This is a genomic window from Borreliella americana (genome assembly GCF_021043605.1).
Taxonomy (GTDB): domain Bacteria; phylum Spirochaetota; class Spirochaetia; order Borreliales; family Borreliaceae; genus Borreliella; species Borreliella americana.
In genome coordinates this window covers 1-57671 of sequence record NZ_JAJNFB010000005.1, presented here as the reverse complement: position 1 = coordinate 57671, position 57671 = coordinate 1, and the positions used below count along the sequence as shown (strand labels likewise).

Below are 57671 nucleotides of genomic sequence, written 5' to 3'. Positions count from 1 at the left end.
CAATCGATAAACGACCTTCTTTTTTGGAAAGCTCTTCAATTTTCCGAATATAAGATATAGCAAGCTCAGGATTTAAATCTTCAAGCCGCTTAACAGCATCTTCTGGTGGCATATTCATTAAATATACAGCTGTTTGCAAAATATTTGCTTCTTCATCATTATATTTATTTATAATGTCATCTATTATTTTTTGTTTTAAATCTAAATCTTTCTGCTTTTGCTTAAGCTCAAATTCAAGTTTATTTAAGCTATCTTCTTTTAACTTTAGATCTTCTTTAAGTTTTTCAATCTGTTGATTCTTAATATCAATAGCTTCTCGTTCCTTTACAAGTCTAGCTTCATCAAGAATTATATTAGAATTATGACCAAAGACCAGAGAAGTTTCTCCTAAAAGCTTAGTTCTTACAAATTCAGGGAAATATCTTTTAGTATTATACATTCCAATAAAATCAATAAAGAATAATACAAAGAAAAATAAAATAACAATTAAAAATAACAAAAAAAATGCCCTAAAAAAGAACGATAAAAAATTATTCACTTTCATTCCTTAGATTTTGACAAACTTTATAATTTACATGCTCATCTAACAATAAGCTTTCTTTTTTTTCTCTATTTTTAATTATAGAATTATTTAAAGTTTTTATTAATATTTCAATCTTTTTTTCTTGTCTATATTTATCCACATAAATATCATAATACTCGTTATACTGCTTTCTAAGCTCTTCAAGAATTTTAAAATTTTGAGCTTTTTTACGATTTAAACAGTCTATATAACCTCTTATATAAAGATCATCAAAGCCATTCAAGTTTTTTAAAAGATTGGAAATTCCATCTGAAAACTGATTTATTTTTGAAATTTTCTTATTTATATTCATTAAGTCTTTCTCGCTTAGCTTTCGAAAGTAGATTCTAATCGTTAATATCCTATTAAGCTTTTGTTTTCTAAAGTTTAAATCATTCAAGATAATATTTCCTTTATTTCATCTTCTAAATTTTCAAAATCAAATGTTTCATTTATTCCTTGAGAAATAAAATTAATAATCTTAGGATACTTGGAAATTGCAAAATCAACATCCTTATTGGATCCTTTAAGATAAATTCCTGTTCTAATAAGATCTTCATAATCTTTATAAATAGACAATAAATTTCTAGCTTTCATTATTAATTTTTGTTTTTCTAAGCTCATTATTCTATGAATAGATCTTGAAGTTGAACTTAAAACATTTATTGAGGGATAAATTCCCCTGTCAAACAAATCTCTGTCTAAAATAATATGACCATCTAAAACAGCCTTAATATTATCGGCTACAGGCTCTGTAAAATCATCTCCCTCAACGAGAACAGTATAAAACCCAGTAACACTTCCCCCATTACCATTAAAACCTGATCTCTCAAGTAAAATTGGAATTTCAACAAAAACAGAAGGCGGATAACCTTTAGCTACCGGAGGCTCCCCTAAAGAAAGAGACATTTCTCTTTTAGCATTTGCAAACCTAGTAATAGAATCAAAAAGCAAAACCACATCTTTACCTTGCTCTCTAAAGTATTCTGCTATCATGGTAGCAACATAAGCACCCTTATACCTTGAAATGGGAGATTCATCAGAAGTTGAAACAACTAAAACACTTTTTTTTAAACGCTCTTCACCAAGTTCATGTTCAACAAACTCATTAAGCTCTCGACCCCTTTCTCCAATAAAAGCAATAACGTTTACATCTGCACTTGAATTTTTTGCAATCATACCAAGCAAAGTAGATTTACCAACGCCAGAACCAGAAAAAATACCGACTCTTTGCCCTTTTGCAACTGGCAAAAACCCATCAAGAACTTTAACTCCTGTTAATATTTGATCTTCAAAAATACTTCTACTAATTGGATTAATTTTTTCAAAAATTAACTCTTTATAACTATTGTTCAAAAATGGCCCTTTATTATCAATGGGTCTACCAAGAGAATCAATAACTCTACCCAAAAGCTCATCACTAAGATTTATCTCTAACCCTTTGTTTAAAGAATAAACTTTATTTCCAACTTCAATACCACTAAATCCTTCATAAGCCATAAGGCTAACATAAGGACCGTTAAATCCTAAAGCCTCTGCACACACCTTTTTACCATTTCTTTGGGCAATTAAACACAAATCTCCAATGGCACACTGAGGCCCCAAACTTTCAACTAAAAGACCTTTTATTTTCTGTACCCTGCCAACAAAAGAAACAGTTTCAACATCATCTACTTGTCTTAAATAATTTTCAAAAAAATTGCTCACTAAAATTCCTTTAGATACTTAACTTAATAGAGAAAAATTTTTAAACTTTTCCTCTATTTTATCAAGTTGAGAAGAAATGCGCGCATCAATCTCTCCAAAATTAGTTTCAATTATACAACCACCTTTGCCTATGTTGGGATCCTCTATGATCTCTAAATTTTCTATAATATCAAATCTAGAAATAAAATCACTTTTTTTATGCCTAATAATATCTAAATCATCAAGATTTACGCGAATGGTAATATGTGTTTTATCTTTTACTCTTTTTAAAGCCTCATTAACATTTTCCAAGACAATATCTTTTTGAGAATCTGTAATTCTCTTAATAACCTTAATTGCAATTTGCATAACAAGACTTACTATTTGGCCGCTCGAGGATTCAAGAATGCTTTTCCTTTCGGCAATCAAAGATGCTATTATGGCATGCAATTTTCTCATAACTTTGTCAAAATCTTCAAAACCACTTTCATAACCTTTGCTATATCCCTCTTCCCTGCCTTTAGCTATTGCCATATCAAGATCTGTTTTTAATTTTTCTTCATACTCTCTTGCTAATCTTTCAATCTCAGCATTAGATTCAGTCTCAATAGATTCTTTCTTATAAATAGCTTCTCTTTGCAAAAGATCTGCTTCTTGTTTGGCCGCCTCTAATACTTCATTGGCCCTTACCTTAGCCTCTTCAATAAGCCGCTTAGATTCAATTTGAACTTCCTCTTTGGCAAGCTCTTGTCTTTTAGCAAGCTCTTCTTCAAGTCGTAATTTTTCATCTCTTAAAAGTTGCAACTCTTCTTTAAGATTGGAGATTTGACTATCTATGTCGTAAACTCTGCTTTCCTTCTCCTTGATTTCTAAAGATTGAAAAACAGGCTTTGCTATTTCAATAAACTCAAACTTTACTAAATTATCAACTTCTGATGATTTATATAAAACCTTAGGCAAACAAAACTCCTTTATCAGACAAGCACATCTTCTTCACCACCCCTTGAAATAACTATTTCTCCCTGTTCTTCTAATTTTCTAATAAGAGAAACAATTTTTTGCTGCGATTCTTCAACATCTTTTCGCCTAGTAGGTCCCAAAAATTCCATGTCCTCCTTAAGCATTGAAGCCGCTCTTTTTGACATGTTTTTGAAAATTTTTTCTTGGACAGGAATATCTACAGATTTTAAAGCTTTTGCTAACTCTTGACCATCTATTTCTCTTAAAACTCTTTGTATAGATCTATCATCAAGCAAAACTATATCCTCAAATACAAACATTTTTTTCTTAATCTCTTCTGCAAGCTCCGGATCTTCTTCTTCAAGAGATTCAATAATAAACTTCTCTGTCTTTCTATCAGCCATATTAATTATCTCAACAACATTGTCAACTCCTCCTGCTGATGTATAATCTTCTGAAGAAAGAGAAGCTAGTTTTTTCTCAAGAACTCTCTCAACCTCTCTTACAACCTCAGGAGAAGTTCTATCCATTAATGCAATTCTTCTTGCAACATTGGTTTGTACCTCTGTAGGTAAACTAGAGAGAATAAAAGAAGCCTTTTGAGGATCAAGATATGAAAGAATTAAAGCAATTGTTTGGGGATGTTCTTGCTGAATAAAGTTTAAAATATTTGCAGGATCTGCTCTTCTTACAAATTCAAAGGGTCTAGACTGTAAAGCAGAACCCAAATTATTAATAATATCAACTGCTTTTTGAGTCCCAAGAGATTTTTCAAGAAGCTCTCTTGCATAATCAATTCCGCCCTTTTGAATAAATTCTTGAGCCATCATCAATTCTTTAAACTCTAAAAGAACATTGTCTTTAAGCTCAGAAGTAATTGTCTCAAGCTTTGCTATCTCAAATGTCAAAGACTCTATCTCCTCTTGAGAAAGATACTTAAACACTTTAGAAGAGATTTCAGAACCTATTGAAACCAACAAAATAGCAGCTTTTTGCTTTCCTGTTAAAGCAGAAACATCCAAAATCTCCTTTTCTTTTTTTTCTTCCATATCAATTACTACCTTTTACGCGTTTTTCAAAAGCCATGTTCTTATAAGCTTAGCAACATCTTCTGGCTTTTCTCTGGCTAAAAGCTCAGCATTGCTTTGAAGCTCATCACCTTCTCTAATCCCACCAACAACATCATCAACGCCAATATCATCACCACCATCCATCAAAGCTTGTTGACGTCTTAAATGCGCTTGTTTTGCTAATTCCTCTTCTCTAAGACGTCTTCGTCTTTCAAGTTCCCTAGAAATAGCAAAAAATATCGTAAATACCAAAATTAATAATGAAAATACTACACTTACAATAAATAAAAAATATTTAAACCTTTCACTTGCAAAATAATTTTCATCTATTTCTCTAAATTCATTCATACGATCAAAAGATATATTTCTAACTGTTATTGAATCACCTCTTTCTGGCTTATATTCAAAAGAACTTTGCAAAACATCTTCAATGCTTTTTATTTCTTCTAATGACATAGGCTTATATTCTCTTTTTCTCATTCCATTTTCTATTACGAAACTCCCCTTCTCATCGTACACAAAATTCCAAATACCATCCACGAAAATACCAAGAGAAACACCTACAATCCTAGCAGGCTCTTTTTCACTTGTAGATTTTTTTTCATTTAAAGCAACATTTTTGATCTCTTGAGACTCATTATATTTACCAGTAATATCGCTTAAATCCTGATATTCGGGCGGAGTATTTCCTTCCTGCCCAGGGGGTCCCCAAGGACTATACCCTTGCCCCTGATATTCTTTTTTTTGAGTCTGAGAAGATATAATGGTTGAATCACTTACTTTTCTAGTATTATAAGAAGCTTTTGGATCTTGGGATTGAAGCTCAATAGGAGCATACTCTTTGGACTCTATGGTTTCTTTTGAAGTATCAAGTTTTACATTTACTCTTGCTATCATAAATCTATCAACAGACAAAACCTTACTTAATGCAGAGTCGATTTCACCCCTAAGCATAGCTTCATACTTAAGCTTTAACTTGCGTTCTTTTTCTGCCAAGTCTATTCTATCTATTCCACCTAAATTAGAAAAATCATTTAAGATAGTTCCGCTATTATCAACAATAGCAATATTATCAGATTCAAGACCTTCAATGGCATACTGAATAAGTTTAACAAGTCCTTCAACTTTTTTCCTATTGGTAATAATATCAGAACCAGGTCTTGGAGTAATTCTAACAGATGCCTTAACAGGCTCTTGAGACTCTTTAAAAAGAGCTTTCTCGGGCATAACAAGATTTACACTAACAGCATCAACATCATCTAAAGCCACAATATGCTGTTCAACTGCTCTTGTAATAGATCTTCTTAAATTAATGCTTCTTTCAAAATCAGTAATGGTCCATCTATCAATATCAAACAAAGCCCATGGATCCATATGAACAGGCACAAGCTCTTCTCTGACAAGAATTGCTCTCATTTTTTTTGCAAGCTTTTCATCATCTAAATAAATTCTTCCATCGGAACTCAAAAAATACTTAACATTTTCTCTATCAAGTCTTTGCGATATCCTATCTAGGAGATATTGATCTTTAATTTCAACTCCAAAAAGAGCAATACTTTGACTTTTAGTAGAAAACCCTATTAAAAAAACAAGCGCAAGAATCACAAAAAAAATAATCAATCCCAGGGCTATTTTCTGAACCGTACTAGCTTTTTTGAAGATTCCTTTAGCTGAAACAAAAAAATTAGTAAAAAAATTGCTCAAAATCTTATGGCTCCTTAACGAACATTGATTATATCTTGATAAGCCTTAACACCTCTTTCAACAACGGCCTTTAAAATGCTTAAATTCATATTTGCCTTAGACATCGCTATTACAACATCATGAACATCAATGCTACTAGGCCTAAGAATAGCTTGTTCTGTAACTTTAGAAACATCTAATTGGCTTTTGTTGACATCAGTAATCGAATTTATTAAAACATCCTTAAAAGTTTTAATATCATTGTCTTTGGCATTACTTTTAGAATTAAAAAGATTTACATCAAAATGTAAAGGATTTTTTTTAACCAAATTAATATTATTTTCTGTAAAAAAAGCATCTATTCTCACCAATGATCTCTCCTTTAGCCTTGAAGTATAGCTAACGCGCTTCTAAACATAGACTTACTACTATTTATGACAGTAGAATTTGCCTCGTAAGCACGAGAAGCCGAAATCATATCTACCATTTCTTCAACTAAATTAACATTGGGAAGCTCCACATAACCTTTTTTATCCCCAAAACTTATTGAATCGGGATGTGTTGGATCATATTTTAACTTTAATGGAGTTTTATCTTTTTCAATGCTAGCAACCCTAACTCCTTGACCAATGCCATTATCAAGATAATCTGGAATAAAAGGCCCTTTCCAATAAGGATTATTAATCCTTGGTGCAAAAATAATCCTTTGCCTTCTATAAGGCCCACCATCAGGAGTTCTAGAAGTAGAAACATTTGCAATATTATTAGAAATAACATCAATCCTTAACCTTTGCGCTGTTAATCCCGTTGAAGCTACATTAATGCTTGAAAACAATCCCATTTTATATTCCTTAAGATATTAATTTATTTTAATACAATATTTATACTTTTAAAATAATGCGCCTGAACATTAGTCATAAGATGATACATCATTTGGTTTTGTACAAGCGCCTTAACCTCAGAATCAATATCAACATTATTGCCATTATTATTCATAGTTGAAAAATGATCAAGAACTCTGTGAGGCTTGATATCTGAATAATTTAGATTTTTAAACCCAGACAAGTGCTTATCACTAGACTTAATTAAGTTTAGATCATTTTTATCTTTATTTAAAAAAGCTTTTTCAAGCTCTGACTCAAAAGAAATTTTACTTCTTTTGAAATTTGGAGTATCTACATTCGCTATATTATCAGAAATAACACTTTGTCTTAAGCTTAGAACATCTAAATATCTATGTGAAAAATCTACAGATCTTTCAAAATCATTCAAATTGAAACCCCCCTCTGTTTAAAATTGCTTTTAACTAAATTATATAATAATTTAAATCTTTTTGTTCGCTAATTTGTATTTTTTTATTAACATAGTCCAAGTTTATTTCAAATTTTTTCAACTTACTACCAGGCACTTCAAAAAAAAGATCTGCAAGCACTCTTTCCATAACACCATGAAGCCTTCTGGCACCAAGATTTTCACTCTCAAGATTCATATTAAAAGTAAGCTCTGCAATTCTATCTATGGCCTCTTCGCTAAACTTTAAATCTAAATTATAAACCTTAAACATCGCAACATATTGTTTTATTAAAGAATTTTTTGTTTGTTTTAAAATTTTTTTCAAATCGTCTATGCTTAGACTTTTAAGTTCAACTTTAATAGGAAATCTTCCTTGAAGCTCTGGTATTAAATCAGAAGGTTTGGCCAAATTAAATGCTCCTGCTGCAATAAATAAAATATGAGAAGTATCGACTATTCCATATTTCGTATTAACCTTAGAGCCTTCAATAATTGGTAAAATATCTCTTTGAACTCCTTCTCTAGACACATCATTGCCGCTCCTATTCTTAGCAGCTATTTTATCGATCTCATCAATAAAAATAATTCCCATATTTTCAACTTTAGATTTTGCAATATCTGAAATGTTTTCGTGATCGACCAATTTTTCAAGCTCTTCTGCTAATATTATTTCCTTTGCCTTTTTAATCTTCAATTCTCTTTTCTTTTTTCTATCAAATATATTGCCCAGCAACCCGCCAATTCCCATATCAATCTCTTCAAAATTGCCGCCCGTAAATATTTCTATTGTAGAAAATGGCATTTTACTAGAAATTTGTATTTCAATAGTAGTATCGTCAAGCTCACCTGCTCTAAGCTTTTTCCTAAGTTTATCTTTTACCTTTTCTTCTGCCTTTATTTCATTTGGATCCATATTCTCAGAATTACCAGATCCTTTAAAAAGACTACCAACTATTCTCTCCTCTGTTCTTACTAAAGCATCATCTCTTACGGTGCTGTACATCTCTTCTTTTACCATATTAACTGCAATGCCCATTAAATCTCTAACCATAGATTCAACATCACGACCAACATAACCAACCTCAGTATATTTTGTAGCTTCAACTTTAATAAAAGGAGCTTTAATTAATTTAGAAAGTCTTCTTGCAATCTCGGTCTTCCCAATACCAGTTGACCCAATCATAATAATGTTTTTGGGCATTACTTCATCTTTTATTTCTTTTGGGAGCCTAGATCTTATATATCTATTAACAAGAGCAATTGATACTAATTTTTTAGCTTCGTCTTGACCTATTATATATTTATCAAGTTCTGCAACTACATCTTTGGGAACTATATAGTGCTCTTCTAATTTATTCATTTTTAATCTCCTCAAGCACAATGTTAGAATTAGTATATATACACACTCTTGCTGCTATTTTTAAAGATCTAAGTGCAACTTCAAAAGCACTTAATTTTTTGTTCTCCATATAAGCAAGAGCTGCTGAATATGCATAATTGCCACCACTGCCAATTGAAATAACATCCTCTTCAGGCTCAACAACATCACCAGTACCAGAAATCAAAAGAATATTGTTAGAATCAGCAACAAGCATCATAGCCTCAAGCTTATGAAGTATTTTGTCAGAACGCCAATCTTTTGCAAGGTCAACAGCCGCCCTTTTAATGTCAATCAAGCCATCACCTTTTGCTTTGATTTTTTCTTCAAATTTTTCAAAAAGAGTAATTGCATCAGATGTTGAACCTGCAAATCCTGCCAAAATTTTCCCATTAAGCAATTTTCGTATTTTAATAGCATTACTCTTTAAAACAGTATGTCCAAAAGTTACTTGTCCATCTGCTGCCACCACAGTCTTACCATTTTTTTTTATTGCAATAACTGTGGTTCCTTTAAAACCCATATTACCCCCTATTTATATACTTCTTTTAAAAGTTCTCCAATAAGAACATCAGATACATTTTTGCAATCACAACACTCTTTAGAATCATCTTCAATATTATTGGAATCTACATATTTAATATTTAATAAAGCATAAAGATCCTTAACGGTTTTTATCTCTTGAGCACCAAAATCATGCAATTTTACAGCACCATCGCCACAAAAATCTAAATCATAAACATAAACATCAAGTCCTAAGTCAAGACCAAGTTCAGCTGTAATTAAAGCTCCTGATTTCAAAGGCGCATAAGTTATAAAAATAGCATCTGAAAGACCTGAAATCAATCTATTTCTTTTAGCAAAAAAATAATTTTGAATTTTATCAAATGGCAAAGTCTCGGTAATTATTCCTCCACCTTGTTCTAAAAGCTTGAAAACATATTTTCTATTTTGCTTAGGATAAATATTATCAATATCTGTTGGAATAACAGCAAATGTTCTCTTATTCTCATTTATTGCTGCTATATGAGCTTCAATATCTGCTCCAATTGCAAATCCAGAAACAATCTCTACATCATTTTTCGCAAGATGTGAAGAAAATTCTCTTGTCCTCTCAGCAAGAGTCTTGCTAATTTTTCTAGAACCAACAACAGCCCAGGACAATGAAGAACAATCTGGCAAATTGCCTTTGTAGTAAATAGCAAAAGGAGGGTCATAAATTCTTTTAAGCTTATTGGGATAAAACTTAGATCCTAGAATAGCAACTTTGGCCTTTGTCCTTTGAATAACTTTTTCTTGCAATTCTACTAATTTTAGATCGGGCAATCTAAACAATCTCCTAAATGACTTTAGAAGATAAGACTCAATGTCCTTCTGAGTCAATTTAATAACATCATTAAAATCAAAATTATTAAAAAGTTTTAATTTTTCTTTACCTTTTAAAAATTTTAAATTATCAATATAAAGCAATTTCATCATAAATAATTACTTCAAATTACTCATGATCCTAGAAACACCCTCTTTTTGCTCTTCAGTTGAAGCCTTTTTACTGGCTTTATCATAAAACAATATAGCATTACCAAGATCACCTAGCGAATAATAATTTGCACCTCTTAACATTAAAAACTCAAAATAGTCCTCACCCATATCATCAAGTTTATTTAAATAATTTTTAGCTTCAAGTTGTTTGTCAAGATCATATACATACATATTAGAAATGGCAAAAAGAGAATCTTTAAAATCATCTCTAATTGAAAGTGATTTTAAAAAAGAATTTTCAGCAAGAATTATGTATTTTTCAACTTCATCTTTTACTCTTAAATTTTTAGCTAAATTATAAGAAGCAACACCTATATAAAAATGAGATAAATAATTATCGGGATTGATTTCTAAATTTTTAGCAAAATATTCAATAGCAGGTCCGTACTGACCAAGCTTAAAAAATTCAAGACCAATCAAATTAAAAAATCTAGATTTTTTATCAATAGAATTAACTATCTTTAAAATATTTTTATCTTCTTTTTCAATAAATTCTTTATAAACCTCAATCTTAGATTCAGATCCACCACCCGCAATTTCCAATTCTCTTAATCTAAGTCCAAGATTTGACTTCTCTTTAGATTCACTACCACAAGATAAAAATAAATTAAAAAGAATTATTAACGGCAAAATTTTCATCTAATCATCGCTACTCTTTTTGTTTAAATTTCTAAGAAATGTTGGAACATCAATATCATCATCAAAATAATTAACATTTTTTGTCTTTGCCGCAAAAGAAGAATCTTGTTGCTCATAAGATCCAGAAGAAACATTTTGATTGCCTGACATTAAGGTATCAAACTCTTTAGAACTTAAAGTATTATTTTCTGGTGCACTAGGCATTTCTTTTTGCTTTTTAGATGCAAAACCCGTAGCAACAACTGTAACGTAAATCTCATCTTCAAGATTTGAATTAATAGCATGACCATATATTACAGTAGCCTCATCATCAACACTAACTGTGATTATCCCCATAATCTCTTCAAGTTCAAGCAATGAAAAATCATCTCCACCAGTAACATTAACAAGAAGCCCCTTAGACCCCTCAATACGAACTTCCTCAAGTAGTGGATTACTAATAGCAGAAGTTGCAGCATCAACAGCTCTATTTTCGCCCTTACCATATCCTATTCCCATTAAAGCATCACCTTGACCTTGCATAATGCTTTTAACATCAGCAAAATCAATATTAACCTCTCCGTGCTCAATAATAAGCCCTGCAATTCCTTGAACACCCATTCTAAGAACATCATCTGCGCGCTTAAAAGCATCTTTAATGGTAGTCCTTTTGTCAACAACAGTTAAAAGCTTTTGATTTGGAATAATAATCAATGTATCTACAGACTTTCTTAAGTTATTTATTCCTTGCTCGGCAAGCCTCAACTTCTTAGGACCTTCAAACTTAAAAGGCTTTGTTACAACTCCAACTGTTAAAATACCAAGCTCTTTTGCAACTTGCGCAATAACTGGAGCTGCTCCGGTTCCTGTTCCACCTCCCATGCCAGCAGTAATAAAAACCATATCGGCACCAGAAAGATGGTTTCGTATAACATCTATGTCTTCCTCTGCTGCGGCTTGTCCAATCTCAGGCTTTCCCCCAGCACCAAGACCTGCTGTAACTTTTGCTCCAAGGGCAATTTTTATAGGAGCAATAGAAGTTTGAAGAGCCTGAAGATCAGTATTGGCCACAATAAATTCAACATCTCTTACTCCATATTCAATCATACGATTAACAGCATTACTACCTCCTCCGCCTGCACCAATCACCTTAAGAATTGTAGGATTTGTAGTAGAATCAAATCTTCTTGTATGGCTATCAATCATATTATAATCTTTCATTAACGCTTCCTCCATGATTGGTCAAAACCATTCTTTCAAAAACCAACCTTTCAACTTTGAAGATATTTTATTTTTTCTTTTAACTTTACTGCTTACCTTCTTTAATTTATTGAATTTTTGCTGCTCATGCTTATAAAGAACAAGACCAAGAGCTGAAGAAAACTTGGGATCTATATGCTCTTCTCCAATTCCATTAATACTCATTGGCAAACCTATTCTTGCAGGATAATTAAATACTTCTTCTATTAAATTAGAAATACCTGGGAATAAAGCTCCTCCACCTGTTAAAACTATCCCGCCATTAATTTTATTATAAAGTCCGCGCTTAAGTATTTCCACTCTCATCATTTCAAAAATTTCTCTCAGTCTTGAATTAATTATTACAGACAACTCTTTTCTACTTTTCTCTTGAGGAGGTCGAGTTCCAAGATTTGGAATAATTACGGTTTCCATTTGACTCTCAAGAATAGACGGATGAGCAATGCCCGCTGTTATTTTAATATTTTCAGCAACATCCTCAGGAACCTTCCAAACTTGCGCAATATCAAGAGTCACTCTATTAACACCAATAGGAATTACACCTGTATAATAAGGAGAACCATCAATATAAAGAATAATATCTGTTGTCCCTTTGCCCATATCAATAAACAAAACCCCCATCTCACGCTCTTCTTTAGAAAGAGTTGCATAAGATGAAGCTAGACTCCCAAGAACAACCTCATCAACAGCAAAGCCAGCTCTATTTACGCATCTGACTAAATTCTGACTAGAAGAACTAGATCCTGTAATAATATGAACCTCTCCTTCAAGACGAATACCCATCATGTCTATTGGATTTTTTATATGGGGTATTCCATCTACAATAAATTCTTGAGGAATAACATGAAGAATTTCTCTATCCATTGGAATAACAATTGCCTTTGCTGCTTCTATTACCCTTTCAACATCTTCTTCGTTAATTTCTCTTGTTCTTGAATTTATTGCAACAACACCTCGCGAATTAGTCCCCTCAACACTACTTCCAGACATAGAAACTGAAAGCGATGTAATATCACATCCTGAGATGAGCTCTGCAGCCTCAATAGAATTAGATATTGAATCAAGAGCCGCCTCAATGTTTATTAAAACTCCCTTCCTAACTCCTCTTGATATACTAGTGCCTATTCCAACTATTTCTAATTGATCATTTAAATTTACCTCGGCAACAACAGTACAAATTTTCGAAGTTCCAACATCTAAACCTACTATCAAATTCCTAGACACTAACTTTCTCCTAATAAAATGATATCACCACTTCTTAAATCTATAACGCTGGGTTTTCCTTTAAGTAAATTAACTGCAAGAAACACTTTATGCATCACATCCATTAAATTCATATCAACTGTTATCAATATTTTATTATAAATACTTTTAATATACAAAATTACATTATAATCATAAAAATTCAATTTTAAAAAATTGACCTCTGATACTAAATTATACAAATATTTTTGATTTATTTTAAGATAATCAAGGCCTCTTACAATATTAAGCATTCTATCCTCTAGAAAATCTCCTACATTATTGTCATTTAAAACTAATCCGCTAATTATAGGTAAATCATAAATTAAATGTTTACTTTTTTCCAAAATTACACCATCTGATGCAATACAATAATAAGTAATATTACCATTTACGTTTTCTAAAGCAACAGCAATGGGTATTCTTTTCTCTATTTTAATATTAATTTTATTAGGAAACTTAAGATTAACTTTAACACTCTTCACCCTTAAATCTTTTTTAAGATTCTCCTCATATATTCTAACATCAGCATTATGATAATATGTATTGGGCTTGATTCCTGAAATCTTGATTATATCCTCTTTAGAAAGAGAAATATCATTATTGATACTAATATACCTAATCAAAAAACAAGGAGATGCAAAAATAATAACCATTATTTCAAAAAAAATTAAAGACGTCAAGAAATATATATACTTAATTAAAAATTTTCTCTCAAAAATCATAACCTAATTCAATTTACACTACTAAAAAAATTCATCAATTATTACTTAAATTTTTTGAAACATTTGAAATAAGGCCAGACAGTGCCATGGTAACAATAATAGAAGATCCCCCAGATGAAAAAAACGGTAAATTTATCCCTGTGGGAGGCAAAAGACCAATTGCAATTAAAATGTTCATTATACTTTGAAGAAAAATTGCAAGACTTGAAATAAATGCAATAAAAAATTTAAACCTACTATTAGAATTAATAGCTATAAAATAACCAAAGTAAAAAAACAAAAAAAACAAACTTATGGCAAACAAAATACCTAAAAATCCCAATTCTTCTCCAAGAACTGAAAAAATAAAATCTGAATTAGCCTCTGGTAGTTTTCCAAGCTTTACCTCTCCCATTCCCAGTCCTTTACCTAAAATTCCTCCACTTTTTAAAGCATTAAGAGATGCTATTATCTGGTAACCTTTACCAGAAGGATCGTCGTAAGGATTGAGAAAGGCAAAAATTCTAGAAACTCTATAAGGCTCAAGCATCAAGAATATAGCAGAAACTGGCAAAAAAGTAATCACAATAGCAAAAACATAGCTAAATGCCATATTAGAAACAAACAAAACAATAAAAAAAAGAATAGCAAAATAAATAGCTGTTGAGTAATCGTTTTGCAAAATTATTAACACCCAAAAAATTGAAAAAATCAACATTGGCTTTACCCAGTATGAAATACTATTGTTTTTTCTTGGGTCAAACTTGCTCAAATAAGCTGAAAGATAAATAGTAAAAGATATTTTAAAAATCTCAGAAGGTTGAATACTAACACCCCGAAAGAATATCCATCTCTTTGCTCCAGAAATACTTGGAGATAAAAAAGTTGCCATAATTAAAAAAAGAGTTATAATCAATACAGGAAATATTGATTTTTTTAAAAAATTTAAAGAAATTCTCTCAAAAACAAGAAAAACTATAAAACTTAAAAAAAGATAATTAAGTCTTGTGAAAAACAAAAAATTTGGATTACCTGTCAATTCTAAGCTTAAGAAAAAGGAAGAAGTATAAAAAACTACAAGGCCATAGGCTACCAATAGCAGCAAAACAAGCAAATAACATGTCCTAAGTGAATTTATCTCTATAACCATAATAAATTATCTGATTTTTATCGTGCTTAAAGCAATTATAGCAAATATTAACCCTATTATCCAAAATCTAATAACGACTTGCATTTCAGACCACCCAAGTTCTTCAAAATGATGGTGAAGTGGTGCCATTTTAAATACTCTTTTTTTGGTCTTTTTGTAAACCAAAACTTGAATAATTACAGACATAGTTTCAATAATAAAAACACCTGCAAGAATAGAAAAAAGTATTTCGCTTTTTAAAATCAAAGATGCCATTCCAAGAATGGCTCCCAAAGCCAGACTGCCCGTATCTCCCATCATAATTTTTGCAGGATAGGCATTAAACCATAAAAATCCAAAACTACCCCCAAGCAAAGCCCCAAGAAATATTACAAGCTCTTCAGAACCTTTAATATTTGGAATATGCAAATAAGCTGCAAAATCAGCCCTGCTTGTAAGATAAGCAATTATTATTAAAGCCCCTGTTATAACTATGCTCAATCCAATTGCAAGTCCATCAAGCCCATCTGTCAAATTAAAAGAATTAGAAGCAGAAATTAAAATAAACATGCCAAAAGGAATGTAAAATAACCCCAAATCTATTTGAAAAGATTTAATAAAGGGAAAATATATTATACTAACATGCTTACTACCAAAATAATATAAAATACCAACAGAAAAAAAAGAAAATATTACTTGTCCATAAATCTTAAATCGAGCTTTAAGTCCATCTGAGGTTTTCTTTTTAATTTTCAAAAAATCATCTATAAAGCCCAAAAAAGCAAATCCAAACATAACAAAAACCATGATCAAAAAATAAACATTTAAAATGTTGCTCCAAAATACTAAAGAGATAAAAACACAAAAAAAAATAAGAATGCCTCCCATGGTAGGAATTCCTGCTTTTTCGCTCAAATGTCTTTTAGGACCATCTTCTCTTAAAATCTGATCGGCTCTTAATTTTTTTAGCCTTAAAATAATATAAGGGCCCATAATCAAAGAAAGCAAAAATGCAAAAATTGTAGCATAAGCCATTCTAAAGGTAATGTATTTGAGTAAACGCAAACCTAAAAGGTAAAACATAAAAACCTCATTATCATCTAAATATAATTTAAAATTCTCTCAAGCCTGTTAAACCTTGAGCCTTTAATGACAATAAAAACTGAAGGCTCCAAGCTTTTTAAAAAAAAATCAATAAATTTATCAAACTCGCTAAAGTAATATAAATACTTTTTAACTAAATTCTCAGAATCCCTAACATCTAAAAATTCTTCGCCAATTAGAAAAATTTTATCAAAATTCATTGAAACAGCTTCTTGAATTAAATCTTTGTGAGTTTTGTATGAAAATTCTCCAAGCTCTTTAAAAGACCCAAGAACTATAAATTTTTTGTTTTGGATATCAAGATCTAAAATCATATTTTTTAAGGCCATAAAAGAACCCATATTGCCATTATAAGAATCATTTAAAATTAAATATCCATTTTTTGTTAAAATTTCTGCCCTACCCTTTTGAAAAGCAGTTTCAATAAGGCCTTCTCTTATCTCTTTTTCTCTCATTCCTAAAAATAAGGCCAAATTAATACACCCTATTGCATTAAAAATGTTATGTCGACCCAGCAATAAAATAGAGTATTCAAACCCTTTGTAAATAAAATCAAAAGAAAATTTCCCTTCCAAAAAAGAAAATGATTTAATACTAAGATTTTCAAAATCAAAATAAACGATTTTAACATTTGGATTTGCGATTTTTGCTCTTTTTTCAAGATAAACACAATAATCGTTCATTTCATTTGAAACAAAGATTTCAATGTTTTTGCCAATTATTTTGCTCTTTTCAAAAGCAATAGCTTGTAGCTCCTTAAAAGCTTGCATATGTGCATAGCTTATATTCGTAATAATAACAATCTCTGGTTTTAAAATTTGAGATAAAAGATCCATTTCTCCAACATAACTAACTCCAACTTCAAAAACAGCATACTCTTCATTGCCCTCTACCCTTAAAATACTAAGAGGAAGCCCAATGTCAGAATTTAAATTACCCCAAGTTTTGTAAGTTTTATATTTCTTTGAAAGTATACTATAAAGCATCTCTTTGGTTGTAGTCTTACCATTGCTACCTGTAATAGCAATTTTTTTAAAGCTTGTTTTTTCAATTAAACACGCTGCTAAAGTTTGAAGAAGTTTTATTACATTGCTTGTAAGCAAAAAAACTAGCCCTTCATTATCATTTAAATATTTAATACACTCAGATTCATGATCTCTTGAGCATACAAAACATTTAACACCCAAATCAATTAAATACTTAACAAAAGAAAATCCATCTACTTTATTTCCCTTATATGCAAAATAAAGACTACCATTAATATTATCATCCTTTATTTCGCGACTATCTAACGAATAAAAAGATACTGCTCTTTCAATATTTTTTATATTCCCTACAAATTTTACATCTTTAGAAGAGATTAAAATATCCTTAATCTTTATACGCACTAAAACCTCATTCTAAAATCTTTTAATCAACGAAAATATTTATATCTTGATTGGCTTTTTTTTCCAAATTTAATTCTCCAAAACAAAAACTCTCTATTCTATCAATATTTTCAAGTTCATATATTACCGTCAGCAATCTTAAATTATCATCAATAATATTTTCCTGTTCATTGTCTAAATAATTAAATTCCCTAAGCTTTACAACATATCTGAAATTTAGGTAAATATTAAAACACAATATAACTGTTAGTATCAAAATTAAAATACAATAAACTTTAAATTCAATCTTACTTATGTTATTCATAATTTTTTTACAACTCTAAGTTTTGCACTCCTTGAAGGTTTGTTTTTTTTAATTTCGTCAAAATTTGGTAAAATAGGCTTTTTTGAGATCCTAGCATACAAATCACTACTCAAGCTTTTTAAAAAATCCTTTACAATACGATCCTCTATTGAATGAAACGTAATAATAGCTAAAATTCCATCTTTGGATAAATTTTCTACCCAAAAGGGCAAGCTCCTTTTAAGCCTAGTAAGCTCATCATTTACATAAATTCTTAATGCTTGAAAAGTTTTTGTAGCTGGATTTATTTTAACTTTTGAAAAAGGATAAACTTTGCTTATTATGGACTGTAACTCTTTTGTGGTTTGTATTTTTTTAATTTTTCTATATTCTACAATGGCTTTAGAGATTCTTCTAGAATAATGTTCATTGCTTAAATTATAAATTAAAGCTTCAAGGTCATATTTACTAAAAGTGTTTACAATCTCAGCCGCACTAATTTTACAAGAAGAAGAACAAAGTCTCATATCTAAAGGTTCATCTTCAAGAAAAGAAAATCCTTTTTTGCTGCCCTTGTAATGAAACATAGAAATACCAAGATCAACTAAAATAAAATTGGCTTTGACATTTAAAGGATAATTGACGAAAAAATTATCAAACCAATCATTAAAATATGTGATTCTCTCTTCAAAAATGAGAAGAAACTGCTTTGCTCTTTCTAAAATTTGAGGATCTCTTTCAATTCCAACCAAACTTAAAAAATCATATTTCTCAAGAATCGCTTTTGCATGAACACCTTCTCCAAGAGTAGAATCAATGTATATTGAATCACTTTTTACGGGCAAATCTTCTATAAGCTTACAAATTTCATCAAGAAGTACCGGAAAATGAAAAGCGCTATTATTCATTTAATTTAAACCTATAAATTATTTTTTTTTCATTTCCATAAACATCGCCATACTTTATTTTAAGTTCATTCTTGCCCTTAACAAAATTAAGATCATTTATCTTAAGACATCCTACATCTTTTTTTATATTCAAAATATCTAATCCATAATTTTTCTCTTGAGCTAAAGTGTGTGTATTATTAATCAAAAAAATATTTTGAAAATCTGAACGAAGAATGCTTTTATTATTCAAAATAGCTTCAAAATAATAAATTCCTTTAAGAGAATTTTCAAAAGATTCTACTTTTTGAGTATAAAAATATAACAAAAGACTGTATTGACCAGAATCGACATTTAAATTCGTGTTTTTTGACAATTCTAATCTTTCATCATCACCCTTTCCTTTTAAAAAAACCCTGCCCAATGTATAAACCGTCTCAGCAACTAAATTGTTCCTATTTTTGATGACAAACAAAGGATTTATAATCTTTTTAGCACTAGGATCATTAACTACTAAATCAATAATACTATTTTCATCTTTTAAAAAAATCTTTCCAAGCTTATAAAAAAACTTCCCAAAAACCTCTAAATTTAAATTTAGATCATTATCAAAAATGATTAAAATACTACCATCCCTATTTAAACTATTTTTTGAATATAAAATTTTATAATTACTGGAAAAAACAGATACGGTATTTTTCAAGGGCCTTAACCTTACTCCAATATTCAATTTATTATTATCCAATACACCAAAATCTTTAACTAAAGCAAACTTTTCATCATTTTTAAATTCCAAAAATGGATATAAATCCAAAATATTTAAGAAAAATATCAAAACAATTAAAATCACTGAGCCAATCCCAAGTATTTTAAATCATTATTACTATTAAAATATAAAAGTCCCTTTTCAAATTCAACAAAAGAGCTTATTTCGTCTTTAATAAAAATATTATCAAATAATTTAAAAGAGTTTGTAGAATAAGTTTTTACATTAATGATTTTTTCACTCTTAGAATAAAAATATACTCTATAAATATTTTGGAAATAATCATATGACGCGCTTAAAATAGAATTTTTATTTTCAACTTTAAATATTCTACCACTTTTAATATTTATAACCACAAGTGAATTTTTTCCTTCAATAAACAAATTATGATAATCATCTATTTTTATAAAAGTCTCAAAACTATTAATAGTTAAATTGTTTAATTCTAAAATTTTTTTATAATTATTCTCTAAATCAATTATTTCTAAAAAATACTCAGAATTGCCTTTTAGTGACACCAAATATTTATTATCAGAACTTAATTTAACAAAACATGTTAAAAATTTTCTCTCTAAAAAATTTTCCATATAAATTATCTTACCCTGTTTATATACATAAATCTCACCATTAGAAAGCCCCAAGGCCAAAACTTCATTGTTGTAGTCTAAACTTAAAATTGAAGACAAAAAATTAAGCATTAGTATATTATTTCCGCCAGAATCATAAACTTCTAAAGTTTTATATAAATTGTTTAAAGTAAAAATTAAATTGTTTATTGCAAAAACAAAATCCTTTAGCTTAAGTGTAAATAAAAATTTATTGTTTTTAACAGAAAAAACAGAATAATTCTCACTGGAATTTAAAAGCACATAATAATAATCTGAATAACTTATTAAGTTGTCACTTAAAAGAGAATAACAAGATTCTTCGAAATTAATACTTAAAACCTTATTTGATATAAAAGCATTCTTGCTTAAATTTATATTTTTACAATCAGATTTATTCTCAAAATTCTTAAAATCATAAAAATTAGATACGTTCATAGTAGATCTTACAAAAAAATCAATCAAAATTATAAATAATAAAAATAAACTTAAAATCAAAAAAAATTTTAATTTTTTGAATTTAATAGTGCCCTCTTCTACATTAAAACTCAATATAACTATTTTCTCCCCATCTTAATTGATCTATTTCACTTTAATTAAATCTGAACTAAACTTTGAAGACCAAACTCCATGAAACCTTGAAAATTTTTCAGCAGCTTCTTTTTGAGAGGCTATGGTAGCCAAAGCTCTTCCGGCTTCAAGATAACCAAGAGAATGTAGTCCAAATTCATGAGATCCACTAATTTCATATTTACCCCTTAAAATAAAAGCTCCCTCTTCTAAAAGCTCTAACGCTTTAATAAGGTGTTCAAATTGAAATTTATAATAAGGACTCTCAAGTTTTAAATTTTTAGAAAAATCTCTAAAATCAATAATATTTTTAGAAAAAACAATAAATTTGAGATACATATCCTCAAGAAAAACAAGCGTTTTAGAATCTTTTTTACTAAAAATTTTAGCCAAATCAATCAAATAGCCCAATTTTTTAACAATCAAAAACCTCTCTTCAGGATTTAAATTAAGAGCCTGAGGCATTTCAATCAACTCTCTTGGGGTAATACTAAGAACAGGACTAATAACCAAACTAAAATCAGAAATCAATCCAGACAAAATTTTTTTTATAGAATAATTTACTTTCAATCTAGGCCTAGTATAAAAATAATTTAAAGAAGAAATATAGCTTAAAACATTTAAATTGAAATCAATAAGATCAAATGAAAGTTTAGCATTTGATGTAAATTCGCCAGTCTCTTTTATAGCTGCTATATCATTTAAAGTCCTTACAACAAGATTATTAATATATACTATTTTTTTATAATTTTCATTATCAATTAAATCCATAAACACCTGCCTAAAACTCATAAAAGGATGATTTATCAGCTATCTAATATTTTGATTTTAGCAAAAAACATATTAAATATTTTAGCAAGTTATAAATTTATAAAAAACACCCTTTAAAAATTAACTCTGTGAATAAACAAAACATTAAAATACTTATAATAAATTATGTAAAATTTTAACTAATTTTTAAAATTACCAAGTCTTAAAACAGGGAAAATCCTCTAGCCTTATTAAAGATTAGATCAAATTAAACATTCAAATAACAACCAAGAAAAATTTCTATCAAAAAGAACACCGCTTAAAAAAACATTAAACTTACAATAATTTATTTTTTAATCTCTTAACAAAAGTATCCGTACAAAATGAAACAAAATTCAAGTTTCGAGAAGAAATTTCAAATTCAAAAACAACATCAATCCCGAAAGAACCAAAATTAATTCCATCCAAAAAAATTGATGCTGGTGCTATAAAATATTCCTTTGAAAAAGAAATAGAAAGTTTACTTAATTTAGAGAAAACAAAAGAACGATTGTAAACAGAATGCGGAGAAATAGGTGTAAGTAAAAATCCCTCAAGATCTGCTTCTAAAATGGGGCCCCCCGCTGAAAAAGAATACCCTGTTGAACCTGTTGGAGTAGACACAATTATCCCATCACTTTTATATGATAAAAAATTTTCAGAATTAACCATAAGATCTACATAAATCATTTTATTAAGAACGCTTGAGCGAATAATAATATCGTTTAAAGCATATTTAGAAATTAAATCCTTGCCACGCTGAAAAATTGTTACATGAAGTAAAAATTTTTTATTAATAACTAAAGAATTGTTAAAAAATCTATCTATGACTTTTTTAAAATCTTCAATCTTAATATCTGCTAAAAACCCAACCTTACCCATATTAATTGAAATGATTGGAATATCAATATTTTCATTTTTAAGAAGCAAATTAACAGCCAAAAGAACTGTACCATCTCCTCCTAAAGTTATCAAAAAAAGAAAATTTTCTTTTGGAAAAGAAAATAAAGGCCTGCCAACATCTATTAACACTACTTCAACAAAATACTTAGTTTCTAAATAAACTTTAACATCATTACCTAAAATACTAGCTCCCAACTTTAAAGTATTAATACAAAGAAGAACTTTATTCTTCATGTTGATCTTTATAGGGAATATTGTCAAATTCGCATTTATCAAAAATTTTTGCGATATCAATTAATACTAAATATTCACTCTCAAGATTATCAGCCTCGTCAAGCTTTACAACTCCAGATATATATTTTCTATCTAAAGTTTGTAAAGTAGCAGGGGGTTCTTGAACCCTAGAATCATCAAAGCTAATAACTTTAAGAACTCTATCAACAAAAATACCTAAGAGTTTATTTTTAATCTTAACTATTAAGTATCCTGTTAATAGCATATCTTCTTCTGTTATCGAAATAGAAGGAACTCCAAATTTAATATTCAAATTAATTAAAGGAATAATACTGCCTCTAAGATTATAAATACCTATAATATATTCAGGAACATTTGGTATAGCATAAACTCCTTCTGATGGAACTTTAATAATTTCTCTAATGTGCTCTATTGAGACCCCATAGCTTTCTTTTCCTATTTTAAAACCTGCAACTTGAAGCTGTGGTTTGCTGTCTTTGGAACTTTCTTTTCTAAACATATTTTATACCTTTAAATTTGCTTATAACAATTTGATTAATTTTCTACTTACCAAAACTTTTACCTAAAAAATAAATTTCAAAAGAATTCTTCCTTACAGCCTTGGGTCTAATTTTTTTTACAAATTTAAAATATTTTTCAAACTTTTTAAAAATTTGCATCTCGTCTCCTCCCTGAAAAACTTTAACAAGTAAATTTCCTTTTTTAAGTAAAACTTCAAGCGATAAATCTATTATTCTCATGCTTAAATTAAAAGAATTACTGGTATCTACAAGTTTATTTCCAGTAGTCTTGGGAGCAACATCGCTAATTACAAGACTATAGGGCTTAAAAGTATTAATTTTAAAAACTGTATCATCTAAAAAGATATCTCCCTTTATAAAATAAAAATTATCAACATATCTAAGACCAATATCATTAAGATCAACAGACACTAAAACTCCTTTTTTAAGCTTTCTATAAGCATATTGAGAAAAGCTGCCAGGCGATGCACCAATATCCAAAACATTGCCATAAGAAAATAAAGAAAATTTTTCATTAATTTCTATTAATTTGTATACAGACCTTGCCAAATATCCTTCTTTTTTGGCTTTTTTAGAATACTCATCATCCAAGCGATACACATCAATCCCTTTAATACACTTTATTATACTTTTTCATTATAATTCTTATTATGCAAAATAAACTATTTTTAAAAAATATTGAAAAAAATATTAATAAAATCTTTTCAACAACTAATTTTTTAAATTTATTCAAAGACAACGATTTAAAATTTACTTTTAAAATAAAAAAGAAAACTCTTGAATATATTAAAGCACCAGCAATTGAAATTGTTAATAGAGGCGGAAAACGAATAAGACCAATGATAATGATTCTTTTAGCATATGCATTGGGTTTAAAAGAAAAAAATACCAAATTAATATATAAATTAAGCTTACTGCTTGAACTTCCTCATTCTGGTAGCTTAATTATTGATGACATTGAAGACAATTCACTAAAAAGACGCGGTGCAGCAGCAATACATTTGATCTATGGAATAGATAACAGTATAAATGCTGGCAATTTAATTTATTTTTTACCTGCAAAATTAATAGAAAGATCAAATTTAAAAGAAAATCAAAAATTACTAATTTATGAAAATTTCTTTACAACTCTTTCAAATCTCCACCTAGGACAAGGAATTGATATTAAATTTCACAATGAGTCATACATCCCAAGCATTAAAGAATACATCTCTTTGGTAGAATTAAAAACAGCTTCACTTTTTGGAATGGCTAGCTTTCTAGCCGCAATACTAACAAATAATGAAGATAAAGCTAAAAAAATTTACAGTACTTTTTTAAAACTTGGTGTTTATTTCCAAATAATAGACGATATTAAAAACATGAAAAATAAAATTAATGGTAAAGAATTCGGAGATGATTTACTTGAGGGGAAAAAAAGCTTACCAATAATTTATTTTTTACAAGAAAAAAAATTTGAACCAGAAATTATTTCAAAATTTAATCAAATAAAAAATACCAAAACTACTAAAGCAAGAAAAGAAATATTTAAACTAACAGAAATGATAAATTCATCAAAATCAATAAAAAAATCAACTATTATTGCATTAAAATACTTAAACGAGTTTAAAAACGAACTCAATTTATACCCACTAACAAATAGATATAAAAATCTACTAATAGATACTATTGAGCAAATAAAAGAAGGAATATAATGAAAAAAATAATAATGGCACTTTTTTATGGCTTTATAATAAATATTTACCCCGCTACAACAATATCAACATTAAAATTCGATGAACAAAAAAGCAAATACACAATAGAAAAACTTTACCAAAAATCAATGTTGCTAAAAAATTCAAAAAAATATAACAAAGCAATAGAAAGTCTAACAAAAATAATTAACATGGATCAAAATCAAGCTGATGCTCATCTTCTGCTCTCAGAATTAGAATATTTAAATAAAAACTGGAAAAAAGCAATTATTAAATCTCAGGATTACTTAAAAATAATAGACTTTAAAGATAAAAAGAACTTTTTAGATATCTCTTGGGCATACTTTTTAATAGGAGAAGTTGAGAATTCAATGGACTATATAATTAAATTTTTCCAAAGCGGTAAAGAATTGTTCGAAGAAAACATATTTATAGCAATTGATGCCCTTTTTAAAAAAAGCATTTATCATTTTATAAACAATAAAAATGTAGCATTTAATACAACATTATCCTCAACGTTTCAATTAGCACTCAATGACGACACATTGTTTATAATTTTTTTAAATAATTTAGAAATAATAAAACAAATACCCTTCTATCATTTTAATAGAAAAAAACTAGAAGAACTATATCTACAAATCAACACTCTAAAAACAATTCAAAACACAACTTGCAGAACTTAAGCTAAGATCTATCTTTTCTCTTAATCAACGAAACCAATATATTTATTATTATTGCTACGTAAAATTGAAAAGAAAGAGAAAAATAAGAATTTATATACTCTTGAGTGCGAAAAAATTGATATTCAAAAAACACTATCAAAAAAGAAATTGGGAAAATTAATAAAGGATTTGAAAATGCAATATAAAGAATGCAAATAGCAAGCCAACCATTGTTTAATCCTAAATTATAAGAGTAAGCATTAAGACTTACCGCAATAAATGAACCAGCAAGACTTGCTGTGAAAATTGATACAAAAATTGCAAAAGATTTAAAATAATTGCTTATTTTCTCACCCAAAATATCTTCATAATTTCCCGAAGAGATAAATTCAAACACTGCCCTAATTCTTGAATAACTTATAATATAAACAGTTATAAATAAAAAAATGAAAAAAATAGCAATAAAAACAAAAATCTCAAAATTTCCAGATAAATTTAAAGTAAAACCGGGAATAAAATTAAAATTACTCTTCATTAAATAATCAACAAAAAAATAACAAAAAATATTAATGCCTATTCCTGCTATAAAAATATCATAATTTTTCTTTACTACAAAAGATAAGAAAAAACCAAACAAAAAGCTAATAAAAAGAGTGAAAATGGTTGAGATAAAAATTCCATATCCCAAATAAATGAAAAAAGATGTTAAAAATATTGAAAGATACGAAATGCCCTCAATAGACACATTTAAAAATCCTATTTTCTCTGTATAAAGAACTCCAAGTGCTAAATACGAAAATACAATAGCCTGCTCAAAAATACCAAACATCTACTTTTTCCTAGCTTTAATCAAAAATAAAGAGATAAAAATAGCAATAGATTGACAAAGTCCAATAAATTCATACTTAAAGTCATAATTTATATTAAGAAAATTATTAAATTCAATTAATGTTGCAAACAATAGGCTAAAAAATAATACATAAACATAATTAAATCCTGAAATTACAGCAACAATTAGACTACTCCAACCAAGCCCTGAAGTTAACCCTAAAACCAAATAGGGCTTAAAAAACACTACAAACATAGAGCCCGCAAGACCGTTTAAAAAAGCACTGCCAAATACAGCAAAAAATTTATATTTAAATTCATCTATATTAAAAAAAATATCTATCTTTTTTTTATTACTCAATATTTCAAGCTGAAGCCCATAAATAGTTTTTTTGTGCATAAAAACATAAAAAAGCCAAACTGATACACCAAACAAAAACAAGCAAATAAGTGATGAATCTAAAGTAAATAAACCATTGATCCTTTTTGTCTGATTAGAAAAACTACCTGTTTTTAACATATTTAAAATAAATCCATCTACCAATCTTTGATTTCCATAAGATATTAAAAGACCTGTTAGGGCTTTATTTAATCCAAAGAAAAAAGTAATAAAAAAGGGAATAAGCCCTAAAAGCCCCACAAAAAAAGAACTTAAAAATATTAAAAATATAAAATTAAAATAGGTCAATCCAAAAAAACTTGAAAATATATAAACGAAAAATGCCCCAAAATAAACTTGACCTTCGTTTCCAAGATTTAATGAATTACTCTTAGCACAAGTGGCAATACCCGTAGCCATGATCAAAAATAAAATAAAACGCCAAGATATCATCTTAATATAAGAAAATTGAAAAAAATCACCGAAAAAATAGCTAATACTTAATATTGAAAAAGAAAAAATTAATGCCATAAAGCTATTTCTAAAAAAGGTCATAAAAATAGTAATTCCTTTAATTTTTCTTTACTAATTTCTTCTCTAGATACGTTTAACAAAACTTCTCCCATTTTCATTGCTAAAATGTTATCGGATAGCAAAAACAATTCATCTAAATTGGAAGTGATCAAAAGAACTGGCTTTTCTTTTGAATAATTACGAATAGCAACAGACATTTCATTATAAGCTTTGTGATCTAAATTGCTCAAAGGAGAAAAACAAATTAAAAAACTTTTTGCAATATACATTTCTCTGTAAAGAGCAAACTTTTTCAAAGTTCCTCCAGAAAATGCCAAAGATTTGGAATAAAGAATTCTATATATTTTCTCTTCGCTATATAATTCCATTTTTTTTTTAAAAAAATCTTTAATTCTATTAATGTAAGATTGTCTAATAAAAATTTTTTTTTCAAAATTCATAAATTTAGCCAAAAAATTATCTAATATACTGCTATTATCTGGGAATAAATTGCCAATACCTAAAGGTAAAAATCCAGCTTTACACTCAAAAATATTTATTCGCTCATATCTAATGCCATCAATTTTTATGCACCCAACAAAAATAAGTTCTCCTAAGAATAATTTTTCCCAAGTTTTAATTACAGCCTCTTCACCAATTATTCCTAAAACACCCCTTTTATTTAAAGAAAAACTAACATCATATTTCCAAAAATCTTCGAAAAACAGATTAAATTTAATTGGATCTTTTTCAAATTTATTAAAATTAATATTTACCAAAAACATTTTATCACTAGAGGATTCAAGCCTGCTCAAAATCGACTCTTTGTTTATCGTTCTAAAACACTTTCCATCTTTTAAAACAATAAACTCGTCGCTAAATTTTACAGCATCTGTGATCTCGCTATGAGTAATAAAAAGAGACGCGATTCCTGATTTCTTAAGCAATACAAGCAATTTTATAAAAGCTTGCGCTTCTTTTTGAGAAAAATAAGCAGCACTCTCGTCAAAAATAATTATTTTTGCATTCTCTTTAAGAGAAGCAATAATAAGCAAAAAATAAATCTCTTTAATATTTAAATCTTTAATTTTCTTATCTAAATCAAAAGAAATATTATAAAATTGCATAAGCCATTTATAATATTTATAGGTCTTAGATTTATTCATTGGCATGAAAAATGCATAACCAAACCAATATATGCTCAAATACTCCCATACTCTTAAATTCATTTTCAAATTAGGAACTTGAGAAACAAGATAAATACCGTTATTTTTAGCCTTATCTACATTCCAGGTTTTTTGCTTAATGCCATTTACCAATATTTCACCATCATCAAAATCAATAAGTCCGGAAATAATCTTGGCTAGGGTGCTCTTTCCTTCTCCATTTTTACCAACTACTGTAAAAATTTTAACTTCTCCAATTTTTAAATTAATACTATCTAAAATAGGCTTATCAATATCTGGAAAATACTTAACTATATTTTTAAACTCTACCATTAATTTTGTTCCAAATTAATTTTTATACCATTTGCACCAACCTCTTCTATTTTTCTTAAAAGATCTTCTTTTAACTTTTGACTGGTTCGCTCCAAATAAAAAACATTTGTAATATTAAACAAAACTCCTTTATGTTTTATGCCAAAAATATCAGAATTCCCATAGTTAATCTCTGACTTAAGAGCCTTATCTAAAATATATGAAACATAATATTTTTGATTTGTAATTCCCGAACCAATAATATTTTCTTTATTATCCAAATAATCTTCGCTATCAAATAGAACCGCAGAGACATTATTCTCTCTAACAGAGGAAAGCACTCCTTCAACAGCAGATCCCACAATAGGAAGTATTACCAAAACCCCCGAATCTTTAATCAAAGAGTCTGATAACAATTTAGCTAAATTACTATCATGCCAATTGCCCAAAACTCGATAATAAACTTCAGATCTCATGCCAGTATCAAGAATTCCTTTTTTGAAATAACGATAAATATAATCACTCATAACAGGATAATTTTGACCCGCAATCAAAGCAGCATTCCCAAAGCCAGATTTAATAAATTCCTTTAAAAAAAGACCCACATAATACCCTAAAATATAAGCCTCTTCTGCAACATTATAAGAAACTGAATAAACTTTCTTGTTAGTGTTTTTGACCAAAGAATCAAAAATGAGAAACCTGGTATGAGGATAATTACTTGAAACATTATCGACAATGTATTGCATAGCATTATTTGTAGTTATTAAAAAATCATATTTTTTTGAGGTTAATAGTTTTTCAAGCATTTCTATCCACTCGCTTTGATTAAATCCAGCCTCTAAAACTTTAATTTCAAGATTTTCGTGCTTTTTTTTAAATTCAAACAAAGAATCATACATTTCTTTATAAGATGGAGATCCTGAAATAATCCCGGGAATAAATAAAGCAATATTAGTTTTATTAGAAATATCAACCTTTCGCTTCTTGAAAAAAATTAAATAAACAAATAAATATAAATGAAATATCGTAAATAAAATCCAAAACCCTTTAAAAAACACATTTTTACTCATAAAAATAAAACATCCTTTTATTAATTTAATTATTATTAAATTCCATTTAATGCCATAAAAATCAAATAAAAAAAGATCAATAACAAGCTATAAAAAATAAAACCACCAAAACTAATTAAAAAATTAATTATCCTAACAACTGAAGAATACATTTTTTTCCCTTATGATACAATTTTGGTAAAAAATTCTGAACCGAAATTTAATAAAATATTAAGCAAATTATGAATGTGAATTTTAAATTCCGTTGGATAATATAATAAAATTTTAAAATTTTTTATTTTTTTAAAAATGCTCGATATTAATAGTTTGAAATAGCTAATAAAAAAAAATGTGTTAATTTTTTCTATTTGAATTTTCAAAAAATATATCATGTCATCTAACAAATAACTTTAACATAAAGTTAAATACATAAAAATCAAAACTCTCTAGGACGCAATAAATACAATTCATTAACATTTAAATTGCTAGTAATATCATCATTTGAGCGTCTTAAATACATCTTTAAAGAATGGATTGTTTTAAAAAACTTATTTTTTAAAAAATTTTTATTAGCTTTGTAATCTTTTAAAAATTTTGAAATGGGCCCGTTAACGGTTATTGAATTATCGAAAAAATTAGAAAAATATTTCAAAACATCATCCACAAAATAAAATCTATTAGCCAAATCAACAAAATTATTAAAAAGCACTCCGATTCTACCCTTTAAATAATTAACATTTTTAATCATATCAACCCTGTTACCAAGCCTATAATTTTTATCTTCCAGACTCCACTTTGAATATATAGAACTAAATTTAAAATCTTTCATTAAATAATTATACATAAAGTTGAATCTAAAACTATCTTCAATATATTTTAAAATAAAAAAATATAAAAACCTTTTATTTAAAGACATAAAATTATCTTTAGCCATCCTTATAAAATTTTGATTAACACCCTTTAAAGTGCCCTCATTAACTTTGTGTAAAAAAGAATTTCCATTAAAAAGCAAAAGACTGGTATTTGGAGAAATTAAATATTCGGCTTTATTAATGTGCCTTATGCTACTACCCTTGTAAACATTAATAAAACAATTATTAAAATAATCGCTATTGACATAAAATTTTGAAGTATTTTCGACTTTAAACAAATTTTCATCTATTATAACAGAAAATGAAGATCCTTTAACAATGTTATGAATTATAGCATCAACACTCCCTCTAAATAAATATACTTTTGCATCTTGCAAATCCTTAAGAGAAGAATAAAACACAAAACTATTTGTATTGGAATAAAAAATTAAATCTGCAGAAATACCATTTATTTCATATAAATTTATTTTAAGCTTTGAATTTTCTCCAACCTCAATAAAATCATATTCAAAAATTTCGTCATCTAAACCCAACTTAACAGGAAATGTATTTCTAACAACACTAACTTTACCTTCTATTTCTTTTACAACTGCCACTTGAGAAAATAAAGCTCTACTTGAAAGCAATATCAAAAGGATAAAATGATATATTCTAAAAATATAGTTCTCCTGATCTTTGAAAAACTCATAAATTTAATTATACCTTGTTTTATATAAATTTATTATACTTTGAACAATTGTAAAAAAGAAGTATAATTTAGTTTAAGAATTAAAAATATTAAGTTTTTATTGACATACTATAATTGCTATAATAATAAAGATAGTTAAAGTAAGAACTTTAATGTTTGAAGATTCTTACTTTAAAAATAATAGAAGCCAAGTTATTAGAAGGGTGTATTTATGAATATAAAGAATAAATTAATACCGCTGCTGCGAATTGTAGTAGTAATCTCTTTTATCGCATGCAAAACGCCTCCGGAATCAAGAGAGAGTAAAAATGCTAAAATTGCACAACCAGATAATAAAAATTTTCAATTAAGAGATATAAAAAACATTAAAAATGAACTAATAAGAGAGCGGGGACATCTTTTTTATTCCAAAGAGTTTAACGAAGCTGAAAGATTAGAAAAAGCAATGAAACAAAGTTTTTCTAAAAAAAAAGCAATAGAGGGAAATGAAATTGCGCTAAAAGTACTTGAAAGATACAAAACAATAATAAAAGAAACAAGGGAAAAAAAAGAAAAAACAAACTACCTTAAAGAAAATATTGAAAAGTATCTAAACGATGCAGAAGCAAATGAAGCATATATATGGATTCCTTTGGAAATCGACGAAGTAAATAACTTGTATTTTGAAGCAACAAGAAAATATAAAAATTACGATCTTGACAATGCCCTTGACATGTATAGTAAGGCCTTTAACAGAGCACAACAAGCAGCAAAAAATGCTAAAGAAGCTAAGGCTTTAAAAGAAACTGACGAGAGAATGTACAAACAATTAAAAGCGCTTGAAGCGGCTTCTAACTTACCAATTTATAGCAATAATAAGCTTATAAAGCCATCTCCATGGAATGGTAGAGCATTCATTAAAGAAAAAAACGATCACTTAAACCTTTTAAATACCAATAAAGGCACTTATCTTCTTGGAGAAGAAGAAACTTTAATCCCGATAGTACTTGCATACGAAGAAAAGGTAGAAATAGCAAAAAACTCTAAACCTCAAGAACAATTCAAAACACTAGAACTTATTGAACGATCTAGAACATTGTGGGAAAAAGGGGTTGAGGCTAAAAATGTAAAAAACTTAAGACTTGCCAATGAATTATTTTTAGAATCTGCAAGATACCTTGAAGCTTATCAAAGCAATGCAAGCAGTGAGCTTTATGTAATAAAAATAGGCAATACCTTATGGGGAATTTCCAAAAAATTATACAACGATCCTTACTTATGGCCAAAAATTTGGTTTGCCAACAGACAAAAAATACAAAATCCAGATCTAATTCATTCTAAATGGAAGATAATAATTCCTGCCAAATAAGCAAAAACAATCATAAAGCAAGGCTTCTAAACCTTGCTTTCTTATTTTATATCTAATAAAATTAAGTAATAAAAACAATCTAAAAGAGACAAAAAATGAAAAAGCTAATATTACTAAACTTAATACTTATTTCCTGCTACACAATTAACTTAAAAAAATTAACAAAAGAAACCCCTTATAGGGTTTATCTCAGAGAAGCTCAAAAAGCTGTCAATGTCAATGACTATAACTCTGCTTTAAAAGCATACGAAAAAATGATTCAAAATTTCGCTAACAATCCAAATATAGTTGCTACTGGTAAATATGAAATTGCATTCATATACTATACAACAAACAAAACAGAAAAAGCAAAAAAAATCTTTGAAGAGTTAATAGAAAATAATCTGGAAACGCCTAAATGGATTAAACCTTTAGCTAAAAAAATATTAAATAAAATAGAAAATAATAAAAAATAATAATTTAAGAAATAAAAATTTTTACTGGAATATTATTCCATAAATTGTAATATCTTTTTCCTTTGCAGAATTAACAACGTCTTTATAAACAATAGACCCTCTTGGATACTCATGAGGAGGAGCATCTCCTATAACAATAATAAATCTTCTTTCTGCTCGCCAATCAAACTGGGTCACAGCAGCATCAATCCCCTCAAACACAGCTTCTGGATAATCCCCACCGCCACCAACATTAACATACTTAAGAATATTATTTAAATAAGGAATAGTATTAAAATCAAAAGCTTTGGTTAAAAAATCTTCAAGATAGTCTTTATAAAAAACAAGACCTATTCTATAGGATTTAAATTTTTGAAGTTGAGGCTCTATTATTGAAAACAAATGTTCTTTTAGAATCTCAATATTGCTTTTCATACTATCAGTAACATCAACAACAAGCACTAAATCTAAATCATAAACCGGATCTTCTGAGTTTTTTAAAATTTTGTTTATTTTATCAACAATATCAATACCATTATTAGCAATAACAACCTCATCTGAAAATTTTGTAAAAGTATCCTTTAATTCATTAAATTCAATTTTTCTCTGATTTTGATCATCATTAAAAAGCAATTCATAAGCATTGTCTTGATACCTGCCCATATAATCATTATATTTTTTCTCAAAAGATCTTATAGAAAACCAAAAGGGTTCTTTTTTGTTTTTTAATATTTCTAAGTCAATCTCACCACTTCTTGTTGAAAAATTCGGAAATCCATATTTTAATTTTTTTGGAATCAATATATGAAAAGCTTCTCCAAACTTTTTATTAGGAACAGGGGTAGAAGATGTCAATGATAAAAGTTCTTTATTCTTAATAACTCTTCCATTTAAAATTCGAATTTCATCTCCATTAACCTTATTGTAGCTTAATGTTCGAAATGAATAAGTGGCCACATCTTTTTTCTTATCAGGAATTTCAAAAGACTCTGTCAATATTACTGACTTGATCGCAGGTTTTTTTCTAATAAAAAGATGAAATCCCTCTTCATGAGCCTCAACATAAACATCATCAATCCCTATTTTCAAAGAATTATCTCCAAACCCAAACAAATAAAAACTAATAAAAAAAAACAAAAAAATTTTCTTCATAAGGAAACCCGACCTCATAAATAACTCAAAAACAATCAACAAGATCTATAATTAAAGTTTTTCAGATAAATTTTCATAAAATAAAACATTTGATTTAGAAAAACTATTTTTAAAAATATTTCTGAGATTTAAACTGGCAAGATCTTTTTTAACGCTTTTTACCATATCTTCATCCCTATTTAATATATCAAAAATCTTGGCTGATTCGCTTAAATTGCTAACTCCAGAATTAAAAAGTTTAGTATCTCTTATTGATGAAAAAGAAGCCATTACTTCTACAACCCCAAGATTATTATAAGTCTCAATTTCTTTTAATAAAAGAGTTTTATGATAATCGTTTTCTTTGGGATTAAAATTCAAAACATTGGCCTTCTCTAGTTCTAAGTTTTGCATAACTCTTAAATAATAGCTCCTAGAAGCTAAAAAATCGCCCATTTTATAAAGAGTTAAGGCAATAGAATTTAAAACTTCGTTACTACTTGAAAACCCCGCCATGCTCTCTACTTTAAATAAATATTTCAATGCATCATCATAATTATTTTCCTTGTAACTAAGCAGCCCAACTTTATAGTAAACATCTGGACAATCAACGCCTTCATTTATTGCTAATTTGTAAGAAGATATCGCAGACTTAAAATCATTCAAAGATCTAAGAATATCACCTTGCTTTTCATAAATTGAAGAAATTTCCTTAGATCCTTTTATAAGGTTGTGTTTTTTATAAAAAGAATAATCACTCAGGGCTAAGCCAATAATATTGCTAGCCCTAAGAGAATCTCGAGATTTTTCATAAATGTCTGCTAAAATTTTATAAGCCAATATCTTGTCCTCAGCATCTTCAATTGAATTTTTATGCCTAAAACTATTTAACGCTTTAAGCAAATAAACTTCGGCCTTTTTAAAATCTCCTATGTAATACGAATATCTTCCACTTTCAAAAAGTGCCTTGTCGTAATTGGGATTTTTATTTAATATTTTTCTGAGAATGTATTCAATCTCTGAATTCATATTGACATTATTGTCAAGCTTAAAAATAGTTCTGCTATCATTTCTTTTAAAATTAGAAAATTCCTTATTCAATAAATTTGTTTGCCCATTAAGATAATTTAAATTTATAGCAAGATTATTTGCTCTTTGATTATAAGTCACAAAAGAAATATACTTGTCTACAAGCTTTTTAGCATATTTTGTGTAAACAACTTCATCAATATCTAAAATTTCATTTGACTTAATAAAATTATTAACATTGTCAGACTCGGTATCTAAATTAGCTTCAATATACGCATTAAAAAGTTTAAATAAAATTTCCTTTTTTTGCCCATATTTAAAAAGCACAACTGTATAGCTATTAATACTATCTTTATAGTAATTAGAATTTGTCTTAGCCCATTTAAAATAATTATCTCCCTTTAATACTAAAGCATCATAATCATAAAGATCATAAGATATAACCTCATCAAGTATTGAATTAGCCTCAGAGTGCTCTCCAAGATTAATTTTCATAGAAGCGTACGAAATATATCCTTCTTTATTAAACTTTTTTCGCCTTCTGCTTGTAGAATTTTTAGAAAAAGGCTCAATTGTAAACAATTCCTCATACTTCTCTTCAGCACTATCAAAATCTCTAACGTCTTCAAACGCCTTAGCATAATTAACAAACCATTTATCATTAGGCCTAATATAATAAGCATCCCTAAAGATAGCTTTTGCAAGATCTCTTTTATTTGCGTATATAGATTCTATACCCTCTTTATACTTGCTCTCAGAGGCAACATAAAAAAATATTACATCTACTATAAGATACAAAGAAACTAAAACTAAAACAACAAAAAGAGAAGCTATTTTTATTAAGGGCAGTAAAGCCCTTGAAACTCTATAGCTCAATTTTTGCTGAAGCTTGCTATATTCTTCCGCCTTAAAATAAATTACAGGCAATTTAATAGATCGACCAACAATATCTCCTACAAATTTAGCAATAAATTTCAACCTTTTTTTATTTTTTTCAACAAGATCAATTAACGCTTCAAGTTTGAACCTTGAAACATTCTCCTTAGTTAAAGCCTCAGCAATTGCAATTCTTAAATTTCTAGGATAGGAATTTAAATGTTTTAAAAATAATGGATAATTAACCTTAAGTTCGAAACGTTTAAAATTTGCATTTTGATCATACTCTAAAAATTTAAAATCATCTGCAACATTTTCAAAATCATCCTCATCAGCACCTAAATTTAAACCATCTCCAGCAAACATCTCTGATTGTTCGTCTGTTTGGTTCTTCTCACCATTTGCCGCATTACCAATACTAAATTCATTCAATTTATTAAATTCACTAGATTGCAAAAAATTATCATCCCCCGAAACAGAAGAATCATTATTGGCTTTAAAAAAATTATTATTGCTTTGATTGTTAATTAATTCCTCAGAATTAAGTTCTGAAGAATTGATTAAATTATCAAAATCAAGCTTAGAAGCAAATTCTAAATTAATAGAATTATCATCAAGAACTTTGTCAATATTATTCTCAAAAGAATCACTAGAAGAAACGTCAAAATCATTATTTAAAGTTGAAAGATCTGAGTCCATATCAACCCTTAAGTCAGAACCACTTAAAGGTAAATTATCACTAAAAATGTCAGAATAAGGCAATTTATCCTCACTCTCAAGAGCATCAAGCATAAAATTTAAATCAAGTTCATCATCATTTTCCTCTAAAGCAAGATCTTCACCTATCCAAGGAACAATACTCTCTCCAGGCTCAGGAAGCTTAACATCCATACTCACCCCAAAAGATTCCTTAGATAATCTTTCATTAGAAAGATTATCTAATATTTCTCTTTTAAACTGTATTATCTTATCTAAATCAGGCATATTGTAATCAAATTCCTAGCTCATAAAAAGCTTTTTTTATAAAATTCATGACCCTCTGCATGAAGAACATTAAAGCGATTTTCTAAATCTTCAGCAATTTTTAAACCCAAAGCTTCCTTTGTAATCTCTGTCTTAGAATCTTTCAAGGTGTTTAAAATTTTATCCCTATACTCAGCAATACTTATAACCTTATCAGCATTATATATAAGGGAATCTCTTTTAAAAACATCGTGAGACATATCTCCATCCTCAGAAACTTCTAAAACATTTCCATTGATTCCAATCATTAAATAATAATCAAAAATTTTAAAATAATTACCAATTTCTAAAATTATTTTTTTTGTTTCAGGTCTTCCTTTTCTATACCTAGTAGCAGTAGGAAAAATAAGTATAATATACCCACTATTTTTCTTTTCACAAATATACTTCATAGAATTAGAATTAAAAACACGCCTTTGCCTAGCATGTTCTAAACCAACCCCAACAAATGCATGCGGTGGATACACCAATATTGCATTGTACCCCAAAGAAAGGGTCTTAACAAATAAATTATCTCTAAAAAGCTTAACTCCAGCTATTGGGATAATATGATCTGCAATATCATGATAACCCATTTTGTAAAGTAAAAATTGAAAACAAGGAAAATCAAAATTACTATAATGCTCCATTAATATAATTGAAGACTTACCGGATTTAGTCTTTTGGTAAAGTTCTAAAATATTTTGCATACCAATAATGGTAGATCCACTCTTAAGAAGTCTCTCTATCATTCTATCTGCCAATCTTCTACTATTAGAATCTGCATTTCGATAAGACTTATCCAAATAATTAACATTTTCAACAGACTTAAATTGAATTACAAAGTCGCTTTCCATGTCTTTAAAATATTTTTCAAAACTTTCATTTTGTACAAACATAAAACCAGCACCCTTTAAAGCATTCTATGCTGCCACTTAACCGTTAGTTACATTATTTTATTTACTAAAGACAAAAACTCTATAAAACTAAAAATAAATAACTAATATTAAACAAGCATACATTTTTGAAAACATTTCAAACAATTATACCTTATTTGCCATACAAATTAAAGTAAAATTTTAGCTTACAACAATAGACAAATAATACTAAAAACTATTTAAGTTATTAGACTTTTTTTATTATAAAAATTAAAGTAAAATTTAAATACAAAATAAATTAAAGTATTAGGAGGCATACATATTTAAAATTAAAACAAAACAAATAATCATTTATTAAAACTTATTAAAAAAGATCAATAAAGAATGAGAGCAAAAAATATATAAATATATTAAAAAGGGAAAATCCTATGAAATATACAAAAATAGCCTTAATGCTAATAATTTTTTCTTTAATAGCCTGTATTAATAATGCCAAAAAAGAAAAAATGGTCTTTAGAGTATCAAACTTAACCGAGCCATCGTCACTTGATCCTCAACTCTCAACAGACCTTTACGGTAGCAATATTATTGCAAACCTATTCTTAGGCCTAGCGGTAAAAGATTCTCAAACTGGAAAATATAAACCGGGACTTGCAAAAAGTTGGGATATTTCTGAGGATGGAATTATTTATACATTTAACCTAAGAGAAGATATAGTTTGGAGCGATGGGGTTGCCATTACTGCTGAGGAAATAAAAAAATCATATCTAAGAATTTTAAATAAAAAAACAGCTGCAATGTATGCTAATTTAGTAAAATCTACAATAAAAAACGCACAAGAATATTTTGATGAGACAGTACCTGAATCTGAGCTTGGCATAAAAGCTATTGACAGCAAAACCCTAGAGATAACATTAACATCTCCAAAGCCTTATTTTCCTGATATGCTAACACACGCAGCATACATACCAATTCCAATGCATATTGTTGAAAAATATGGAGAAAATTGGACAAACCCTGAAAATATGGTTGTTAGCGGCGCATACAAGCTTAAGGAAAGATTAATTAACGATAAAATAGTAATAGAAAAAAATGAAAAATACTATAATGCAAAAAATGTAGAAATTGATGAAGTAATATTTTACCCAACAGAAGGTAACGTGGCTTACAATATGTACATAAACGGTGAAATTGATTTTCTACAAGGAGCAGAAAAGAATAATTTAGAAGAAATTAAAATAAGAGATGATTATTATTCTGGGTTAAAAAACGGAATGGCATACATAGCATTCAATACAAAAATAAAACCACTAGACAATTTAAAAGTTAGACAAGCCATCTCTCTTGCTATTGATAGAGAAACTTTAACTAAAGTAGTTTTAAAGGGAAGTTCAGAGCCAACAAGAAATCTAACTCCAAAATTTGATGATTATTCTTATGGAAAAAATTTAATACTATTTGATCCTGAGAATGCAAAAAAACTTTTAGCTGAAGCTGGATATCCGGATGGGAAAGGATTCCCCACATTAAAATATAAAATATCGGCGGGAAGACCAACAACAGCAGAATTTTTGCAAGAACAATTTAAAAAAATACTAAACATTAACTTAGAAATCGAGAATGAAGAATGGACAACATTCCTAGGAAGTAGAAGAACTGGAAATTACCAAATGTCAAACGTGGGATGGATAGGAGACTATTTTGATCCTTTAACATTCTTAGATAGCTTATTTACAACAGAAAATCATTTTTTTGGAGCATACAAATATTCAAACAAAGATTATGATGCTTTAATAAAAAAATCTAATTTTGAACTTGACCCAATAAAAAGACAAGACATTTTAAGACAAGCTGAAGAGATAATAGTAGAGAAAGACTTTCCTATGACACCTTTATATATACCCAAATCCCATTACCTTTTCAGAAATGATAAATGGACAGGGTGGGTGCCAAATATTGCAGAAATATATTTATATGAAGATATTAAAACTAAAAAATAATTAAATTAGGTAAAATAAGTAATTTTAAAATTAAGATTTAAAATTAATATCTACCGGAAGGGCAATTATGAAATTAAAGTTGAATTTTAAAGCAAACTTTAAAATGGAGGTATAAAAAATTATGAAATTACAAAAATCATTATTTTTAATAATATTTTTTCTAACTTTTCTTTGCTGTAATAATGAGAAAAAAAAAGAAGGAGTATCATTTAAAATAAGCTTGGGGGCAGAGCCAAGCAGTCTTGACCCTCAATTAGCAGACGATAATGTCGCATCAAAAATGATAAGTACAATGTTTAGAGGGCTTGTTACAGGAGATCCTAATACAGGAGGGAATAAACCGGGACTTGCAAAAGATTGGGATGTTTCTCCTGACGGAACAGTTTACACATTTAACCTAAAAGAAAAAATCAATTGGAGTGACGGAGTTGCAATTACTGCAGAAGGAATTAGAAAATCTTATCTTAGAATTTTAAATAAAGAAACTGGCTCAAAGTACGTTGAAATGGTTAAATCAGTAATTAAAAATGGTCAAAAATATTTTGATGGAGAAGTGCCTGACTCTGAACTTGGAATTAGGGCGATTAACGAAAAAACATTAGAAATAACACTAGAATCACCAAAACCTTATTTTATTGACATGTTAGTACACCAATCATTTATTCCTGTGCCGATTCATGTTACTGAAAAATATGGACAAAGCTGGACAAGCCCTGAGAACATGGTTACAAGCGGCCCTTTTAAATTAAAAGAAAGAATTCCTAACGAAAAATATGTCTTTGAAAAAAATAATAAATACTACAACTCAAATGAAGTAGAATTAGAAGAGATTACATTTTATACAACAAATGACGACTCAACAGCATATAAAATGTATGAAAATGAAGAACTAGATGCAATCTTTGAAGCCATACCACCAGATTTAATCAAAGATTTAAAATTAAGAAACGATTATTACTCATCAGCTGTTAATGCCATATACTTTTATGCATTCAATACAAAAATAAAACCACTAGACAATTTAAAAGTTAGACAAGCCATCTCTCTTGCTATTGATAGAGAAACTTTAACTAAAGTTCTTGACAACGGGACTACCCCCACAAGAAGAGCAACTCCCAACTTTAGTTCATATTCTTATGCAAAAAGTTTAGAATTATTTAATCCTGAAATTGCAAAAACCCTTCTAGCTGAAGCTGGATATCCGGATGGTGATGGATTTCCAATTTTAAAATTAAAATACAATACAAACGAAGCAAATAAAAAAATTAGTGAATTTATTCAAAACCAATGGAAAAAAAATTTAAATATTGATGTAGAACTTGAAAACGAAGAATGGACAACATACTTAAACACTAAGGCAAACGGAAATTATGAAATAGCAAGAGCAGGATGGATAGGCGATTATGCTGATCCTTTGACATTTTTAAAAATATTTACACAAGGATACACACAATTCTCATCTCACAATTACTCAAACCCAGAATACAACGAACTTATAAAGAAATCAGATCTTGAGCTTGATCCAATAAAAAGACAAGACATCTTAAGACAAGCAGAAGAGATAATTATTGAAAAAGATTTTCCAATAGCCCCAATATACATATATGGGAATAGTTATCTTTTCAGAAATGACAAATGGACAGGCTGGAACACCAATATTTTAGAAAGATTTGATTTATCTCAGCTAAAATTAAAAAATAAATAATATAATAAACTTTATAATATTAAATTTAATTAAATAAAAATCGTCTATAATTTGTTTCTTATGGACGGTTTTTATTGACTTTATTATAAAAAAAAGATAGTTTAAAACTTATAAATAATTTTAATTTGGGGAAAAGGTTAATATGAGCTTTAATGAAATTAAAAAAATCGGTAAAAAAATTAAAATAGTAACACTACTTATGCTTGCTGTGTCTTTAATTGCATGCAATAATAATTCAGAAAAAGAAAAATTAGCATTTAAAGTATACATAGGGGGAGCACCTTCGTCACTTGACCCACATTTGGTAGATGAAACAATCGGCGCAAGAATTTTAGAACAAATATTCTCAGGGCTTTTGACATTAAATACAAAAACAGGAAAACTAAAGCCCGGACTTGCTAAAAATTGGGAAGCCTCAAAAGATAAAAAAACATACCAATTTTATCTAAGAGATAATCTTGTTTGGAGCGATGGCGTTGAAATTACTGCTGAAGGAATAAGAAAATCTTTTTTAAGAATTTTAAATAAAGCAACAGGATCTACACATGTTGACATTCTTAAATCAATAATAAACAATGGACAAGAGTACTTTGATGGCAAAGTATCTGATTCTGAACTTGGAATCAAGGCAATTAATAGCAAAACGCTAGAAATAACACTTACATCTCCAAAGCCCTATTTTCTTGAATTACTTTTACATCACGCATTCATGCCAGTACCTATTCATGCTATTGAAAAATATAAGAGAAATTGGACAAACCCTGAAAACCTGGTTACTAGTGGACCTTTTAAATTAAAAAAAAGATTGCTTAATGAAAAAATTATCTTTGAAAAAAACGAACGTTATTATAATGCGAAAGAAGTAGAACTTGATGAGCTTATCTACATTACGTCTGACAATGATCTGACTGTGTACAATATGTACAAAAACAACGAAATTGATGCTATTTTTAACAGCATCCCACCGGACATTATAAATGAAATAAAACTACAAAATGACTATTATCAACACAAAAGTAATGCAATTTATTTATATTCATTTAATACAAAAATAAAACCTCTTAATGATGTTAGAGTTAGAGAAGCTTTAACCTTGGCTATTGACAGAGAAACTTTAACTTACAAAGTATTAAATGATGGTACAGTTCCTACAAGAGAAATAACCCCTGATCTTGAAAATTACAATTATGGTAAAAAATTAGCTTTATTTGATCCTGAAAAATCCAAAAGGCTTTTAGCAATAGCTGGATATCCTAATGGAAAAGGATTTCCAATGCTAACGCTAAAATATAATACAAACGAAACTCATAAAAAAATTGCTGCATTTATTCAAAACCAATGGAAAAAAATTCTAAATATAAACCTTATGCTTACTAACGAAAATTGGCCTGTTCTTACCAATAGCAGAAATACGGGCAATTTTGAAATAATAAGAATTGGGCGCATTGGGGAATATTTAGATCCACACACATACTTCACTATATTCACAAGTGAAAATTCACAACTTGCATCATACGGATATTCAAACCCAGAATTTGATAAACTCGTCAGAGAATCAGATTTTGAAAAAGATCCTATAAAAAGAAAACAACTGCTAAGAAAAGCAGAATCAATAATAATTGAAAAAGATTTTCCCGCTGCTCCAATATACATATATTCTGGACACTATCTTTTTAGAAACGATAAATGGACTGGATGGAATCCTAATGTATCAGAGGTTTATTATCTTTCTGAATTAAAACCAATTAAAAATGCAAAACAATAATTAATTTTAAAAAGGGTTTAATATAAATTAAAAACAATATTTAAGTCTAAAGTAAAGTTGACTAAATGTAGCTTAAGGCAAAATGACTTTGTTTAAAGCAAAAATACATAAATAATGTGTAAGATTCTATAATAATTTTACTTAGAATCTTACACAAAAAAATCTTCTCAAATCAAAATAACAAAATTTTAAATAAAAAATTAAAACCAAAAAACACACTTTATTTAAAATTAAATTATTCGTTATAATACAAGCAACTTACTATTGTATCAAAAATTATCAACTATAGCTTGAAAAACAATAAAGACTATATGATATAATTGACTAATACATAAGTTATCAATATCTATTTACAAAGGAACAAAAATGTTAAAGTTTGCTTTAAGGAAAATAATAGGAATAATACCAACTTTACTGGTAATAATTTTTTTATGCTTTTTTGTAATGAGAATGGCTCCTGGAAGTCCATTTGATTCTGAAAAACCTATTGATCCTCAAGTAAAAGCTAGATTGATGGAAAAATATCACCTTGACAAACCTTTTTATATTCAAGCTTTTTATTACATTGCAAACGCTCTCAAAGGAGATCTAGGACCTTCTTTAAAAAAGAAAGACCTTACAGTTAATCAATACATAAAATTAGGATTTCCAAAATCACTTACACTGGGAGTAATATCCCTTATTATATCACTATCAATAGGAATACTAATAGGCATATTAGCTGCTATTTATAAAAATACTTATGTGGATTATATAATAACATCAATAGCAATATTGGGAATTTCCATACCATTATTCGTAATAGGGCCAATTTTACAATACTTTTTTGCAATTAAATGGGGTTTGCTTTATACCTCCGGATGGATTACGGAAAGAGGAGGATTTTCAAATTTAATTCTACCCATAATAACTCTTAGCATGCCCAACATAGCTATTTTCGCAAGAATAATCAGAGGATCAATGCTAGAAATAATACAAAGCGACTTTATAAGAACTGCGCGCGCAAAAGGGCTAAGCTTCAAAAAGATAGTTATAAAGCATATGTTAAGAGGAGCAATGTTACCTGTAGTAAGCTATATAGGCCCAGCATTTGCTGCTATAATATCTGGAAGCGTGGTTATTGAAAAAATATTTAGAATTGCTGGAATGGGAATGTTTATAACAGAATCCGCACTAAACAGAGACTACCCAGTATTAATGGGAGGATTGTTAGTATATTCAATAATACTGCTTATTTCTATATTAATATCAGATATTATATATAAAATATTAGATCCAAGAGTATAAGGGGAAATCAAAATGAATAGCCTTGAAAAACAAAATGAAGAAAACAATTCTAAACTAGAAAGAAGAGCTTGGTCAAGATTTAAAGAAAATAAACTCGCATTTGGCAGTCTTTTTGTAATTGGATTTTATATCTTAATTGCCATTTTGCAACCAATATTGCCAATATATAAATACCATACTCAAATAGTAGCGCATTCTGATTTGCCACCATCTTTCCAGGCTGCTGGAGAACTCTGGTATAATAAAGAAAAAAAATTTATTGAAAAATTAGCAAAAAAAGAAAAAAGAGAAATAAATGAAGAAGAACTAAAAAAACTCGAAGACATAAAAAGAAAAATAGAAAATGAAGTTCAAATAATAGATAAAAAGGAAGTAAAAATACATAAAAGAGTATATTTGCTTGGCACAGACAATCTTGGAAGAGATCTGCTTGCAAGATTAATACAAGGAAGTCAAATTTCTCTTTCTGTAGGATTTATTGGAGCTTTTTTGTCTATGATAATAGGAACTATCCTGGGCTCCATAGCAGGATTTTTTGGGGGATTGCCCGACAAAATAATAACTAAAACAATAGAAATTCTTTATGTATTGCCCTATTTACTTATTGTAATAATATTAATGGCAATAATGGAAAGAAGTATAATCGGCTTATTCATAGCACTTGCATTTGTATCATGGTTAACAGTAGCTCGAGTTGTACGAGGCCAAGTACAATCACTATCAAGTTCGGAATTTATACAAGCAGCCAAAACCCTTGGTGCAACAAATCAAAGAATAATCTTAAAACACTTGATACCTAATAGCATTGGAATGATAGTTATATTCACAACAATAAGGGTTCCAAGCTTTATTATGGCTGAAGCATTTTTATCCTTTTTGGGACTTGGAATTTCAGCTCCAATGACAAGCTGGGGAGAATTAGTGCAAAATGGAATTGCTACATTTGTTGAATATCCATGGAAAGTTTTTATTCCAGCTATAGTTATGACAATATTTCTATTATTTATGAACTTTTTGGGGGATGGGTTAAGAGATGCTTTTGATCCAAAAGATAGTATCTAAGGAGAAATTGAATGGAAAAAGAAAATATATTGGAAATAAAAAATTTAACAGTTGAATTTAGATTAAAACATACAACAATTCATCCTGTAAGCAATGTTAACCTATCTGTAAAAAGAGGAGAAATTAGAGCTATTGTTGGAGAATCTGGAAGTGGAAAATCCGTAACAAGTATGGCTATTTTAAAATTATTACCAGAACTTACAACAATATATAAAAGTGGAGAAATACTATTTGAAAATCAAGATCTGCTAAAACTTAGCGAAAAAGAACTTTTAAAAATCAGAGGAAATAAAATATCAATGATATTTCAAGATCCAATGACTTCATTAAACCCATTTTTAAGAATATCAACTCAACTTGAAGAAACAATAATCTTACACCAAGGATTAGGGAAAAAAGAAGCCAAAAAAAAAGCAATAGAAATGCTAAAAACTGTTGGTGTTGTAAACGCAGAAGAAAGAATCAAACATTTTCCACATCAATTTTCAGGAGGAATGCGACAAAGAGTTATGATTGCCATGGCTCTTAGCTGTCATCCATCCTTACTAATAGCAGATGAACCGACAACAGCCCTTGATGTTACAATCCAAGAACAAATATTATTATTAATCAAAAACCTATCTAAAAAATTCAATACTTCTACCATATTTATAACTCATGATCTTGCGGTTGTTGCTGAAATTTGTGATACAGTATCTGTAATGTATCAAGGAAAAATTGTAGAAGAAGGAACAGTAGAGGAAATATTTAACAATCCTAAACATCCTTACACCATTGGCCTTTTAAAATCAATTCTTACACTAGAACATGATCCAAATAAAAAGCTTTATTCAATAAAAGAAAACCCTATAAAGATCGCAAAAAACAGTGTTGAGGAGTTTTAAATGAACAATCAAAAAGAAATAATTCTTAAAGTAGAAAACTTAACGCAAACATTCACAATAGGAGAAGATTTTTTGTTTTGGAAAAACAAACAAAAAGTAAATGCGGTAAACAATGTTAGCTTTGAGGTTGAAAAAAATAAAACTTTAGGACTCGTAGGAGAATCTGGTTGCGGCAAATCCACTACCCTTCGCTCAATAATGCAGCTTTACACGCCAACTTCTGGAAATATTTACTTTAACGAAAAAAACATAACTAAACTCTCAAAAAAAGAACTCTTAAAAACAAAAAAAGATATGCAAATGGTATTCCAAGATCCTCATACTTCACTTGATCCAAGAATGACAATAAAGGAAATAATAGCAGAACCACTAGAAATATACAATGAAAACAAAATTCTTCCAAAAACAAAACAAGAAATAGAACAAAGGGTAAACGAACTAACAGATATTGTCGGATTACATAAAAGTATGTTAACCAGATATCCTCATGAATTTTCAGGAGGACAAAGACAAAGAATAGGAATTGCTAGAGCCCTAGCTTTAAATCCCAAGCTTCTGCTTTTAGACGAAGCCGTTTCTGCGCTTGATGTTTCAATCAGAGCTCAAATTTTAAATCTCCTAAAAACTCTACAAAAAGAATTTAATTTGTCTTATTTATTTATTTCTCACGACCTTGCTGTAGTAAAATATATGAGTGATAAAATTGCTGTAATGTACCTTGGAGTTATCCTAGAACTTGCGCCTAGAGAAACGTTATTTTCAAACCCAATTCATCCGTATACCAAAATACTAATAGCATCAATTCCTGAAATCAACCCCGAAAAAAGAAAAAATAAAAATATAAAACTGGACGAACAAACTCTAGCAAACATTAGGAAAATTCATTTATCAACCCAAGTACATCCAAAACTAGAAGAAGTAGAAAAAGATCACTTTGTATCTAAATACCTTTTTGATGAGATGAATAAATAAATAATTTAAAACTTATTTGTGGTCAAAATAAGAGACTTCAAAATCTATTTTATTATCAATCCCTTCAACAAAGTATAAATTAATTCTATTAACATTATTTTTATCTATTACTTTGTTACCAGAATCGATAAAATAATAATAAATTCTATCCTTGGGTAAATTTTTAAGCTTAATAGTATAAATTCCCTTATTGTCTTCTTTTTCAACAAGCCTATTTAAAAAAGGATTAAAATTATTAAAACTACCAGCTATTGTAACTATTTGTCCAGGACGACCTATATAAAAAATTTCAATTTCATTGTTATTATATGATTGTATTGGATTTCTCAAAGAAATATAGCTGGACTTCTCTTTAGCAACCTCAATTTTAGAAAATGGGATTAAATCCTCATTATAAACTACATTTTTATTATACTCATCATTAGTCCAAACACCATCTACAATAAGCCTATATTTTATATTGCTTGTACCATGAGGAATATTAACTTTAACAAAAAAAACTCCATGCTCATTTTTTTTGAATAAATATTTCTTAGAATATTGATCAAAGTCAAAGGCAGCAAAAATTTTTCTAATTTCTTTATTGGGAGGATAAAACAACAATATACGATTGGAATCAACCATGGGTTTAAGATTGTCTTTTCTTGTTGAAACTTCTAGAAATTCGTTTAAACTTAAATCGAAATCATAAATTAAATATTCATCTGAAAAAAGATTGTTAACACATAAAGCTGCAAAAACCAATAAATACAAACACCTTTCTTTCATAGATTATACATAAAGCTCACAATAATAATTCTTTTGGCAAAATACTACACATTTAAACTCTTTAACATTATACTAAAAACATACATTAAAGTAAATAATACAAGGAGTACAAAAAATGGGTTTTCATATTTATGAAATCAAAGCCAGACAAATTATTGATTCCAGAGGGAATCCAACAGTTGAAGCTGATGTCATTTTAGAAGATGGAACTTGCGGAAGAGCTGCCGTACCATCAGGTGCATCAACAGGAATTAACGAGGCTGTTGAGCTTAGAGATGGTGATAAGTCTGTGTATATGGGAAAAGGGGTTTTAAAGGCAATTGAAAATATAAAAAACATAATTGCCCCAGAACTTGAAGGTATGAGTGCCTTAAATCAAGTTGCAATCGACAGAAAAATGCTTGAACTTGATGGCACCCCTACAAAAGAAAAGCTTGGTGCTAATGCAATCCTAGCAGTTTCAATGGCTACAGCTAAAGCTGCTGCAAAGTACCTTGGACTTAAGCCTTATCAATATCTTGGAACGTACAAGGCCAACATTTTGCCTACACCTATGTGTAATATTATTAATGGTGGTGCACACTCTGACAACTCTGTTGACTTTCAGGAGTTCATGATAATGCCAGTAGGAGCAAAAACATTCAGCGAAGCAATAAGAATGGCAGCAGAGGTTTTTCATACGCTAAAGGGCATTCTAAATGGCAAAGGATATGCAACTTCTGTTGGAGATGAAGGAGGATTTGCTCCAAATTTAAAATCAAATGAAGAAGCTTGTGAAGTGATTATAGAGGCAATAAAGAAGGCAGGATATGAACCTGGAAAAGACATTGCAATAGCTCTTGATCCAGCAACATCTGAGCTTTATGATTCAAAAACAAAAAAATATGTACTTAAATGGTCAACAAAAGAAGAACTTACTTCAGAACAAATGGTTGAATATTGGGCAAAGTGGGTAGAAAAATATCCAATTATTTCAATTGAAGATGGAATGGCTGAAGAAGATTGGGATGGATGGAAAAAACTTACAGACAAAATTGGAAACAAAATACAGCTTGTTGGAGATGATCTGTTTGTAACAAATACTTCGTTTCTTAAAAAAGGAATCGAAATGGGAGTTGCTAATTCAATCCTTATTAAGGTCAATCAAATTGGAACACTAACAGAAACATTTGAAGCTGTGGAAATGGCCAAAAAAGCAGGCTACACAGCAATAGTCTCCCACAGATCAGGAGAAACAGAAGATACGACAATAGCGGATCTTGTAGTAGCTCTTGGAACAGGACAAATCAAAACTGGTTCACTATCAAGAACAGATAGAATAGCAAAATACAATCAACTCATAAGAATAGAAGAAGAATTGGAAACAACTGCTGAATACCACGGTAAAAGCGTCTTTTATTCTATTAAACAAAATTAAAAAAGATCCCTGTAAAAGGGATTTTTTTTAATTAAATAAAAATGTAAAATGTATAAAAAAATAAAATTATCTTTTGGAAAATTGAAAACTTTTTCGTGCTTTTTTCCGCCCAAATTTTTTACGTTCAACCTTCCTTGAATCTCTTGTTAAAAACCCATTAGATCTCAAAATCATCTTATTAGATTCATCAAGATCAAAAAGAGCTCTTGAAATGCCATGCCTTATTGCCCCCGATTGACCTGAAATACCTCCCCCATAAACATTAATATAAAGATCATATTTTCCAAGTGTATTTGTCAAAATCAAAGGCGATAACGCCATTGTCCTTAAATTTTCAAGTTGGATGTAAGAGTCAAAATCTCTATTATTTACTTTAATATTGCCACTACCTTCTCTAATGTAAACTCTAGCAACAGAAGATTTTCTCCTACCAGTTCCCATTGATAAATTAACATTGCTAAAATTTGATTTTTTCATTTTACCTCTCTAAGTTAGCTTACAGCTTTATAGGATTTTGAGCTTTAAGAGTATGCTCTGAACCAGGAAAGACTTTTAAATTTCTAAAAAGATCACGCCCCAAAGGACCTTTTGGCAACATACCCTTAATAGCAATCTCAAGAGGTGCACAAGGCTTTCTCTCTGACAATGTTCTAAAAGTGTCAGAATAAAGACCTCCCGGATATCTTGAATGCCTATAATAAAGTTTTTGTTGATATTTCTTCCCAGTCAGCTTAACTTTAGAAGCATTAATAATAACAACATTGTCGCCCAAATCTTGATGGGGAGTATAATAAGCTTTATGTTTGCCTCTTAAAATTTTAACAACATCCACAGCAACTTTACCTAAAATTTTATCTGCTGCATCAATTAAATACCATTTTTTCTCAACAGTCTTTGGCTTGATCCAAATCGTAACATTATTGGTTATTTTATTCATAATAGCGCATTACCCTTACTATAATTTTATGCATAAATCTTATTAATTGTATTATTTGTAAGAATCACTGTCAAGGCCATCAATAAACTTGCTTTTAAGAGAAAAACAAATTTTTTTGAAATTATCCAAATCTCCTTTAGAAAACTTCAAAGGAATAATAGATGGAATACTAAAATTTGGACTAATTAAATACCCAAATTTGAGAAATTCATTAAAAATTTCAGAATGATAACAAGCATCATAAAGAGGAAACATATACCTATCAGTTACTTTAAACAAAGATGTAGCAAAAGAATTAAAATCAATATTGATATTTTTATTATAAAATAAAAGTCTACTTAATGTATGTCTAGCTAAAGATAAAGTTACAGCATCAAAATTATCTCTAAATTCTATTTTTCTAGAAAGGTTGTCCATAACAACAATGCTAACAGACATAAAATCTGGCAGAGGAATATTAAAAATCATAGGATATTTAATATTACTAAATCCTACTCTAAACTCATATATTCCTTCTTCTTTTTCCCAGGGCATAAAAAATTTATTTTTACCAGTTAAAGATAATAAAAATTTTTTTGCATCATTTTCTAGCCTAAAAATATAAACAGACCCAGCCTCTTTAAAAAAAGTAAATACCAAATTAATAAACTGATTTTTAAAAACAGAAGGATAAGGAGATATCAAACCCCTTAATACAGTTTGTTTAAAAAGGCGATTTAAACCTTGAACCCTATACCCTAAAAAATTTTTTCCACCATTTAAATATAAATCTAAATATCTCTTGCCATGAATATCGTAAAGATAAAAAAATCTTGCCCTTTTAATCACTGGCAAATTATCTATTAAGGGTAAATCATACATTTGATAAACTTTCTAAAAGAATTTCATTTGCAAGTATAGGATTAATCTTTCCTGAAGATTTTTTCATTATTTGCCCCATCATAAATTTAATAGCATGATCTTTACCCTTTTTGTAAAGTTCAATTGATTTAGAATTTTCATCTAAAACTTCAAGCACAATCTGTTTAATAACAAACTTATCACTTACTTGCTCTAATTGATTTTCACTTATAACAACAGAAGCAGAAACTCCTCTGGTAATCATCTCTGAAAATACTCTTTTTGCTATTTTGCCGCTTATTTTGCCAGCAACAATAAATTCAACAAGCTCTGTAATATATCTTGGAGACAAATTAAATTCAAGAACACTAATTCCTTTATCATTAAGAACACTTAAAACTTCAGACAATATCCAATTGGCTACTTTTTTGGGATCACTTGCATTAATAACAGCCTCTTCAAAATATCTAAGCAGATGCTTATCTGCTGTTAAAGTAATAACATCAAAATCACTTAGCCCATATTGGCCTTTAAGCCTAACTCTTGCATCAAATGGAAGTTCAATTAACTTTAAATTTTTAATATTATTAATATAAGAGTCGTCAATCTCTATTAAAGGTAGATCGGGTTCTTGAAAATAGCGATAATCAGATACTGTCTCTTTATTTCTTTGAATAACTGTTACTCCATTCTTATCATCAAATCCTCTAGTATGCTTACCACAACTATCAAGGGTTTTTTTAAATTGTACCCACTCTTGCTGTTGCCTTAATTCTTCATATTCAATGGCGGATTTAATAGATTTAAAAGAATTTAAATTCTTTATTTCAGCTATGGGAGTTTTATACTCAATAACACTCTCTTTAACAATTAGATTAACATTTACATCACATCTAAAAGAACCATTCTCCATATTACATTCGGACAAATCAAGATACCTGAAAATTTCTCTTAAAGAGCTTAAAAAAGCAATAGCCTCGTCCCCACTGCTAATATCTGGAGCAGAAACAATTTCAAGCAAGGGAGCCCCCGAACGATTAAAATCAACATAACTTTGATTTTCACTATCCAGCAAATGTAGACTCTTGCCAGAATCTTCTTCCATATGAATTCTAATAATATTAATCTTTTTGGGACCAGAAAGGGTTTCAATTAATAAACTTCCCCCCTCACAAATTGGCTTATCATTTTGCGAGATCTGATACCCTTTTGGCAAATCTGGATAATAATAATGCTTTCTGTCAAATTTAACAACATTTCTAATCTTTGAATTTGTGGCATGCCCCGCTAAAATTGCACTATTAATAAGCTCTACATTCACACTTGGCAATGAGCCAGGAAGGCCAAGGCAAATTGGACAAACACGTGAGTTGGGAACTCCTCCAAACTCATTTTTACATCCACAAAAAGCCTTTGTTTTTAAACCCAACTGAACATGAATTTCTAATCCAATAACTAATTTATATTCCATTCAATCCTAATTCCCTAATCACATTTTTTGAAAAATTTAAAAGTTCAAAATCCTTCTTGCTGCGTCCAATAATTTGCATTCCAATTGATAATCCTTCCTCATCCTTAGAATACGGAAGCGAAATAGCAGGAGCTCCAATAAGATTTGCAATCACAGTACAAATATCGGAATAATACATTTTAACAGGATCATCAAAATCTAAACCAAGTCTAAAGGGCTTAACAAAGCTTGTTGGAGTAATAATAAAATCAAAGCTTTCAAAAAGGTTGCTAAATTTAGGAATAATTAAATTTTGAAGAATTTCACAAGCTTTTGCATAATATTTAGAATCATACCCTTCTGACAATAAATAATTTCCAAGAACAATACGCCTTTTAACTTCTTCTGACAAGAAATTGCTTCTATGTTTAAAATAAAAATCATTAAGACTCAAACTTTCTGTCATTCTCTTGCCGTAACAAAGTCCAGTATAACGAGCAAGATTGGAGGATGCTTCAACAGAAGAAATTGTATAATAAATTGATAAAATAAAATTAATCTCCTCTATTGAAACTTCTTTTATATTAACACCTTTTAACAAAAGATCTGATTTAAACTTGGCAAAGCTATTTGCAACATTTTTGTTCATTAGATCTTCGCCAAGTTCTTTAATTACAGCTAAATTTTTACCTTGCGGCGACTCAATTTTTAAAGGATAAAAATCATCAAAGATGTCTACACTAGTAGAATCCATTTCATCAAATCCACAAGTATGCTTTAAGATCAAAGCAATATCTTCAATAGAATGAGCAAAAAATCCTATTTGATCAAAAGACGAAGCATAAGATGCAAGCCCATAGCGAGAAAGACCTCCATAAGAAGGTTTAAATCCCAAAATTCCCGAAAAAGATGCAGGAAGCCTAACAGAACCTCCAGTATCACTACCAAGCGAAAAAGGTGCCTGGAAAGCTGCAACTACAGCCGCAGAGCCCCCAGAACTACCGCCTATAACATATTCTCTATTTAAAGGATTTAAAGTTGCACCGTAATAAGAAAATTCACAAGTAGAGCCCATTGCAAATTCATCCATATTGGTTCTACCAATTATAATTGCTCCTTTATCCTTAAGCCTTTTAATCACAGTCGCATCATAAGGAGAAATATAGCCTTTTAAAATCTCAGAAGCACAAGTTAAAGATTTATCTCGAATTGAAATATTATCTTTAACTGCAATAAGCATACCAATTAAAGGTAAATCTTCTGTTACACCGTTTTTTAAACAATCGTCATATCTTTTTGCAATCTCTAAAGAATCATCGAAAAATTCAATATATCCGTTGATATCTTTATTTAATTCATAATTATTTTTATACGCAAGCAAAATATCATAAATTTTACATTTTCTAGTTAAAACTAATTCTTGAATTTTGGTTAAAGTTAAATTACTTAAATCCAATACCTTATCCTTATTCCAATATTTTAGGAGATGAAAAATATCCATCTAAAACCGAATTACTAAGTTTTTTAATTGATTCAATAGAAAGAGAAAATTTTACTTCATCCTCGCGCAACGTAGAAATCTTTTTCTTATTAGCATTAAAATTAATTTGAACCTCAAAATTTGAAATTTCATTAACCAATTTAATAACTTTCTCAAATTTTGAAACAAATTTATCTTCACTCTCCCTACTAAGTGTCACTAAGCTTAATTTTAAGCTATTTTTTAAATGTATATCTTTCAAAATAAACCTCTAAACTTTGACAATTTTTTTAATATACTCAGGACTCAAAATAGCTTTCTTACCATTTCTCAAACTAATTTTAACAAACTGCAAGTTGCTTTGGTACCAGCTATCAACAACTATTCCCTTTTCTCCATTATAAATTATATAGTCTCCAATATTAAATTCAATATTCCTTTTGTCATTAATAAAAAAATTATCAAAATTCTCTTTTAAGTACTCAGGAATAAAAACAATGTCATAAAAGTTTTTGTCAATATCTTGGAAAAAAACGGAAGGCAAAGTGCCTTTATAAGAACCTCTAAAAGCTCGCCTTAAATTTAAGGTAACAATAAGCTCTGATTTAGCTCTTGTGATTGCAACATAAAAAAGCCTTCTCTCTTCTTCAAGTCTATCTTCTGTTAATTCTTCGATTTCAGCAGGTAAAAGACCTTTCTCAAGCCCAGAAATTACAACTCTATCAAATTCAAGCCCCTTAACACCGTGAATCGAAGACAAAAGTATATTGGACTTAAAATTTCCAGAAATCAAAGGAGAAAGTAAAGAATTTTCTAAAAATATAGCAAGACCTTCAAATGTGCCTGAATATTCAATTCCGCTATTAATAAGTTCATCAATATTTCTTAATTTTTCGTCCTTATCAAATTTTTTATAATAATCTAAAAGACCAAACCTAACTACAACATCATCAATAAAAGTAGATAAATTAATATAATTATCTTCAAAAAGTTTCTTACCCAGCTCATCATAAACGTTTAGAAATAATAAAAGGGACTCTTTGGCTCTATTTTTAAGTAAACCTAAAGTCTTTTTACTTGCACAAAACAAATTGAAATTAACATCTTCATCGTTTAAAGTACTAATTATTTTGTCTAGAGTGGTTTTTCCAATTCCTCTAGAGGGCTTATTTATCATTCTCAAAAAAGATATTTTATCTTTCTTATTTATAAAAAGCCTAAGCAAACAAATAATATCTTTTATTTCCTCTCTATCATAAAATTTAATTGATCCTAAAACCTTGTATGGAATATTCTTCTTTAAAAAAGATGTTTCAAAATGAAAAGATTGGGAATTAAATCTATAAAGTATTGCTGTCTGAATATCATTGGAAATAAGCAAATTAGAAAAATATTCAGCTTCATCTGTGGTGCTTTGAAAAACTAAAAATTTCATCCTTTTATCAGAACTATTTTGAGTTGTTATTTGCTTTTCGTACCTATTTTTATTTTTTGAAATCACCTCATTTGCAATGCCCACTATATTTGAATTTGAACGATAATTTTGCACTAAATAAAATTTAATAACATTGCTAAAAGTTTTTTCAAATTCAAGAATATTTTCAATTCTAGCTCCCCTAAAAGAATATATTGACTGATCTTCATCTCCCACAACCATAAAATACATACCATCCAAATAAAGTTCTTTTAAAAATAAAAATTGTGAATAATTTGTATCTTGATATTCATCTACAAAAATAACTTTAAATCTAGATTGAATAGACTCTTTTAAAGATTTGGATTGCCTCAGCATTAAAATGGGCTTGATAATAAGATCTGAGAAATCAAAAGCATTATTTTTGGCTTTCTCTTCCTCATAAATCTTAATATATTCATATTTCTTTTCTGTAAATTCAATAAATTTTTCTAAAAAAAAATTTTCTTTGTCTTTTAAAATTAAAGCTGCAATATGTTTTGCCATTTCAAGATTTGGAGCAAGATCAATTTGTTTAACAAATTTAACAACATCATTAGTGTCCCAAATTGTAAAATTTGAATCGTAATTTTTGTCAAAATCCTTATAGTAAACTCTCAAAAGCCACGACCCTAAAGAATGAAAAGTTTGAATATGAAGTTTTTTGTCAAATTTTAAAAGATCATTTATCCTATTATTCATTTCATTTGCAGCTTTATTGGTAAAAGTTAAAGCTAAAATTTCATTGGGATCTATATTCATATGTTTGATTAAATAAATAATTCTTGCAATTATAACTCTTGTTTTACCACTTCCAGGCCCTGCTAAAACAAGAATTGGATTTTTACTTTTACTAAAAACAATTTTCTCTTGGAAAGTATTTAAGCTAGAAAAAAAATTTTTTATTTTATCCATTACTAATAAACTTCAGAAACCTTAAGATCAAACCCTGAGGGGGTCTTTACCCAAAAGAATTGAACAGCAAAAATTTCTTTTCCCTGCTCTTTTAAAAAAGGAGTAATATCTCTGTCATTAAGAATAATATTAACATCAGAAAGTCTTGAAAAAAATAGTATTAAAGATTTTTCAAAAGCTAAATTAATAGGAATACCTTTGGATGCAAAAAGAGACTTACCATAAAGATTGTTTTCATCGGCATATCTAAAAAATGTATCATTTAGAAAATCGATTTTCAAATCAACATTTGAAAGTTTTTGAGAAGAATATAGAGTAAGATAATTACTACTTGGTAATTTTTCAGTTCCCTTAACATCAAACTGCCAATTTAAAATATTAAATCTATTGTCAATATTAGTTTCAAATACATATTTAACATTTAAAGCAAAAGACTCTAAACTTACATGCGCTATTTTCAACTTATCATAATAATAATTCTCATAAATAATTTTAACTCTAACATTATCATCAAGATTGATCTCTTTAAATTCTCCTAAATTTAAAATATTTTTACTTTTTTTAGACTCATCAACAATAACTAAATCATCGCCAATAAACGATGCTTTATATTTTGCAATTTCATCACTATATGTTAAAGACAAAAAATCTCCCTCTTTAAGAGAAACATTCCAAAA

At 28.7% G+C, this 57671-nt stretch carries 55 protein-coding genes and 1 pseudogene (1 of these 56 running past the window's edge); 12 read left to right on the top strand and 44 right to left on the bottom strand.

Going from position 1 to position 57671, the window contains the following annotated elements:
* The 27 genes from LRB30_RS02400 to LRB30_RS02270 form a co-directional block, all read right to left on the bottom strand.
* On the bottom strand, positions 1-538 hold the 5' portion of the coding sequence (locus LRB30_RS02400) for a periplasmic-type flagellar collar protein FlbB (RefSeq protein WP_231018815.1). The gene continues 80 nt to the left of window position 1, outside the view; the window shows 538 of its 618 coding nt (coding positions 1-538); the start codon lies at positions 536-538; its stop codon lies off the left edge, out of view.
* The gene (locus tag LRB30_RS02395) at positions 531-962 is read right to left on the bottom strand and encodes a flagellar protein FlbA (RefSeq protein WP_231014134.1); all 432 of its coding nucleotides are present in this window, start codon (positions 960-962) and stop codon (positions 531-533) included. The genes LRB30_RS02400 and LRB30_RS02395 overlap by 8 nt, the downstream gene beginning before the upstream one ends.
* Positions 959-2269: a flagellar protein export ATPase FliI gene (gene fliI, locus LRB30_RS02390; protein WP_231014133.1), complete on the bottom strand. Its 1311-nt coding sequence runs from the start codon at positions 2267-2269 to the stop codon at positions 959-961. Before fliI ends, LRB30_RS02395 begins: the two co-directional genes overlap by 4 nt.
* A gap of 18 nt (positions 2270-2287) precedes the next feature.
* A complete protein-coding gene (gene fliH / locus LRB30_RS02385; protein ID WP_231014132.1) occupies positions 2288-3208 on the bottom strand; it encodes a flagellar assembly protein FliH in 921 nt (306 codons plus the stop codon).
* A gap of 14 nt (positions 3209-3222) precedes the next feature.
* A complete protein-coding gene (gene fliG, locus LRB30_RS02380) occupies positions 3223-4257 on the bottom strand; it encodes a flagellar motor switch protein FliG (RefSeq protein ID WP_002556889.1) in 1035 nt (344 codons plus the stop codon).
* A 15-nt stretch (positions 4258-4272) separates the two neighbouring features.
* Positions 4273-5982, bottom strand: coding sequence for a flagellar basal-body MS-ring/collar protein FliF (fliF, locus tag LRB30_RS02375; RefSeq protein WP_231014131.1), 1710 nt, complete (start codon positions 5980-5982; stop codon positions 4273-4275).
* Positions 5983-5996: 14 nt separating this feature from the next.
* On the bottom strand, positions 5997-6332 hold the full coding sequence (fliE, locus tag LRB30_RS02370; protein WP_231014130.1) for a flagellar hook-basal body complex protein FliE: 336 nt from the start codon (positions 6330-6332) through the stop codon (positions 5997-5999).
* An 11-nt stretch (positions 6333-6343) separates the two neighbouring features.
* Positions 6344-6802 (bottom strand): flagellar basal body rod protein FlgC, encoded by a 459-nt coding sequence (gene flgC / locus LRB30_RS02365; protein ID WP_231014129.1) that lies wholly within the window; start codon positions 6800-6802, stop codon positions 6344-6346.
* A gap of 23 nt (positions 6803-6825) precedes the next feature.
* Positions 6826-7233, bottom strand: a complete 408-nt coding sequence (flgB, locus tag LRB30_RS02360; protein ID WP_231014128.1) for a flagellar basal body rod protein FlgB — start codon at positions 7231-7233, stop codon at positions 6826-6828.
* A gap of 34 nt (positions 7234-7267) precedes the next feature.
* Positions 7268-8614 (bottom strand): HslU--HslV peptidase ATPase subunit, encoded by a 1347-nt coding sequence (gene hslU, locus LRB30_RS02355; protein WP_231014127.1) that lies wholly within the window; start codon positions 8612-8614, stop codon positions 7268-7270.
* A complete protein-coding gene (gene hslV, locus LRB30_RS02350; RefSeq protein ID WP_231014126.1) occupies positions 8607-9155 on the bottom strand; it encodes an ATP-dependent protease subunit HslV in 549 nt (182 codons plus the stop codon). Before hslV ends, hslU begins: the two co-directional genes overlap by 8 nt.
* A gap of 8 nt (positions 9156-9163) precedes the next feature.
* The gene (dprA, locus tag LRB30_RS02345) at positions 9164-10108 is read right to left on the bottom strand and encodes a DNA-processing protein DprA (RefSeq protein WP_231018846.1); all 945 of its coding nucleotides are present in this window, start codon (positions 10106-10108) and stop codon (positions 9164-9166) included.
* A 9-nt stretch (positions 10109-10117) separates the two neighbouring features.
* Positions 10118-10810, bottom strand: coding sequence for a tetratricopeptide repeat protein (locus tag LRB30_RS02340; protein ID WP_231014124.1), 693 nt, complete (start codon positions 10808-10810; stop codon positions 10118-10120).
* On the bottom strand, positions 10811-12010 hold the full coding sequence (gene ftsZ / locus LRB30_RS02335) for a cell division protein FtsZ (RefSeq protein WP_231014123.1): 1200 nt from the start codon (positions 12008-12010) through the stop codon (positions 10811-10813).
* A gap of 21 nt (positions 12011-12031) precedes the next feature.
* On the bottom strand, positions 12032-13273 hold the full coding sequence (ftsA, locus tag LRB30_RS02330; RefSeq protein ID WP_231014121.1) for a cell division protein FtsA: 1242 nt from the start codon (positions 13271-13273) through the stop codon (positions 12032-12034).
* Positions 13273-14016 (bottom strand): cell division protein FtsQ/DivIB, encoded by a 744-nt coding sequence (locus LRB30_RS02325; protein ID WP_231014120.1) that lies wholly within the window; start codon positions 14014-14016, stop codon positions 13273-13275. The genes ftsA and LRB30_RS02325 overlap by 1 nt, the downstream gene beginning before the upstream one ends.
* A 34-nt stretch (positions 14017-14050) precedes the next feature.
* Positions 14051-15109, bottom strand: coding sequence for a putative lipid II flippase FtsW (gene ftsW / locus LRB30_RS02320; protein ID WP_231014136.1), 1059 nt, complete (start codon positions 15107-15109; stop codon positions 14051-14053).
* A gap of 42 nt (positions 15110-15151) precedes the next feature.
* A complete protein-coding gene (gene mraY, locus LRB30_RS02315) occupies positions 15152-16207 on the bottom strand; it encodes a phospho-N-acetylmuramoyl-pentapeptide-transferase (protein ID WP_231014119.1) in 1056 nt (351 codons plus the stop codon).
* A gap of 17 nt (positions 16208-16224) precedes the next feature.
* Complete coding sequence (locus tag LRB30_RS02310) at positions 16225-17616, bottom strand: UDP-N-acetylmuramoyl-tripeptide--D-alanyl-D-alanine ligase (protein WP_231018814.1); 1392 nt, start codon at positions 17614-17616, stop codon at positions 16225-16227.
* Positions 17617-17638: 22 nt separating this feature from the next.
* Entirely contained in the window at positions 17639-17920 is a 282-nt protein-coding gene (locus LRB30_RS02305) for a hypothetical protein (protein ID WP_231014117.1), read from the bottom strand.
* Positions 17917-18807, bottom strand: a complete 891-nt coding sequence (gene rsmH / locus LRB30_RS02300; protein WP_231014116.1) for a 16S rRNA (cytosine(1402)-N(4))-methyltransferase RsmH — start codon at positions 18805-18807, stop codon at positions 17917-17919. The genes LRB30_RS02305 and rsmH overlap by 4 nt, the downstream gene beginning before the upstream one ends.
* Positions 18800-19636, bottom strand: a complete 837-nt coding sequence (locus LRB30_RS02295; protein WP_231018810.1) for a hypothetical protein — start codon at positions 19634-19636, stop codon at positions 18800-18802. The genes rsmH and LRB30_RS02295 overlap by 8 nt, the downstream gene beginning before the upstream one ends.
* Positions 19633-20709: a hypothetical protein gene (locus LRB30_RS02290; RefSeq protein WP_231018809.1), complete on the bottom strand. Its 1077-nt coding sequence runs from the start codon at positions 20707-20709 to the stop codon at positions 19633-19635. Before LRB30_RS02290 ends, LRB30_RS02295 begins: the two co-directional genes overlap by 4 nt.
* 30 nt (positions 20710-20739) lie before the next feature.
* Positions 20740-21498 carry a hypothetical protein gene (locus LRB30_RS02285; protein WP_231014714.1) on the bottom strand — a complete coding sequence of 253 codons (759 nt, stop codon included), beginning with the start codon at positions 21496-21498 and terminating at the stop codon, positions 20740-20742.
* A gap of 315 nt (positions 21499-21813) precedes the next feature.
* Entirely contained in the window at positions 21814-22653 is an 840-nt protein-coding gene (locus LRB30_RS02280; RefSeq protein WP_231018808.1) for an NAD(+)/NADH kinase, read from the bottom strand.
* Positions 22643-23173 carry a chemotaxis protein CheW gene (locus LRB30_RS02275; protein WP_231014681.1) on the bottom strand — a complete coding sequence of 177 codons (531 nt, stop codon included), beginning with the start codon at positions 23171-23173 and terminating at the stop codon, positions 22643-22645. Before LRB30_RS02275 ends, LRB30_RS02280 begins: the two co-directional genes overlap by 11 nt.
* A 43-nt stretch (positions 23174-23216) precedes the next feature.
* Positions 23217-23795 (bottom strand): RlmE family RNA methyltransferase, encoded by a 579-nt coding sequence (locus LRB30_RS02270; RefSeq protein WP_231018807.1) that lies wholly within the window; start codon positions 23793-23795, stop codon positions 23217-23219.
* Between the two features lie 50 nt (positions 23796-23845).
* On the opposite strand from LRB30_RS02270, the gene LRB30_RS02265 reads away from it, so the two are divergent.
* Positions 23846-24889, top strand: coding sequence for a polyprenyl synthetase family protein (locus LRB30_RS02265; RefSeq protein ID WP_231018806.1), 1044 nt, complete (start codon positions 23846-23848; stop codon positions 24887-24889).
* Entirely contained in the window at positions 24886-25572 is a 687-nt protein-coding gene (locus tag LRB30_RS02260) for a tetratricopeptide repeat protein (RefSeq protein ID WP_231018840.1), read from the top strand. The genes LRB30_RS02265 and LRB30_RS02260 overlap by 4 nt, the downstream gene beginning before the upstream one ends.
* A gap of 1 nt (position 25573) precedes the next feature.
* On the opposite strand, the gene LRB30_RS02255 is transcribed toward LRB30_RS02260, so the two are convergent.
* The 5 genes from LRB30_RS02255 to LRB30_RS02235 all read right to left on the bottom strand — a co-directional run bounded on the left by LRB30_RS02255 (position 25574) and on the right by LRB30_RS02235 (position 31299).
* A complete protein-coding gene (locus tag LRB30_RS02255) occupies positions 25574-26380 on the bottom strand; it encodes an ABC transporter permease (RefSeq protein WP_231018802.1) in 807 nt (268 codons plus the stop codon).
* Positions 26381-27313, bottom strand: a complete 933-nt coding sequence (locus LRB30_RS02250; RefSeq protein WP_231013728.1) for an ABC transporter permease — start codon at positions 27311-27313, stop codon at positions 26381-26383. It lies immediately after the preceding gene.
* On the bottom strand, positions 27310-28770 hold the full coding sequence (locus LRB30_RS02245) for an ATP-binding cassette domain-containing protein (protein ID WP_231013729.1): 1461 nt from the start codon (positions 28768-28770) through the stop codon (positions 27310-27312). Before LRB30_RS02245 ends, LRB30_RS02250 begins: the two co-directional genes overlap by 4 nt.
* Positions 28770-29822, bottom strand: coding sequence for a BMP family ABC transporter substrate-binding protein (locus tag LRB30_RS02240; protein ID WP_231013730.1), 1053 nt, complete (start codon positions 29820-29822; stop codon positions 28770-28772). The genes LRB30_RS02245 and LRB30_RS02240 overlap by 1 nt, the downstream gene beginning before the upstream one ends.
* Before the next feature lie 415 nt (positions 29823-30237).
* Positions 30238-31299, bottom strand: a complete 1062-nt coding sequence (locus LRB30_RS02235) for a hypothetical protein (protein WP_231018838.1) — start codon at positions 31297-31299, stop codon at positions 30238-30240.
* 273 nt (positions 31300-31572) lie between these two features.
* On the opposite strand from LRB30_RS02235, the gene LRB30_RS02230 reads away from it, so the two are divergent.
* Positions 31573-32709 (top strand): LysM peptidoglycan-binding domain-containing protein, encoded by a 1137-nt coding sequence (locus LRB30_RS02230; RefSeq protein WP_231013731.1) that lies wholly within the window; start codon positions 31573-31575, stop codon positions 32707-32709.
* Between the two features lie 95 nt (positions 32710-32804).
* Positions 32805-33164 carry a tetratricopeptide repeat protein gene (locus LRB30_RS02225; RefSeq protein WP_231013732.1) on the top strand — a complete coding sequence of 120 codons (360 nt, stop codon included), beginning with the start codon at positions 32805-32807 and terminating at the stop codon, positions 33162-33164.
* A 21-nt stretch (positions 33165-33185) separates the two neighbouring features.
* On the opposite strand, the gene LRB30_RS02220 is transcribed toward LRB30_RS02225, so the two are convergent.
* The 3 genes from LRB30_RS02220 to LRB30_RS02210 are packed head-to-tail and all read right to left on the bottom strand — an operon-like array spanning position 33186 to position 38080.
* A complete protein-coding gene (locus LRB30_RS02220) occupies positions 33186-34295 on the bottom strand; it encodes a VWA domain-containing protein (RefSeq protein WP_231013733.1) in 1110 nt (369 codons plus the stop codon).
* Between the two features lie 51 nt (positions 34296-34346).
* On the bottom strand, positions 34347-37163 hold the full coding sequence (gene flcA / locus LRB30_RS02215) for a periplasmic flagellar collar protein FlcA (RefSeq protein ID WP_231018799.1): 2817 nt from the start codon (positions 37161-37163) through the stop codon (positions 34347-34349).
* A gap of 20 nt (positions 37164-37183) precedes the next feature.
* Entirely contained in the window at positions 37184-38080 is an 897-nt protein-coding gene (locus LRB30_RS02210; RefSeq protein WP_231013735.1) for a 1-acyl-sn-glycerol-3-phosphate acyltransferase, read from the bottom strand.
* Between the two features lie 407 nt (positions 38081-38487).
* On the opposite strand from LRB30_RS02210, the gene LRB30_RS02205 reads away from it, so the two are divergent.
* From LRB30_RS02205 to LRB30_RS02175, 7 genes are all read left to right on the top strand, one after another.
* On the top strand, positions 38488-40059 hold the full coding sequence (locus LRB30_RS02205) for a peptide ABC transporter substrate-binding protein (protein WP_231013736.1): 1572 nt from the start codon (positions 38488-38490) through the stop codon (positions 40057-40059).
* A 121-nt stretch (positions 40060-40180) separates the two neighbouring features.
* A complete protein-coding gene (locus LRB30_RS02200) occupies positions 40181-41764 on the top strand; it encodes a peptide ABC transporter substrate-binding protein (protein WP_231018797.1) in 1584 nt (527 codons plus the stop codon).
* A 142-nt stretch (positions 41765-41906) separates the two neighbouring features.
* A complete protein-coding gene (locus LRB30_RS02195) occupies positions 41907-43529 on the top strand; it encodes a peptide ABC transporter substrate-binding protein (RefSeq protein ID WP_231018796.1) in 1623 nt (540 codons plus the stop codon).
* Between the two features lie 366 nt (positions 43530-43895).
* Positions 43896-44816, top strand: a complete 921-nt coding sequence (locus LRB30_RS02190) for an ABC transporter permease (protein WP_231013739.1) — start codon at positions 43896-43898, stop codon at positions 44814-44816.
* Positions 44817-44828: 12 nt separating this feature from the next.
* Positions 44829-45878 carry an ABC transporter permease gene (locus LRB30_RS02185; RefSeq protein WP_231013740.1) on the top strand — a complete coding sequence of 350 codons (1050 nt, stop codon included), beginning with the start codon at positions 44829-44831 and terminating at the stop codon, positions 45876-45878.
* 11 nt (positions 45879-45889) lie between these two features.
* Positions 45890-46762 (top strand): ABC transporter ATP-binding protein, encoded by an 873-nt coding sequence (locus tag LRB30_RS02180; protein WP_231013741.1) that lies wholly within the window; start codon positions 45890-45892, stop codon positions 46760-46762.
* Positions 46763-47734, top strand: a complete 972-nt coding sequence (locus LRB30_RS02175; protein ID WP_231013742.1) for an ATP-binding cassette domain-containing protein — start codon at positions 46763-46765, stop codon at positions 47732-47734.
* Positions 47735-47746: 12 nt separating this feature from the next.
* Here the strand turns inward: LRB30_RS02175 and LRB30_RS02170 are convergent, their stop codons facing one another.
* Positions 47747-48478, bottom strand: a complete 732-nt coding sequence (locus tag LRB30_RS02170; protein ID WP_231013758.1) for a hypothetical protein — start codon at positions 48476-48478, stop codon at positions 47747-47749.
* Positions 48479-48617: 139 nt separating this feature from the next.
* Between LRB30_RS02170 and eno the strand changes: the two genes are divergently transcribed.
* A complete protein-coding gene (gene eno, locus LRB30_RS02165; protein WP_231013743.1) occupies positions 48618-49919 on the top strand; it encodes a phosphopyruvate hydratase in 1302 nt (433 codons plus the stop codon).
* Positions 49920-49985: 66 nt separating this feature from the next.
* Here eno and rpsI read toward each other — a convergent pair whose 3' ends face one another.
* The 8 genes and pseudogenes from rpsI to LRB30_RS02125 all read right to left on the bottom strand — a co-directional run.
* A complete protein-coding gene (gene rpsI / locus LRB30_RS02160; RefSeq protein WP_231013744.1) occupies positions 49986-50396 on the bottom strand; it encodes a 30S ribosomal protein S9 in 411 nt (136 codons plus the stop codon).
* Between the two features lie 19 nt (positions 50397-50415).
* Positions 50416-50856, bottom strand: coding sequence for a 50S ribosomal protein L13 (rplM, locus tag LRB30_RS02155; protein ID WP_231013745.1), 441 nt, complete (start codon positions 50854-50856; stop codon positions 50416-50418).
* 51 nt (positions 50857-50907) lie between these two features.
* Complete coding sequence (locus LRB30_RS02150) at positions 50908-51717, bottom strand: hypothetical protein (protein ID WP_231013746.1); 810 nt, start codon at positions 51715-51717, stop codon at positions 50908-50910.
* Complete coding sequence (gene gatB, locus LRB30_RS02145) at positions 51710-53167, bottom strand: Asp-tRNA(Asn)/Glu-tRNA(Gln) amidotransferase subunit GatB (RefSeq protein WP_231018793.1); 1458 nt, start codon at positions 53165-53167, stop codon at positions 51710-51712. Before gatB ends, LRB30_RS02150 begins: the two co-directional genes overlap by 8 nt.
* Positions 53157-54602 carry an Asp-tRNA(Asn)/Glu-tRNA(Gln) amidotransferase subunit GatA gene (gene gatA, locus LRB30_RS02140; RefSeq protein WP_231013750.1) on the bottom strand — a complete coding sequence of 482 codons (1446 nt, stop codon included), beginning with the start codon at positions 54600-54602 and terminating at the stop codon, positions 53157-53159. The genes gatB and gatA overlap by 11 nt, the downstream gene beginning before the upstream one ends.
* A gap of 10 nt (positions 54603-54612) precedes the next feature.
* The gene (gatC, locus tag LRB30_RS02135; protein WP_231013751.1) at positions 54613-54888 is read right to left on the bottom strand and encodes an Asp-tRNA(Asn)/Glu-tRNA(Gln) amidotransferase subunit GatC; all 276 of its coding nucleotides are present in this window, start codon (positions 54886-54888) and stop codon (positions 54613-54615) included.
* Between the two features lie 9 nt (positions 54889-54897).
* Positions 54898-56994: an ATP-dependent helicase gene (locus tag LRB30_RS02130; protein ID WP_231018792.1), complete on the bottom strand. Its 2097-nt coding sequence runs from the start codon at positions 56992-56994 to the stop codon at positions 54898-54900.
* A 2-nt stretch (positions 56995-56996) separates the two neighbouring features.
* A pseudogene (locus LRB30_RS02125) lies at positions 56997-57671 on the bottom strand (BB_0345 family helix-turn-helix protein); the annotation flags it as partial.

Bases quoted from the DNA above. Each gene is read 5' to 3' on its own strand.
- LRB30_RS02175 (WP_231013742.1), top strand. From the start codon at position 46,763: ATGAACAATCAAAAAGAAATAATTCTTAAAGTAGAAAACTTAACGCAA.
- LRB30_RS02250 (WP_231013728.1), bottom strand. From the start codon at position 27,313: ATGACCTTTTTTAGAAATAGCTTTATGGCATTAATTTTTTCTTTTTCA.
- LRB30_RS02340 (WP_231014124.1), bottom strand. From the start codon at position 10,810: ATGAAAATTTTGCCGTTAATAATTCTTTTTAATTTATTTTTATCTTGT.
- flcA (WP_231018799.1), bottom strand. From the start codon at position 37,163: ATGCCTGATTTAGATAAGATAATACAGTTTAAAAGAGAAATATTAGAT.
- LRB30_RS02150 (WP_231013746.1), bottom strand. From the start codon at position 51,717: ATGTATGATTTACCCTTAATAGATAATTTGCCAGTGATTAAAAGGGCA.
- LRB30_RS02230 (WP_231013731.1), top strand. From the start codon at position 31,573: ATGAATATAAAGAATAAATTAATACCGCTGCTGCGAATTGTAGTAGTA.
- LRB30_RS02275 (WP_231014681.1), bottom strand. From the start codon at position 23,173: ATGTTTAGAAAAGAAAGTTCCAAAGACAGCAAACCACAGCTTCAAGTT.
- LRB30_RS02180 (WP_231013741.1), top strand. From the start codon at position 45,890: ATGGAAAAAGAAAATATATTGGAAATAAAAAATTTAACAGTTGAATTT.
- LRB30_RS02195 (WP_231018796.1), top strand. From the start codon at position 41,907: ATGAGCTTTAATGAAATTAAAAAAATCGGTAAAAAAATTAAAATAGTA.
- LRB30_RS02240 (WP_231013730.1), bottom strand. From the start codon at position 29,822: ATGAGTAAAAATGTGTTTTTTAAAGGGTTTTGGATTTTATTTACGATA.
- LRB30_RS02225 (WP_231013732.1), top strand. From the start codon at position 32,805: ATGAAAAAGCTAATATTACTAAACTTAATACTTATTTCCTGCTACACA.
- dprA (WP_231018846.1), bottom strand. From the start codon at position 10,108: ATGAAATTGCTTTATATTGATAATTTAAAATTTTTAAAAGGTAAAGAA.
- LRB30_RS02245 (WP_231013729.1), bottom strand. From the start codon at position 28,770: ATGGTAGAGTTTAAAAATATAGTTAAGTATTTTCCAGATATTGATAAG.
- hslV (WP_231014126.1), bottom strand. From the start codon at position 9,155: ATGGGTTTTAAAGGAACCACAGTTATTGCAATAAAAAAAAATGGTAAG.
- LRB30_RS02190 (WP_231013739.1), top strand. From the start codon at position 43,896: ATGTTAAAGTTTGCTTTAAGGAAAATAATAGGAATAATACCAACTTTA.
- flgC (WP_231014129.1), bottom strand. From the start codon at position 6,802: ATGGGATTGTTTTCAAGCATTAATGTAGCTTCAACGGGATTAACAGCG.
- LRB30_RS02265 (WP_231018806.1), top strand. From the start codon at position 23,846: ATGCAAAATAAACTATTTTTAAAAAATATTGAAAAAAATATTAATAAA.
- LRB30_RS02325 (WP_231014120.1), bottom strand. From the start codon at position 14,016: ATGATTTTTGAGAGAAAATTTTTAATTAAGTATATATATTTCTTGACG.
- rsmH (WP_231014116.1), bottom strand. From the start codon at position 18,807: ATGAATAATAGCGCTTTTCATTTTCCGGTACTTCTTGATGAAATTTGT.
- LRB30_RS02285 (WP_231014714.1), bottom strand. From the start codon at position 21,498: ATGGATTTAATTGATAATGAAAATTATAAAAAAATAGTATATATTAAT.
- LRB30_RS02280 (WP_231018808.1), bottom strand. From the start codon at position 22,653: ATGAAGAATAAAGTTCTTCTTTGTATTAATACTTTAAAGTTGGGAGCT.
- eno (WP_231013743.1), top strand. From the start codon at position 48,618: ATGGGTTTTCATATTTATGAAATCAAAGCCAGACAAATTATTGATTCC.
- LRB30_RS02210 (WP_231013735.1), bottom strand. From the start codon at position 38,080: ATGTTTGTACAAAATGAAAGTTTTGAAAAATATTTTAAAGACATGGAA.
- hslU (WP_231014127.1), bottom strand. From the start codon at position 8,614: ATGAATAAATTAGAAGAGCACTATATAGTTCCCAAAGATGTAGTTGCA.
- LRB30_RS02220 (WP_231013733.1), bottom strand. From the start codon at position 34,295: ATGAAGAAAATTTTTTTGTTTTTTTTTATTAGTTTTTATTTGTTTGGG.
- mraY (WP_231014119.1), bottom strand. From the start codon at position 16,207: ATGTTTTACCTTTTAGGTTTGCGTTTACTCAAATACATTACCTTTAGA.
- gatB (WP_231018793.1), bottom strand. From the start codon at position 53,167: ATGGAATATAAATTAGTTATTGGATTAGAAATTCATGTTCAGTTGGGT.
- LRB30_RS02205 (WP_231013736.1), top strand. From the start codon at position 38,488: ATGAAATATACAAAAATAGCCTTAATGCTAATAATTTTTTCTTTAATA.
- LRB30_RS02305 (WP_231014117.1), bottom strand. From the start codon at position 17,920: ATGAATAACATAAGTAAGATTGAATTTAAAGTTTATTGTATTTTAATT.
- fliG (WP_002556889.1), bottom strand. From the start codon at position 4,257: ATGGAAGAAAAAAAAGAAAAGGAGATTTTGGATGTTTCTGCTTTAACA.
- LRB30_RS02185 (WP_231013740.1), top strand. From the start codon at position 44,829: ATGAATAGCCTTGAAAAACAAAATGAAGAAAACAATTCTAAACTAGAA.
- ftsZ (WP_231014123.1), bottom strand. From the start codon at position 12,010: ATGAAAGATTATAATATGATTGATAGCCATACAAGAAGATTTGATTCT.
- LRB30_RS02255 (WP_231018802.1), bottom strand. From the start codon at position 26,380: ATGTTTGGTATTTTTGAGCAGGCTATTGTATTTTCGTATTTAGCACTT.
- LRB30_RS02200 (WP_231018797.1), top strand. From the start codon at position 40,181: ATGAAATTACAAAAATCATTATTTTTAATAATATTTTTTCTAACTTTT.
- LRB30_RS02130 (WP_231018792.1), bottom strand. From the start codon at position 56,994: ATGGATAAAATAAAAAATTTTTTTTCTAGCTTAAATACTTTCCAAGAG.
- rpsI (WP_231013744.1), bottom strand. From the start codon at position 50,396: ATGAAAAAATCAAATTTTAGCAATGTTAATTTATCAATGGGAACTGGT.
- rplM (WP_231013745.1), bottom strand. From the start codon at position 50,856: ATGAATAAAATAACCAATAATGTTACGATTTGGATCAAGCCAAAGACT.